We start from the raw sequence: 57,671 nt of genomic DNA, 5'->3' as shown, positions 1-57,671 counted from the left end.
CGTGCCGGGTGTGCCGCAGCAGAAGGCCGAGCCGGCGGCGCCGGCCAAGGCCGAGGAGGCTGCCGCCGAGCGGGTTCCCGCGGAGAAGTCCAACTGACGGCCCGCGCGTCGTCCGGGGCATGAGTCGTGTCGCGCGGGGTGTCACCTTGAACGGGTGCACCTCGCGCAATACGCTGCCCACCGAAGCCGATCGACGCGTCCCCCGCACCGGGTGAACTGGGTCCCATCGTCGCCGTGCGTATCGCCGCACCGGGGGCGACCGCGTGTGAGGATGGGGGTATGTCGCACGGCGAGGAACTGTTCGCTCTCGGCGGGGAAGTGACCACGGAGCCCAGCTTCGAGTCCGCCCTGCGGGGGTACGAGAAACGACAGGTCGACCGGTACGTAGCCCGTGCCGAACACGAGATCGCGGCGCTGACAGCCGAACGGGAACAGGCGTACACCCAGATACACAAGCTCGCGGGCCAGGTGGAGGTGCTCCAGCGCGACCTGGCACACGTGCGCAAGCAGGGCACGGTGGTCGACCGGGCCTCGTTCCGGCACCTGGGGCCCCGGGTGGAGCAGATCCTCACCCTCGCCGAGGAACAGGCCGACGACATCCTCGCGGCAGCCGGCGAGGAGATCGAGGCGCGCCGCGCGGCGGCCGAGCACATCATCGAGGAAGCCCGCGAACAGGCCGCCAAGGCGCTGAAGGACTTCGAACTCGCCCTCGCCGCCCGACGGGCCGAGGAGGAACGGCACAGCGCCGCCCGGCGGGCCGAGGCGGCGGCGACCGTCACCGCCGCCAAGGAGGAGGCCGCCCGGATCCGGGAGGCGGCGCAGACCGCGCTGGCCAAGGCCCAGCAGGAGGCCACCCAGCTCCGGGACGCCGCCAAGGAGATCCACAACCGGGCCCAGCAGGAGGCCACGAAGCTGCGCGAGGCGGCCCGGGAGGCGCACGCCAAGGCCCAGCAGGAGGCCGCCCAGCTCCGCGACGCCGCCAAGGAGGTGCACCTCAAGGCGCAGCAGGAGGCGAAGCGCCTGACCGACCAGGCCACCGAGGCGGGCCGGGCGACACACGCCAGGGCACAGCAGGACGCCAAGAAGCTGACCGACCAGGCGGCCGAGGCGGCGCAGGCCACCCGGACCAAGGCCCAGCAGGAGGCGAACCAGCTCACCACGCAGGCGGCCGAGGCGGCCAAGCGCAGCCGGGCCGAGACCGAGGCGTACGTCCAGCGCATGCGCTCCGAGACCGAGGCGTACGTGCAGCAGGCGCGGGCGCAGACCCAGCAGGAACTGGGCACCTGGCGGGCCGGGGTGGAGAAGGAGGTCGCGGCGCAGCGGGAGGCGGCCGAGCGGGAGCTGACCCGGCTGCGGGAGACGGCCGACCGGGAGTTCTCCGGCCGCCGTGAGGAACTGGAGCAGCAGCACACCGCCCGGCAGGACGAACTGGAGCGGGCGTACACCGCCCGCCGGGACGAGATCGAACAGGGTGCCGCCGGGATCCGCGAGGCGGCCGAGCGGGACGCGGCGACCCTGCGGCAGAGCACCGAGCAGGAGGTCGCGACGCTGCGCCGGGAGACCGAGGAGCAGGTGGCGACGCTTCGCCGGGAGGCCGAGGAGCGGGCCACGGAGCTGCTGGGCAAGGCCGAGGCGGAGGCTGCCGCGAAGCGGCGCAAGGCCGACGAGCACGTGTCGACCTCGCGGCGGCAGTTCGAGGAGTACGCCGCCACCACGCAGCAGCACCTGGCGACGACCCAGCAGCACCTCGCCGCCACCCAGCAGGAGGTGGCCGCCGGCCGACAGCAGTTGGCCCAGGTCATGACGGAGATCGCCCAGGCCCAGCAGGAACTCGCCGACCTGCGGCAGGAGACCTGGAAGTCCCGACAGGAGTCGGACGACCTCCAGCGGACCCTGGAGGAGATCCGCCAGCAGCTCGGTGCCGAGCGGTCCCGGCTGGACGAGACGGACACCTCGGTCCGGCAGGCCGGCGAGTCGGTGGCGCTGGCCCAGGCGGAGGCCCGCCGGTTGGCCGAGGTGACCGCCGACGGCGACGGCGGCAAGCCGAAGACCCGGCCGGTCGCCGAGCCGGTCACCACCCTGGACGGTGGCGCGGCCAGTGCGGGCGTCGACGGGGAACCGACGGTGGCGGCGGTCCCCGGCGCGGGAGGCCGGGGCGCCACCCCGACGAAGATCACCAGCACCGGTGAGGGCGGGAAGCGTCCGACCAAGCCGACCACCGACGAGCGCAGCGCGAAGCCGACCAAGGTTCGCGTCGACTCGGAGTAGTCGACACCGGTATGACTCTGACGGGACATGTCCGGCGGGCCGTGGCTGGTGCCGTCGTGACCGGGCTCCTCGGGTTGGCGCCTGCGGCTCCGGGGAGCCCTCGTCTCCCGCTCCGACCAGCGCTGCCGCGTCGGCTCCGACGGCCGCCGCCCCCTCGGCAGCGGACCGGAGCTTCGGCGCGCTGGAGGCGCGGTTCGCGGCCCGGCTCGGTGTCTTCGCTGTCGACACGGGCTCCGGCGCCACGGTCACCCACCGCGCCGACGAGCGCTTCGCCTACGCCTCCACGTTCAAGGCGCTGGTCGCCGCCGCGCTGCTGGACGCGACCACGCCCGCGCAACTCGACCGGGTCGTCCGCTACACCCGGGCCGACCTGCTGGCGCACGCGCCGGTCACCCGGAAGCACGTCGGGACCGGGATGTCGCTGCGCGACCTCGCCGACGCGGCGGTGCGGTACAGCGACAACACCGCGGCCAACCTGATCCTGGCCGAACTCGGCGGCCCGGCCGGGCTCGCCCGGCACCTGCGGGCCCTCGGCGACCGGACCACGAAGCCGGTACGCACCGAGCCCGCCCTCAACGAGGCCACGCCGGGGGACGAACGGGACACCAGCACGCCCCGGGCGCTCGCCACCGACCTGCGGGCGTACGTGCTGGGCGACGCGCTGGACGCCGGGGACCGCGCGCTGCTCACCGACTGGCTGCGCCGCAACACCACCGGCGACGCGTTGATCCGGGCCGGCGTGCCGACCGGCTGGACGGTCGGCGACAAGACGGGCACGGCGGCCTACGGCACCCGCAACGACATCGCGGTGCTCTGGCCGCCTGAGGGCGCTCCGATCGTGCTGGCGGTGCTCTCCAGCCGGTCCGCCGAGGACGCGGAACACGACGACGCGCTGATCGCCGAGGCCGCCCGGGTCACGCTCGACGCCCTGGGCCGCTGACCACCGGCCGACCGACCCGGCGCAGGTCGGCGCAGGGCGGCGCGGGTCGGCGCAGGTCGGCGCAGGGCGGCGCGGGTCGGCGCAGGGCGGCGCAGGGCGGCGCGGAGGTCGGGCCAGATCGAAGGTCGGCTCAGGGGCCGACCTCCGGCGCCCCCGGAAAGTTCGACGAAGCGCCGGGCCAGGTCAGTGGTCGGCGCGGTTCGCGGGCGGGCCGGGGACCGGCCGGTCGGCGAACGAGGCCACCGTCCGATCGGCGTACGCGCTGACGTCCCCGGTCTCCATCGGGCCGTCCCAGGTGGTGGGCAGCGGCACCGGCACCGCCGGGTTCACCCGGCGGACCACCTCGTCGAGGACGGTCTCGGCGTCACCGACCCAGAGGTGCTTCGCCCCCGGCACCCCGACCACCTCGGCCTGCGGGATCGCGGCGAAGCGCTGCCGGGCCTCGTCGGGACGGAGGTAGTCGTCGAACTCGGGCACCAACGCGACCAGGGGCTTGCCGCTGTCGGCCCAGACGGCCAGGTCCTCCGGGGTGGAGTAGCGCAACGGCGGGGAGAGCAGGACGGCCCCGGTGACCGTCGGGTCGCAGCCGTGCTTCAGCGCCAGGTCGGTGCCGAACGACCAGCCGAGCAGCCAGACGTTCGGCAACTCGGCGAACTCGGCGTACTCGACGGCGGCGGCGACGTCGTACCGCTCGCCGACCGCGTTGTCGAACTCGCCCCCGCTGGTGCCGCGGACGCTGGTGGTGCCCCGGGTGTTGAAGCGGAGCACGGCCAGGTCGGCCAGGGCCGGCAACCGCCAGGCGGCCTTGCGGAGGACGTGGCTGTCCATCATCCCGCCGTGGGTGGGGAGCGGATGCAGGCAGACCAGGGTGGCCACCGGCTCGCGGTCGAGCGGCCGGGCCAGCTCGCCGACGAGGGTCAGGCCGTCCGCGGTGTGCAGTTCGATGTCCTCGCGGTGCCCGGGCAGGATCGAGGAGGCACGGATCGGGGTGCTCACCGGTCCAGTCTCCCGCCTCGGCGGTCCGCGCGCCGGCCGGGGGCGGCTTCGGGGTGACCGAGATCGCTCAACCGTGTCGCGGGGCGCCGCGACCGCGCTGGACGGCCGGGCCCCGCCGGTCCCGTGCCCGCCAGCACCCGCTGTGCCAGTGCCGGCGGTCGGTCAGGTCGCCCCACCCGTCCGCCGGCCAGGCCACCAGGTGCGCCACCCCCGGACGGATCTCCTGGTCACATCCGGGGCAGCGGTACGTCTTGCTCGACGCGCCACCGCTGATGCCGCGTACCTGCCACTCGCCGTCCCGCCACCGCTCGACGGTGGGGACGCCGTGCCGGGCCCGCTCGGAGTCCAGGTGGGCGGTGTCGTCCCGGCGGGGGCGGTTGCGACGGGGGCTCACGCCATCCAGCGTACGGGCGCTCGCGGGTCGTCGGCGCTTCGGCCACCGCCGGTCGCCACGGCGACGACCGGCGCCCGGGTGGCGGCCCGGCCCGGCGCGGTGACCCCGGCGACGACGGTCAGTCCGACGCGTGGTCGCGGAACCCCCGACCGCTCCCACGACCCAGGTAACCGGCGGTGACCAGGTGTTCCAGCAGCGGCGCGGGCGCGAAACCGGGGTCACGCAGTTCCCGGTAGAGCGTGCGCTGGACGGCCAGGGCGACGTCCAGCCCGACCCGGTCGAGCAGCGCGAACGGACCGATCGGGTAGGCGCAGCCGAGCGTCATCGCGTGGTCGATGTCGTCGGTGGTGGAGTAACCGGCCTCCAGCATCTTCACCGCGTCGTTGAGGTACGGGAAGAGCAGCGCGTCGACGATGAAGCCCGCGCGGTCCCCGCAGACGACGGCGGTCTTGTCGAGCCGGGCGGCGACGGCGCGGGCGGTCGCCACCGCGTCCGGCGAGGTGCGGATGGTCCGGACGATCTCCACCAGCGACGTCGCCGGCACCGGGTCGAAGACGTGCACCCCCACCACGTCGGCGGGGCGCCGGGTGGCCATCGCCAGGTCGATCACCGGCAGGGTGGCGGTGGTGGTGGCCAGCACCACGCCCGGCTTGCAGACCTCGTCGAGGTCGGCGAAGAGGGCCTTCTTCGCGTCCGGGTCCCCGGCCACCGCCTCGACCACCAGGTCGACGTCGGCGAGGTGGTCGAGCGCCGCCGACCAGGTGATCCGGCCGAGGGCGGCGTCCCGCCCGGCCTCGTCGAGCCGGCCCCGGTGCACCTCCTCGGCCAGCGACGTGGTGACCGTCTCCCGGACCCGGGCGTCCTCCTCGCCCCGGGCCACCGACACCACCCGGTAGCCGGCGCGGGCCAGGGCCTCGACGATCCCGCCGGCCGTCGTCCCACCGCCGACCACGCCGACCGTGTCGACCGTCCGCGCGCCGTCGAGGAGCGCGCTCTCCGCCACCACCGGCGTCCGCTCGTCCGGTACGACCACCGGCGACCCCGGACGCTCGTAGGTGTAGAAGCCCCGGCCGGACTTCCGGCCGAGCAGGCCCGCCGTCACCATCTGCCGGAGCAGCGGGGCCGGCGCGTGCCGGCGGTCCCGCCCGCCCCGCCGGTACATCGTGTCCAGGATCTCGTACGCGGTGTCCAGGCCGATCAGGTCCAGCAGCGTCAGCGGCCCCATCGGCAGTCCACCGCCGAGCTTCATCGCGGCGTCGATGTCCTCGCGGGTGGCGTAGCCCGCCTCGACCATCCCGACCGCCTGGTTGAGGTAGCCGAAGAGCAGGTGGTTGGCGATGAAGCCGGCCCGGTCGCCGATGGTGACGCCGACCTTGCCCAGCCGGGCGCAGAGCGCCTCGACGTCGGCCACCACCTCGGGGGCGGTGACCACCGTCCGGACCACCTCGACCAGCTTCATGACCGGCGCCGGGTTGAAGAAGTGGACGCCGACGACCTGCTGGGGGCGTCCGGTGGCGACCGCGATGTCGGTGACGCTCAGCGACGAGGTGTTGGTGGCGAGGACGGCCTCGGGCCGGCAGATCCGGTCCAGTTCGGCGAAGAGCCGCTGCTTCAGGTCGAGACGCTCGGGGACGGCCTCGATCACCAGGTCCACCGAGTCCAGGGCGGCCAGCCCGACGGCGAAGTTCACCCGCCCCAGCAGGGCGTCCCGGTCGGCCGGGGCGAGCTTCCCCCGGGCCACCGCCCGGTCGGTCGACCGGGTCAGCGTTGCGCGACCGCGCTCCAGCGCGTCCTCGGCGATCTCCACCGCCACGACGTCGATGCCGTTACGGGCGAAGACCTCGACGATCCCGGCACCCATGGTGCCCAGTCCGACAACGCCCACGCTGGTGAACTCGCGCGCCACGACCGGCCTCCCGTCGCTCCCGGACCGCCGCTTGAACGGTCGCTAAGGTTCTGCGCGCGAGTCTGCCACGTGACGCCGGGTCCGCGACACGTGGTGGGACCGGTCACCGACCCCCGTCGACCGCCTCGGCCGCAGCGCGCAGGGCCGGCGGTCCACCGGCCGGCAGGAACGGCGGACCGGCGACCGGCAGCGGCAGCGTCGCGCGCTGGTGCCGGCGCATCACGCCGAAGCTCAGCCCCACCGGGTCGGTCAGGGCCACACCGGGATCGAAGAAACGCAGTTCCGTACGGCCGAGCCGGATGACGTCGCCGTCGGTGAGCGGCTCCACGTCGAAGATGCGTCGGTCGTTGAGCCAGGTGCCGTTCGTCGACCCGAGGTCGTTCAGGAGCACCATGTCGCCCTCGCTCCGCACCACGGCGTGCCGCCGGCTCAGGTGCGGGTCGTCGACGACGATGTCCACGGTCGACGCTCGGCCGATCACCAGCGGACCCGGCCGGAGCCGGAAGCGGGCACCCCGCATCGGCCCACCAGCCACCGTCAGTACTGGCAGAAGCTCCGGGTGATCCTCCATGGACAATCCGCCCCTCCACCCCACCGGCACACCCCGTGACACAGGCTGCCACCAAACGGCCGTCGGCCCCACCGCCGGCCGGTCACCTCACCGGCCACGGCCGGCCACCTCACGTTCACCGATTCGGCCGACCGGGCCGCCCTCGGGCGGTCGGGGACGCGGCGACGTTACCGTGAGCCGGAACCGGGGAGCGCGGCGACACCCCCCACAGTGGGCACGACTCGGAGCCGGACACCGTACGTGTCACCACGGCTCCGGAACGTGACCCTACCGGTCGGTAAGCCCCCGGTCTAGACTTCGTCCATGACGGTTGCGAACGCACCGGGGACGCCGCTCGTCGACGACGGCCGACTCGTCTCGACCAGCCCCGCGACCGGCGTCGAGGTGGGTCGCCTCCCGCTGGCCACCGAGGAGGACGTCCGCCGGGCCGTGGAGCGTGCCCGCGCCGCGGGCGCCCGCTGGGCCGGGCTCGGTTTCACCGGCCGCCGTGCCCGGTTGCTGCGCTGGCGGACACTGCTGGCCCAGCGCGTCGAGCAGCTCGCCGAGCTGGTGCACGCCGAGGGCGGCAAGCCGGTCGCCGATGCCGTCGTCGAGGCGGTCACCGCCATCGAGCACGTCGACTGGGCCGCCCGCAACGCCGCCCGGGTGCTCGGGCCCCGCCGGGTCCGGTCCCGGCTGATCCTCGCCGAGTTCTCCGGCCATCTGGAATACCAGCCGTACGGCGTGGTCGGCGTCATCGGCCCGTGGAACTACCCGGTCTTCACCCCGGTCGGCTCCATCGCGTACGCCCTGGCGGCCGGGAACGCCGTGGTGTTCAAGCCCAGCGAGTACACCCCCCTGGTCGGACAGTGGCTGGTCGACACGTTCGCCGAGGCGGTCGGCGAGCAGTCGGTCCTCACCGCCGTGCACGGGTTCGGCGACGTCGGCGCGGCACTCTGCCGTTCCGGGGTGGACAAGCTGGCCTTCACCGGCTCCGCCGCCACCGCTAAGAAGGTGATGGCGGCCTGCGCCGAGTCGCTGACCCCGGTGCTGCTGGAGGCGGGCGGCAAGGACGCGATGATCGTGGACGGTGACGCCGACCTGGACGCGGCGGCCGAGGCCTGCGTCTGGGGCGCGATGATGAACGCGGGTCAGACCTGCATCGGCATCGAGCGGGTGTACGCGGTCGAGCCGGTCTTCGACACCTTCGTGGCGAAGGTGGTGGAGCGCGCCGGCCGGCTGACCGTCGGCGCGGACGGCGCGGACATCGGCCCGATCACCATGCCCGCCCAGATCGACGTCATCCGCCGGCACATCGACGACGCGCTGGCCCGGGGCGGCCGGGCCGTGCTCGGTGGCGCGGACGCCGTCCAGCCGCCCTTCGTCCACCCGACCGTGCTGGTGGACGTGCCGGAGGACTCGGCCGCCGTGCGGGAGGAGACCTTCGGTCCGACCCTGACCATCAACCGGGTGCCCGACGTCGACGAGGCGGTGGCCCGCGCCAACGCCCTCCCGTACGGCCTGGGTGGCGCGGTCTTCGGCCGGCGACGGGCGGTGGCCGTCGCGCGGCGGCTGCGGTCCGGGATGGCCTCGGTGAACTCGGTGCTCTCCTTCGCCGGCATGTCCACCCTGCCCTTCGGTGGGGTGGGCGAGTCCGGCTTCGGCCGGATCCACGGCGAGGACGGCCTCCGCGAGTTCGGCCGGGCGAAGTCGGTCACCCGGCGGCGCGGCCCGTCGCTGCTCCCCGCGATGACCTTCGAGCGGACCCCGCGGGACGTCGCCCGCATGGTCAAGGCGGCGAAGATGATGTACGGCCGCTGAGCCCGCCGGCGCGGGCGTCCCGTCACCGCACGGCCTGGCCCGCCACCCGGCGAACCGGCCGGTCGGTTCAGAAGAGGGTCAGCTCGTCGCGCTCGATGCCGCGCAGCTTGTCGTAGTCGACGACCACGCAGCGGATGCCCCGGTCGGTGGCGAGCACCCGCGCCTGGGGCTTGATCTCCTGGGCGGCGAAGACACCGGCCACCGGAGTGAGCAGCGGGTCCCGGTTGAGCAGTTCCAGGTACCGGGTGAGCTGCTCGACCCCGTCGATCTCACCGCGCCGCTTGACCTCGACCGCCACGGTGCCCTGGTCGGCGTCCCGGCAGAGCAGGTCGACCGGACCGATCGCGGTCATGTACTCGCGGCGGACCAGGGTGTACCCCTCCCCCAGGGTCTCCGGGTTGGCGGCGAGCAGTTCCTGGAGGTGCGCCTCCACGCCGTCCTTGCGCAGGCCCGGGTCGACGCCCAGCTCGTACGAGGTGTCCTGGAAGATCTCCTCCAGGGTGATCCGCAGTTCCTCACCGGCCTTGTTGACCACCCGCCACACCCCGGGGGCCTCCTCCAGCCGGCAGGGCGGGCTCATCCAGTTCAGCGGCTTGTACGCCCGGTCGTCGGCGTGGATGGAGACCGACCCGTCCGCCTTCACCATGAGCAGCCGGGTGGCCGGCGGCAGATGGGCCGAGAGCCGTCCGACGTAGTCCACCGAGCACTTCGCAATCACCAGACGCACCCGACGAGGGTAGCGGAGCGACCGGCGGTCGCCACCGAGCACCGCTGGCGTGCCGGTGCGATCCTGGACGGGTGTTCGAAATCCTCACCGGTTCCGGCCTGGCCGCCTCGGCCGGCCTGAACGCCTACATCCCCCTGCTCACCATGGGGCTGCTGGCGCGCTACACCGACGTCATCACGCTGCCCGCCGGCTGGCAGTGGCTCGGCGACGGTTGGGTCATCGCGATCCTGGTCGTCCTGCTGGCCGTGGAGGTGGTCGCGGACAAGGTGCCGGTGGTCGACCACGTCAACGACGTCGTCCAGACGGTGGTCCGGCCGACCGCAGGTGGGCTCGCGTTCGGGGCCGGGTCCAGTTCGGAGACGGTCACCGTCAGCGATCCCGGCCAGTTCTTCTCGTCCAGCGACTGGGTGCCGGTGGTGGTGGGCGTGCTGATCGCCCTCGGGGTGCACCTGCTGAAGTCGGCGGCCCGCCCCATCGTCAACGCCAGCACGGCCGGCGTCGGCGCTCCGGTCGCCAGCACCGCCGAGGACGCCACCAGCGTGGTGATGTCCGTGGTGGCGATCCTCCTACCGGTACTGGTGCTGATCTTCCTGGTCGGGCTGGTCGTCTTCGTCTTCTGGTTCCTGCGCCGGCGCGCCGACCGTCGCCGGAGACGTCAGGTTCCGCTCTGACGGAGGAGCCGCGACGGACGCGGACACGCGTGTGGGCCGGCACCCCGGGTTCGGGGTGCCGGCCCACAACGTCTGAGGTCAGCTGTTCCAGTGCTCGGCGACCAGGTCAGCGGCCTGCTTCTCCCACTGGGCGTAGTGGTCCGGGTACGCCGACACCTGCACCGTCTGCGCGGCCTCGGTCAGCGGCATGTCCTGCCAGCCGTCGACCTGCTTCAGACCCTTCAGGAACGCGGTCGTCGAGTACTCCGGGTCGGTGATCTGCTCGACCGTGCCCCACCCGCTGGACGGGCGCTGCTGGAACAGGCCCTGCGAGTCGTGGTCGTTGCGGTCACCCAGATGACCCAGGTTCTCCAGCTTCGACTCCTGCAGGCTCGTCGCGATCGCGACCACGGCGGCCCGCTCGTCCATGCCGGCCTTCTTGGTGGCCTCGACGATGGCCTTCACGTTCGCGGTCTGCTCGGCGTTCAGCGGGATCCGCGACTGCGAACCCGGCTCACCGTGCGGCATCAACTTGCCCGTGTCGGGCTTCTCCGCCTGCACCACCGCCACCGGGGTCGCCGCGTGGGCGGGGCTGTCCAGCGCGGCACCGACCGGACCACCGACCACACCACCGGCGAACGCCAGACCAGCAACACCGAGAACGCTCTTACGCAGAAGCTTCGTGTTCATGGGGGGAACTCCCATCGGGGGATCGACACCCGGCACGGGGGACACCGGGCACACGAGCACCGTCACGGCACCCGAACAAAAGACAAGGGGAAAACTCTCGCACCAGCGGAAGGCCATCACGCTGCCCGTCCACGCCGGCGAACCATGTACAACGACCCGCCACCCGCCGGCATTCCACCGACCAGGCCCACGCACCCCACCCACCAGCAGGGCCGCTCCTCGGCCGTCGACCCGGTACAACGACCGGCCCACCCCCACCATTCCCCGCCCGCCACCCGACCCAGGCCACCCCGACACACCTCGCGAACGAGCACAGACCGGACATGATTCCTGGCCGGACGGGCGGCAGACGCACCGAACCGACACTGCGATCATCTTCCGGTGCTCCTGAAGAAGATCCACGTCTTCCTGCTCGCCGCAGCTCTGGTCGCCGGCGTCGGTGTCGCCATCCTGGCCTGGGACGGCGGTCAGAGGCCCACCGAGACGGGTGCCTGGGTCACCCGGGCACCGGTGACGCCCGGCCCGGGTGACGACCCCGCCTCCCGACCCACCCCGGACGCCCCGGGTCGGTCGGGAGACCCGACCGGACCCCCGGGGGTACCCGGCGCCACCCGGCCCGGGACCCGCCCGCCGGTCGTCGACCACGGACCCCGCACGGGCAACAAGGTCGCACTCACCTTCGACGCGGACATGACGGACGCGATGCTCTACCAGTTGCGGACCGGACGGGTGCGGTCGTACGCGAACATGCGGATCATCGAGTTGCTGGAGCGGGAGGAGGTGCCGGCCACCTTCTTCCTCACCGGCAAGTGGGTGGAGCGGTATCCCGAGGTGACCCGGAGACTGGCCGGGAACCCGCGCTTCGAGCTGGCCAACCACAGTTACGGGCACCTGGCCTTCACGTCGGACTGCTACAACCTGCCCCGGATCCCCGCCACCCAGATGACCTCGGACGTGGCGCGGACGTTCGAGGTCGTGGAGGCGTACGGCGGACGACAGACGCGGTACTTCCGCTTTCCCGGGCTCTGCCACGACGGCCCGGCGCTGGCCGCGCTCGCGCCGCTGGGCACGACCGTGGTCGACGGGGACGTGGTGAGCGGGGATCCGTTCGCCACCGCCTGGCGTCCGATCGTTCAGGCCGTGCTCAGCCAGGTGAAGCCCGGTTCGGTGATCGTCCTGCACGTCACCGAGGCCAACGCCGCGATGACCGACGAGGCGCTCCCGCACATCCTCGCCGGGCTGGCCGAACGCAATCTGACCCCGGCTCCGCTCTCCGAGGTACTCGGGGGCACCCGTCCCGCCGATCCGGCCTGACCGGAGGTCGCAAAGACATAAAATCTGGTCATAACGACCAGAGGAGACCGTGATGACCAGCGCCGTCCAGATGCCCCCCGTCGAAGAGTGCACCGTCACCCGGTGCTCGTACAACGAGAACGGCTGCCGGGCCTTCGCGATCACGGTGGGCAGCAGCGCCCACGCCCGCTGCCACACGTTCGTGGAGATGCCGGTACGGGGTGGCATCGAGATGCTGGTCGCCCAGGTGGGCGCATGCCAGCGGGCCGACTGCCGGCACAACTCCGAACTGGAGTGCCACGCCCCGGGGATCCGGGTCGGCGAGGAGAGCGCCGACTGTCTGACCTACGCCCCGGCCTGAGCCACCCACCGGCCCGGGTCGGCCGCCCCGGTCACGGGTCGTGAGGTCGCCGGTCGGGCTCGCCGACGGGGCCGGTGAAAAACCACACAGCCCGCTGCGGCGGCGTCGGCCGGACACCGGGCACGAACGGCACCGGACCGGGCGTGCCCCGGCGGTCGACCCCGCCGGCGCAGGTCGCACACTTGACGGCATGGATGACGAGCTGGCGATCTCGGTACGGGGGCTGCGCAAGGCGTACGGCGGCAACGTCGCGGTGGCCGGCGTGGACCTGGCCGTCCGGCGCGGTGAGGTGTTCGCCCTGCTCGGCCCGAACGGGGCGGGCAAGACCACCACGGTGGAGATCCTGGAGGGCTACCGGCAGCGGGACGCGGGCGAGGTCAACGTCCTCGGGGTCGACCCGGCGCACCCGACCCCGGACTGGCGGTCCCGGGTCGGCATGGTGCTCCAGGGCACCGGGGAGTTCGACGAGCTGACCGTCGCCGAGGTGGTCGGGCACTTCGCCGCTTTCTACCCGGACGCCGACGACCCGGCGAAGGTCGTCGAGCGGGTCGGGCTGACCGGCAAGGCGAAGGCCCGTACGCACACCCTCTCCGGCGGACAGAAGCGTCGCCTCGACGTGGCGCTCGGCATCGTGGGTCGACCCGAGCTGCTCTTCCTCGACGAACCGACCACCGGCTTCGACCCGGAGGCCCGGCGCGAGTTCTGGGAGCTGATCCGCGATCTGAACGCCGCCGGCACCACCATCCTGCTGACCACGCACTACCTGGACGAGGCGGAGGCGCTCGCCGACCGGGTCGGGGTCATCGCCGCCGGCCAGGTGGTCGAGGTGGCTCCGCCGAGCCGGCTGGGCAACCGCCAGGAGGCCGTGGCGACGGTCTCCTGGCGTACCCCCGATGGTGTGGTGGAGAGCGCGGAGAGCGCCACGCCGACGGCGCTGGTGACCGAGTTGGCCACGCGGTACGGCGGCGAGGTGGCCGGTCTCACCGTGACCCGGCCGACCCTGGAAGACGTCTACCTGCGGATGATCGGACACCGATGACCACCACGACGAAGCCGGCCACGCCCGCCGCCGACGCGACCCGGACCCGGCGGACCGGAGCGCTCGCCCTCGGCCTGCGGCAGGGCCGGCTGGAGATCACGCAGTTCCTGCGCAGCCGGGAGTCGGTCGTGTTCACGATGGGCTTCCCGATCATCATGATCCTGATCTTCGCGTCGATCTTCAACGACGAGATCGCCCCGGGCGTCAGCTACACGCAGTACTTCATCACCGGCATGATCGCCGCCGGGTTGATGACGGTGAGCTTCCAGAACCTCGGCATCTGGATCCCGATCGAGCGGGACCGGGGGGTGCTCAAGCGGTACCGGGGCACCCCGATGCCGAAGTGGGTCTACTTCGCCGGCAAGGTGATCATGGTGGTGGTGATCGGCGTCGCCGAGACCGCGCTGCTGCTCGCCGTCTCGGTGGCGCTGTTCGACCTGGACCTGCCGGGCACCGCCGGCAAGTGGCTCACCTTCGCCTGGGTCTCGGTGCTCGGGGTGACCGCCTGCACCCTGTGCGGCATCGCCATCTCGTCGTTGGCCCGCACCGCCCGCAGCGGTTCCGCCGTGGTGACCCCGGTGGCCCTGGTGCTCCAGTTCATCTCCGGGGTCTTCTTCGTCTTCACCAACCTGCCGGCCTGGATGCAGCAGGTGGCGGCGCTGTTCCCGCTCAAGTGGATGTGCCAGGGACTGCGCTCGGTCTTCCTGCCGGAGAGCTTCGGCGCCCGCGAGCCGGGCGGCTCCTTCGAGCTGGACCGGGTCGCCCTGGTGCTCGTCGCGTGGTGCGTGATCGGCCTGCTGCTCTGCCTCGGCACCTTCCGCTGGACCACCCGCCGCGACGGCTGAGGTGGTAGCAGGGGTCCCCTGTTACCGCTTTTCGATGAGGAGGGGACCCCTGCTACCACTCAACCCGCCCGCGACCATCCCTCAGTACGTGTAGAAGCCCTTGCCGCTCTTGCGACCCAGGTCGCCGGCGGTGACCATGCGCTGGAGCAGCTCCGGCGGGAAGAACTTCTCGTCGGCGGTGTCGGTGTAGATGTTCTTCGCCGCGTGCATCAGCACGTCCACCCCGGTCAGGTCGGTGGTGGCGAGCGGCCCCATGGCGTGCCCGAAGCCGAGCCGGCAGGCGGTGTCCAGGTCCTCGGCGGACACCACGCCGGACTCGACCAGCTTGACCGCCTCGACCACCAGGGCGGCGATCAGCCGGGTGGTGACGAAACCGGCGATGTCCCGGTTGACCACCACCACCGTCTTGCCGACCTCCTCGGCGAACGCCCGCGCGGTGGCCAGCGTCTCGTCGCTGGTCTTGTAGCCCCGCACCAGCTCGCAGAGCCGCATCATCGGCACCGGCGAGAAGAAGTGCGTCCCGACCACCGACTCCGGCCGCGCGGTGACCGCGGCGATCTGGGTCACCGGGATGGCCGAGGTGTTGGTGGCCAGCACCGCGTCCGCCTTGCAGATCTTGTCGAGCGCCCGGAAGACCTCGTGCTTGATCTCCAGCCGCTCGAAGACCGCCTCGACGACGATGTCCGCGTCGGCGGCGGCCTCCAGGTCGGTGGTCGGGGTGATCCGGCCGAGCGTCGCCTCGACCTCCGACGCCTCGATCCGGCCCTTCTCGGCGAACTTCTCCAGCGACTTCCGGATACCGGCGACGCCACGTGCGGTGGCCGCGTCGTCCAGGTCCCGCAGGGTCACCTGCCAGCCCGCCTGCGCCGCCACCTGGGCGATGCCCGAACCCATCAGCCCGGCCCCGACGACCGCGAGTCGACCCGCCATCTGCTTCTCTCCCTCGCCTGGTGTTGAGTGCTTCTCCCAGCACCCTAGTGGGGCTCCTTAGCGAAGGTTAAGGCCGACCGGTCGCGGGACGGTCGTCAGATGGTGAGCGTGGGCTCCTCCGGGGTCCGGTCACGTTCCACCTCGACCCCGAGGGCCCGCAGGTCGGCGACGAAGTCGGGGTAGCCCCGGTCCACGTGGTGCACGTGGGAGACCTCGGTGTCGCCGTCGGCGCAGAGTCCCGCGATGATCAGGCCGGCTCCGGCCCGGATGTCGGTGGCGCGGACCGGTGCTCCGGAGAGCCGTTCCCGGCCCCGGACCACCGCGTGGTGGCCGTCGGTCTTGATGTCCGCGCCGAGCCGCATCATCTCGTTGGCGAACATGAACCGGCCGTCGAAGATGTTCTCGGTGATCAGGGACGCCCCGTCGCTGACCGAGGCGAGCCCGATCGCCATCGGCAGCAGGTCGGTGGCGAAACCCGGGTACGGCAGGGTCACCACGTCCACTGCGGCCGGCCGGTCGTCCGTCCGGACCCGGAAGGCGTCCGGCCGGGTCTCCACCAGGCTCCCGGCGGAGACCAGCTTGTCCAGCGCGATCTCCAGGAAGGCCGGGTCGACCCCGGTGACCGTGACGTCCCCCCGGGTCATCGCCGCGCCGAACGCCCACGTCCCGGCGACGATCCGGTCCCCCACCGTGGCGTGCCGGACCGGGCCCAGATCCGGTACGCCCTCGATCTCGATGGTCGAGGTCCCCTCGCCGGAGATCCGCGCGCCCATCCGGATCAGCATCGAGCAGATGTCGACGATCTCCGGCTCCCGGGCGGCGTTCTCGATCACCGTCCCGCCCCGGGCGAGCACCGCGGCCATCAGCAGGTTCTCGGTCGCGCCGACGCTGGGGAAGTCGAGGACGATCTCGGCGCCGTGCAGTCCGTCCGGCGCGGAGGCGATGACGAACCCGTGCTCGCCGGAGATCTCGGCACCCATCCGGGTGAGCCCGGAGACGTGCATGTCGAGCCCCCGGGAGCCGATCGCGTCCCCGCCCGGGTGCGCGACCCGCACGTACCCCCGGCGGGCGAGCAGCGGGCCGAGCACGCAGATGGAGGCGCGCAGGCGGCGTACCAGGTCGTAGTCGGCTTCGGAGCCGGGCTGGTCCGGCACGTCGATGGTGACCGAGCGGGACCGGGCCACCCCGCCGTGCGCGACCATCGGATCGACCGGGTCGTCGTCGTCGAACCGGACGCCGCAGCCGAGCCGGCGCAGCACCTCCCCCATGATCGCGATGTCGGTGATCCGGGGAACGTTGGTGATCACGCTTCGTCCGGGGGCGAGCAGCGCGGCGGCCATCAGCTTCAGGGCGGAGTTCTTCGCCCCGACGACGTGCACCGTGCCGGCGAGCCGGGCTCCGCCCCGGACCCGGATCACGTCGACGTCCCGGAGGGCCAGGTCGCCCGCGTCACCGGGCCCCGGGCCCACCCGGGTCGGGACGACCGGCTCCGGTCGGGCCGGCATCGTCAGGTCAGGTATCCGTAGGCTGTGCGTCATGGCCGTCCACCTCACGCGCATCTACACCAGGGCCGGCGACGCCGGCACGACCAGGTTGAGCAACAACGAACAGGTAGCGAAGACCGATCCCCGGATCGCGGCGTACGCCGACGTCGACGAGGCCAACGCGGCGATCGGGGTGGCGCTGGCCCTGGGCCAGCTGTCGGAGGAGCTGCGGTCGGTCCTGGCCTCGATCCAGAACGACCTCTTCGACGTCGGCGCCGACCTGGCCACCCCGGTCGAGCCGGAGCCGGAGTACCCACCGCTCCGGGTGACCGAGGGGTACGTGGAGCGTCTGGAGGGCTGGTGCGACGAGTTCAACGCACGCCTGGGCAAGCTCGACTCCTTCATTCTTCCCGGCGGAACCGCCGGCGCGGCGTTGCTGCACGTGGCTCGGACCGTGGCCCGGCGCGCAGAGCGGGCGGCATGGGGACTGGTCAGCCACGATCCCGAACGAACCAGCACTCTTCCGGCAAAGTATCTCAACCGGCTCTCCGATCTGCTCTTCATCCTGGCAAGAACGGCAAATCCGGACGGCGATGTGCTATGGGTTCCCGGCGGTAAGCGCTGACCGACGTCCCGGCCGGGTCGGGCACCCACATCCCGTCGGGGTCCGGGTACCCGACCTGGCCGGTCCCATCCGCCCGTCCCGGGTCCACGCCGTTCCCGACCGGCAACCTCCGGCTCCGGCCGGACGTGGCGTCCCTCAGGGCGACAGCGGACGCGGCGCACGCCCTTCACGGCGACCGGCGGTGAGGCCGTCCCCCGGCCGCGCGGCTGTTCTGTCCTGGGGCCGACATGCGCATTGCCACCCCCGCTGACCTGCGCTTTCATGACGGCAGAAGGCGGCGGACACCCTGGTGGACGGCAGGTCCGACCACGTGGTCGCACCGGAGACGGGTCCGGGCCGACCGGTCACCGGACGGAACCGTTCCCGCTCCACCGGGTCCGCCGCACCGGTTCTGCCGAAGGAGCGACCATGTCCGTCACCACGATCGGCGCCCGCGCCGTCCGGACCGTCCGCGCGGCGGTCGGCGTCCGGATCGCCCTGACCGCCGTCACGGCGGGCGCGCTCCTCGCCGTCGGCGCACCCGCCCCGGCCGCGCTCCCCCGGCCGGTCGCCCCGTCCGCCACCGGCACGGCCACCACCGGGACCGCCCCCGACTGCCACGGCGGGTACTCCCGGGACGGCGGCGCGCTGGCCTGCTTCGTCCCGTACGGCGAGCACCTCTGGGTCTGCGACACCCGGGCCGACGGGCACCATCCGGGGGTGGCCTACCGCGTCAACGGTGGTTCCTGGGTCTACCGCGACTACGACCTGGGCAACGGCAACTGCCGGGACATCGACCTGGACATCGCCGAGTCCGGCCACATCGACCTGATCCCCCGCAACTACGAGGGCTCGACGGTGGTCAGCGACGGTCCCACGTTCCGGGTCAGCGCCCGGGGCTGACCGCTCCCGGTGCCGACACGTCACCGGCCGGCCGGATTCCCCGTGGCTCGGGTCACGCCGGCCCGCGCCAGCGCCCGGTCAGGCGGCGGGCCAGTCCTGGTGGGCCAGACGCGGCGAGGCCGCCCCGGGCGGGGCGGCCTCGAGCCAGGAGAGGAATCCGGTGACCGTGGAACGCTCCATGGCGATCTCGATCGGGGTCTGCTGGCTCGTACAGTTCAGGATCACCCAGTCGGCGGGCATGGAGAAGCGCTCCTGGCCCTCGGGGAGCCGCCGTCGGCGCACCACCAGGGTCTCCCGGGAGAGCACCCGCTTGGGGCGGATGGCGAAGCTGAACATCCGGTACCACCGGAGCTCGTCACCGGCGAACCGACCGAATCCGGGCGACCAGCCCCGACCGTCGAGCAGGGTGGAGACCCGGACGTGGAGCCGGATGGTGCCGCCGGTGCGGGTCACCAGGGCCCGCCGGAGGAAGAGGATCAGAACCGCCACGACGAAGACGGCGAGGCCGATTCCGATCCCTTCCACGATCTCCATCGGCGGTACGGCTCAGCGGCTCTGCGCGCCGGAGACCGGGGTGGCGCTCTCCGCGAGCACCGTGACGCCCTCGCGGGACACCGAGAGGAAGCCGCCGGCCACCTCGTAGGCGACCTGTCCGCCGCCGGGCAGCTTGATCCGGACCTGACCGGGCTCGGCGAGCTGGCCGAGCAGTGGCGCGTGGCCGGCCAGGACACCCAGCTCACCTTCGGTCGTCCGGGCGACGACCATCTCGGCCTCGCCGGACCAGACCTTCTCCTCGACGGCTACGAGCTCGACGTGAAGCTGCTGTGCCACGCTGTCTCCTTGCTGCGGCGGGCGGTTGGCAGAAGTCTAGTCGCGCGCCCCCTGACCCACTAACGCGGGTACCGAGAGCTGCGACACTCCCTACTTGGCCTTGTTCTGGAAATCGGGGTGTTCGAGCATGAACGCGTCGACCGTCCCGTTGCGCAGCGAGGCGAAGAACTCGTCCGCCTCGGGCAGGAACCGTTCCCCCCGGTAGGCCGACCCGGTGCCGATGCCCTCCGCCGGCAGCTTGACCGTCTGGATCGCGTCCGGCCGCAGGTCCTTGAGGGCGAACGCGAAGTCGACGATGCTGTTCCCGCGACCGCTGAAGACCAGCGACTCGCCGGCGGCCCGGAGCACCCGGTCCAGCTTGATCGGGTTGGTCACCACGTCCGCGCTGAACGCCTGACCCGCCATGGCCTTGACGAACTGCTGCTGGTGACGCTGGCGGCCGTAGTCGCCGTCCGGCACGCCGTTCTTCGGGTAACGCTGCCGGACGTAGTCCAGCGCCTGCCACCCCTCCAGCCGCTGGGTGCCCTTCGGGTAGACCGCCTGCGGACCGAGGTAGCCCCCGCCGCCCGGCCGGAGTTCGCGGTGGGTGCCGTCCGGCTCGCGGTGCTCGGAGCGCACCTCCCGCTCGATGTACATCTCGACGCCGCCCATCGCGTCGACGATCTTCCTGAACCCGTTGAAGTTGATGATCGCCCCGGCGTCGAAGCGGGCGATGCCGGTCTCCTGCTGGATGGTCGTGGCGAGCAGCTCGAAGCCGAGGTTCGGGTCCGGGTTCCGGCCGGAGACCCGGCTGCCGTACGACATCGCGGCGTTGATCTTGTCAGTGCCCCCGTCGAATCCGGACTTGGCGAACGCGGGAATCTCCACACGCAGGTCGCGCGGCATCGAGAAGAGGTACGCCCGGTCCATCTCGACCGGGATGTGCATGACCATGATCGAGTCGGCGAGCGGCGGGTCCTCCGGCTTGCGCGGGTCCACGCCGACCAGCAGGATGTTGAGCGGGCCCTTGATCTCCTTGCGCTTCTCCTGCGCGCCGGCCGCCTGGTCGCCGAAGAGGTCGCCCTTGCCGACCGAGCCCTCGTAGCGGCTGAGCAGGGCCTCGTAGCCCACCAGCACCGCACCGCTGAGCATCAGCAGCACGGTGCCGAACACCGTGCACCACCGGGCCCACCGGGGCACCCCCGCCCACATGGACGACCTCGCGCCCCGCTTACCGCTCCGAGCCACGTACATCTCCATTCATAGCGCCCATGAGGAGGAGACGGGCGCGAGCCACCTGTTCCCTGCGGAAGTCAACGCTCGACACGTGCTGCGGATCGACGGTACCTCGCCGGCACGGCAACTGTCGCATCGAGCGGCGTGGGCCCGTCGAGCCGACACGCGCAACGACCGAGGCCGCCCCGGCGAACCGGGACGGCCTCGGACAAAGCTGACCGGAGAGTCAGACTGATCGGCGGATCAGCCCTCCTTCATCAGCTCCGCAGCCTTGCGCTCCAGGTCCTCCAGGCCGCCGCACATGAAGAAGGCCTGCTCGGGGAAGTGGTCGTACTCGCCCTCGGCGATCTTCTTGAACGCCTCGATGGTCTCCTTGATCGGGACCGTCGAGCCCGGTACGCCGGTGAACTGCTCGGCGGCGTAGGTGTTCTGCGACAGGAAGCGCTCGATCCGGCGGGCCCGGCCGACGGTGAGCTTGTCCTCCTCGGAGAGCTCCTCGATACCGAGGATCGCGATGATGTCCTGCAGGTCCTTGTACTTCTGGAGGATCCGCTTGACCTCGGTCGCGACCGCGAAGTGCTCGGCGCCGACGAACTCCGGGGCGAGGATCCGGGACGAGGACGCCAGCGGGTCCACCGCCGGGTAGATGCCCTTGTCGGAGATCGACCGCTCCAGGTTGGTGGTGGCGTCGAGGTGGGCGAAGGTGGTGGCCGGAGCGGGGTCGGTGTAGTCGTCCGCCGGCACGTAGATCGCCTGCATCGAGGTGATGGCCTGGCCCCGGACGGAGGTGATCCGCTCCTGGAGCTCGCCCATCTCGTCGGCCAGGGTCGGCTGGTAGCCCACCGCGCTCGGCATCCGGCCGAGCAGGGTGGAGACCTCGGAACCGGCCTGGGTGAAGCGGAAGATGTTGTCGATGAAGAGCAGCACCTCCTGCTTCTGCACGTCGCGGAAGTACTCCGCCATGGTCAGCGCGGAGAGGGCGACCCGGAGCCGGGTGCCCGGCGGCTCGTCCATCTGGCCGTAGACCAGCGCGGTCTTGTCGATGACGCCGGACTCGGTCATCTCGGCGATGAGGTCGTTGCCCTCACGGGTCCGCTCACCCACGCCGGCGAAGACCGACGTACCACCGAAGTTCCGGGCCACCCGGGTGATCATCTCCTGGATGAGCACCGTCTTGCCCACGCCCGCGCCACCGAACAGGCCGATCTTGCCGCCCTTGACGTACGGGGCGAGGAGGTCGATGACCTTGATGCCGGTCTCCAGCATCTCGGTCTTCGGCTCCAGGTCCGCGAAGGCCGGGGCCTTGCGGTGGATCTGCCAGTGGTCGTCCGGGTTGAGCGTCTCGCCCTCGGTCAGGTTGAGGCACTCGCCGATGGCGTTGAAGACGTGGCCCTTGACCGCGTCACCCACCGGCACCTTGATCGGCGAGCCGGTGTCGCGCACCTCGGCGCCCCGGACCAGGCCGTCGGTCGGCTGCATCGAGATCGCGCGGACCAGGTTGTCACCCAGGTGCTGGGCGACCTCCAGGGTCAGCGTCTTCTCGCCGCCGGAGAGCGTCACGTCGACGTGCAGGGCGTTGAACAGGGCCGGCATGGTGTCGCGCGGGAACTCGGCGTCGACGACCGGGCCGATGACCCGGACCACGCGACCCGTGGCCGTCTTGGTCTCTACTGGGGCAGTCATCACACTTCACTTCCCGACGCGGCGAGCGCGTTCGCGCCGCCGACGATCTCGCTGATCTCCTGGGTGATCCCGGCCTGGCGGGCCGAGTTCATCTCCCGCGTGTACTTCTCGATCATCTCTTCGGCGTTGTCGGTGGCGCTCTTCATCGCCCGCCGCCGGGCCGCCGACTCGCTCGCCGCCGACTCCAGCAACGCCGCGTAGATCCGCGTGTTGATGTACTTCGGCAGCAGCGCGTCGAGCAGCGCCTCCGCATCCGGCTCGAACTCGTAGGCCGGCAGCAGACCCTCGGACCGCGGGCGGTCCTCGATCTGCATCGGACCGATGACCTTCGCCACCGGGACCTGGGTGATGAGGGACTTGAACTCGGTGTAGACGATGTGCAACTCGTCCACGCCGCGCACACCGTCCGGTCCGGCCCCGCCGTCGACGTCGTCCGCACCGGCCGCGAACGCCCGGATCAGGGTCTCGCCCACCTCGCGGGCGGAGGCGAAGTCCGGCTGCTCCGAGAAGCCCGTCCAACTCGCCTCGACCGGCCGGTTACGGAACCGGTAGAAGCCGACGCCCTTGCGACCGATGACGTAGAGCACAGGCTCCTTGCCCTCGGCCTGCAACCGGGCGACCAGCGACTCCGCCATCTTGATCGCGTTGGAGCTGTAACCCCCGGCCAGGCCCCGGTCGGAGGTCACCAGCAGGACGCCCGCCCGCCGCACCCGCTCGCGCGGGGTGAGCAACGGGTGGTCGATCCGCGCGTTGGAGGCCAGCGCCGTGAGCACGCCGGTGATGGCCTGGGCGTACGGCAGGGATGCCGCCACCCGGGTCTGGGCCTTGGCGATGCGGCTCGTCGCCACGAGCTCCATCGCCTTGGTGATCTTCTTCATCCCCTTCGCCGAGCGGATCCGTTGACGAAGAACGCGTACCTGGGCCGCCATGAGTCAGCCCTACTGCTTCTCGACGTCGTCGCCGCTGTAGCGGGTGACCTTCTCGCGGTCCACGTCACCCTCCATCGGCTTGGCCGGCGCCTCGTTGATCCGGGGCTCGTCCGCCTTGCTGAGGAAGGACTGCTTGAACTCGCTGATCGCCGCGTCGAGCGAACCGATGATCTCGTCGTTCCACTTGTTGTCGGCGATGCCGGCCAGGACACCCTCGTGCCGGTGCCGCAGGTGCTGGAGGAACTCCGACTCGAAGCGGCGGATCTCGCCGACCGGGACGTCGTCCAGCTTGCCCTCGGTGCCGGCCCAGACCGAGACGACCTGCTCCTGCACCGCGTACGGCGAGTAGTTCGGCTGCTTCAGCAGCTCGACCAGGCGGGCACCGCGCTCCAGCTGGGCCCGGGAGGCCTTGTCCAGGTCGGAGGCGAAGGCGGCGAACGCCTCCAGCTCGCGGTACTGGGCGAGGTTGAGCCGCAGCGAGCCGGCGACCTTCTTCATCGGCTTGACCTGGGCGGCACCACCCACCCGGGAGACCGAGGTACCGACGTTGATCGCCGGCCGGACGCCCTGGTTGAACAGGTCGGTCTCGAGGAAGATCTGACCGTCGGTGATCGAGATGACGTTGGTCGGGATGAAGGCCGAGATGTCGTTGGCCTTCGTCTCGATGATCGGCAGACCGGTCATCGAGCCGCCACCCAGCTCGTCGGAGAGCTTCGCGCAGCGCTCCAGCAGCCGCGAGTGCAGGTAGAAGACGTCACCCGGGTACGCCTCACGGCCCGGCGGGCGGCGCAGCAGCAGCAGCGAGACCGCGCGGTACGCCTCGGCCTGCTTGCTCAGGTCGTCGAAGACGATCAGGACGTGCTTGCCGCCGTACATCCAGTGCTGGCCGATGGACGAGCCGGTGTACGGGGCGAGGTACTTGAAGCCGGCCGGGTCGGACGCGGGCGACGCGACGATGGTGGTGTACTCCATCGCGCCCGCCTCCTCCAGGATGCCCTTGATCGAGGCGATCGTGGAGGCCTTCTGGCCGATGGCGACGTAGATGCAGCGGACCTGCTTCTTCGGGTCGCCGGTGCGCCAGTTGTCCCGCTGGTTGAGGATGGTGTCCAGGGCGACCGTGGTCTTGCCGGTCTTCCGGTCGCCGATGATCAGCTGCCGCTGACCCCGGCCGATCGGCGTCATGGCGTCGACCGCCTTGATGCCGGTCTGGAGCGGCTCCTCCACGGACTGCCGGGCCATCACGTTCGGGGCCTGGAGCTCCAGCTCACGGAAGCCCTCGTTGGCGATGTCGCCGAGGCCGTCGATCGGCTGGCCCAGGGCGTTGACCACGCGGCCGAGGAAGGCGTCGCCGACCGGCACCGAGAGCACCCGGCCGGTGCGCTTGACGCGCTGCCCCTCCTCGAGCTTGGCGGAGTCGCCGAGGACGACGACACCGATCTCCCGGACGTCGAGGTTCAGCGCCACGCCGAGCGTGCCGTCCTCGAACTCCAGGAGCTCGTTGGTCATGGTCGAGGGGAGGCCCTCGACGTGGGCGATACCGTCACCGGTGTCGGCGACGGTGCCGACCTCCTCGCGGGAGACGTCGGGCGAGTAGGAGGAGACGTAGCGCTCCAGGGCGCCGCGGATCTCCTCCGTCGAGATGGTCAGCTCGGCCATCCTCTGCTTCCTTAAGTATCAGGGGCCCGGGATACCTAGTACCGACCGGTCCGAATGGCGTATGTCATTCAGGGCGCTGAGCGGTTGGGCTGGTCAGCGCTTCGCGAGCGCGTTGCGGGTCTCGTTGAGGCGGCGCAGGACGGTGCCGTCGTACAGGTCGGAGCCGACCCGCACGCTCGCCCCACCGAGGACCTCGGGGTCCACCGTCTGCTTGACGGAGACCTCCCGACCGTATATCGCGGCGAGGCGGGCACCCAGTCGGCGCTCCTCGTCCTCGGTCAACGGGGCGGCCACGGTCACGTAGGCGATCTGCCGGTCGCGACGCTCGCCGACCAGCTCGACCAGTCGGCTGAGCGAGCCGGCCAGGGAACGCCCGCCGAACCCGCTCAGCGCCACCTCGACGAGGCGGAGGGTGATCGGACGGGCCTTGCCGGCGAGCAGGTCCCGGGCCAGGGCGGCCCGCTGCTCGACCGGGGCCGTCGCGTCGCCCAGCGCTGCGGCGAGCGCCGGCTGGGCGGCGACCACCTGACCGAAGCGGAACAGCTCGTCCTCGACCTCGCCCAGGTCACCGGCGGCGTCGGCGCTGGCGAGCAGCGCCTCAACCCCGAGCCGCTCGGCGCCGTCGAGCAGTTCCGACGGCACCGACCAGCGGCCGGAGACCAGGGTGGACAGCAGGTCGAGCGCGTCCGCACCGACCTTGCCCCGCAGCATGTCGCCGAGGAGCCCGGCCCGGTCCGCGCCGGACCGGGCCGGCTCGGAGAGCGCCCGACGCAGCCGGGGCTCCCGCCGCAGCAGACCCGCCACGGCGAGCAGGTCGTCCGCGGTGGCGGCCACGGCGTCCGGCTGCGCGCCGCGCGCGTACGTCGCCAGGCGCTCGTCGGCGGCCCGGTACGACTCCCGGCTGGCGGCCTGCATCAGCGGGCCCCCGTGCTCTCGAGGTCGGTGAGGAACCGCTCGACGGTGCCCTTGCGGCGGGCCTCGTCGGCCAGCGACTCCCCGACGATCTTGCTGGCCAGCTCGACCGCGATGGTGCCGACCTCGGTGCGCAGCTCGCGCACGATGGTGGCCCGCTCGGCAGCGAGCTGCTCCTTGCCGGCCGCGATGATCCGGTCGGACTCCTCCCGCGCCTTGGCGAGGACGTCCTGCCGGATGCCCTCCGCGTCGGCCCGGGCGTCGTCCCGGATCTTGGCAGCGTCGGTGCGCGCCTCGGCGAGCTGCGCGCGGTACTGCTCGAGGAGCTGGTTCGCCTCGGCCTGGGCGGCCTCGGCACGCTTGATGCCACCCTCGATGGCGTCGACCCGGGCCTGGTACATCGCCTCCATGCGGGGGAAGACGAACTTGCTCAGGACCCAGAGGACGAGACCGAACGCGACGAGACCGACGATGATCTCAGCCAGGGGCGGGAGCAGGATGTTCCCGCCCTCTTCCGCTGCTAGGTACATGGACACTCCCCTTCGCCAGCGGCCGACCAACGAGGGCCGGCCGGTTCAGCTAAGCGCTGGCTGGGTCTCAGCCGCCGAGGGCGAACGCGAGCACCAGACCGAGCAGGGCAAGCGCCTCGACCACGGCGAAGCCCATGAACATGTAGACCCGGGTCAGGCCGGCGCTCTCCGGCTGGCGGGCGGTCGCCTGGATGTAGGCGGCGAACACCAGACCCACACCGATGCCCGGGCCGAGCGCCGCGATGCCATAGCCGATGACGTTGACGTTGCCTGAGATCTCGGCCAGGAACATGGTTGGTTTCCTCCTGCGGGGAACGCGTGACCGTCACGCGTTCGACTAGGTGAACTTTTCAGTTGTCGTTCTCGGGGGGATGGAACGGTGCGCGTCGACGCCTCAGTGCTCGTCGGCGAGCGAGGACTGCAGGTAGGTCGCGGTCAGCAGGGTGAACACGTACGCCTGCAGGATCAGGATGCCGAGCTCGAAGAACGTCATCAGGATCGCCATGGCCCAGCTGAGCAGGGCGACCGGCTTGATGAAGATCGACTCCGCGTTGAGCAGCGCGACGCCACCGAGGGTGAAGACCAGCAGGATCATGTGGCCGGCGAACATGTTGGCGAACAACCGGACCGCGAGGGTGACCGGGCGCAGCACCAGGTTCGACACGAACTCGATCGGCACCAGGATCGGCTGGACCCAGAGCGGCGCGCCGCTGACCCAGCAGCTGGCCTTGATGTAGCCGAAGAAGCCGTGCTTGCGGATACCGACCCCGACGTAGACCAGCCAGCTGGAGGCGGCCAGGACCATCGGGAAGGCGATGTGCGAGCTCGGCGAGATCTGCGCGAACGGGAAGATGCCCCAGATGTTCAGCAGCAGGATGAAGACGAAGAGCGAGGCGAGGTACGGCGCGAAGCGCACGCCCTGGTGCCCGATGATGTCCTTGGCGATGTTGTCCCGGGCCAGGCCGTAGACCGACTCGGCCATCCACTGCCGCTTCGTCGGGACCAGCTGCGGGTTCCGGTAGCTGATCAGGAAGAAGAGAATGGCGATCGCGGCCGCGATCCAGACCAGCAGGGCGATCTTGGTGAAGGCCGGCTCCCAGGCCGTCCCCTCGAAGCCGGGAATCAGGCTGCGGTAGTTGAAGCTGTCAACGCCGGGGGGGAACTCCGCCGCCCGGATGTCCGCGGCGGCATAGGTCGGCAGCTCAGTCAACTCGAACCCTCCGTCGGTCGGGCATGGTCAGGCGCCCAGCCTCTTCATGGTCAGGTAGACCCCCGCAGCCGTGCCGCCGATCAGTCCGATCAGCAACCCGACGTTCGGAAGATCCAGCCACCGGTCGACGAGCCAGCCGGCCCCACCCCAGACGGCCATGCCGCCGAGCAGGTAACCGACCGCAGCCCAACCCGCGTCCACACCCTGGGGTGCGGGACGTTTGTCGGATCGGTCGTCGGCCATGACGGAGCGAACGGTATCAGCCGCTCGAACGAGGCTGTGAGTCACCCCCCGCACAACCTCGTCGTGTGGGTCAGGGAAGCCTCGGCTGGCGGATAGGCTACGCCTGTCTCGCGCTTGACGAAACTCCATCCCCGGCGTGGCGACGGCAACCCGACAGCCGGATTCAGTCACCAGGGGTGCTCACCTGCGGACGGTGGTCGCGGAACGTCCACCAGACCTGGGCGGACACCCAGCCGATGGTCGCGACGATCATGGCGGCGGCCATCATCCGGATCCCGCCCCAGCCGGCGTCGACGACGCCGAACATCACCACCCCGAACAACAGGAACTTGGTGATGTACGTGGTCAGCCCGACGCTCATCACCATCTTCGGGTGCACGGAGTCGGCCCAGGCGACCGCCAGGCTCGACAGCGCGTAGCTGAAGGTCACCAGGGCCACGCCCGCCGCCCCACCGGCCGCGCCCGCGCCGCCGTCGACCAGCCAGCCGACTCCGGTGGCGAGCACCAGCAGCACCGCGGAACTGAGCAGCGGCAGGACCAGGTGCCGCAGTCGCTGCCGGATCACCGGGGGTACGCCGGGAACTCGCGGACCAGCTCGGCCACCTCGCCGGCGATCCTGGTCAACTCGGCCGGCCCGTCGGGCCCGTCGGGGTCGGTGCGTACCGCACGGGCGGTCAGCGCGGCGATCTGCCGCATCTGCGGCTCGCGCATGCCCTGGGTGGTCACGCTGGGCGTGCCGACCCGGATGCCGGAGGCGACCGTCGGCTTCTGCGGGTCGTACGGGATGGCGTTCTTGTTCAGGGTGATGCCGGCGGCGTCGCAGCGGGCCTCGGCGTCGGCCCCGGTCACCCCGATCGGGCGCAGGTCGACCAGGGCGAGGTGGGTGTCGGTGCCACCGGAGACCGGCCGCATCCCTTCGGCGGCCAGCCCGTCGGCGAGCGCCCGCGCGTTGCGGACCACCTGCTCGGCGTACGCCCGGAACTCCGGCTGCGCGGCCTCGCGCAGCGCGACGGCCTTGGCCGCGACGGCGTGCATCAGCGGGCCGCCCTGGGTGAACGGGAAGACCGCCTTGTCGATCCGGGCGGCCAGCGACTCCCGGCAGAGGATCATGCCGCCGCGCGGGCCGCGCAGCACCTTGTGCGTGGTCGCGCAGACCACGTCGGCGTACGGCACCGGGGAGGGCACGGCCCGCCCGGCGACCAGGCCGATGAAGTGGGCGGCGTCCACCATGAGGTACGCCCCGACCTCGTCGGCGATCTCCCGGAAGCGGGCGAAGTCGATCAGGCGGGGGTACGCCGTCGCGCCGCAGATGATCATCTTCGGGCGGTGGGCGAGGGCCAGTTCCCGCACCTCGTCGTAGTCGATCAGCTCGTTGTCCGGGCGGACGGTGTAGCCGACCGTGGCGAACCACCGGCCGGAGAAGTTCACCCGACTGCCGTGGGTCAGGTGACCGCCGTGCGGGAGATCCATCGCCAGCACCGTGTCGCCGGGCTGGACCAGGGCGGCGTACGCGGCCAGGTTGGCGCTCGCCCCGGAGTGCGGCTGGAGGTTGGCGTGCTCCGCGCCGAACAGCTCCCGTGCCCGGGCGATGCCGATCTCCTCGGCCCGGTCCACCTCGGCACAGCCGCCGTAGTAGCGGCGGCCCGGGTAGCCCTCGGCGTACTTGTTGGTCAGCGTCGAGCCGAGCGCGGCGAGCACCGCCGGTGAGGTGAGGTTCTCACTGGCGATCAGCTGGAGGCCGCCACGCAGCCGGTCCAGCTCGCCGAGCACCACCGACGCGATCTCCGGGTCGGTGGCCCTGAGCTGGTCGAAATCCGGCCCCCAGAAGGTGGGCGTCGCGTTGTCCACAACGACAGAGTCTATGGGGCCGCAGACTGGAGCCCATGAGATGCCTGGTCACCGGTGCCACCGGGTACGTCGGCGGGCGGCTCGCGCCCCGACTGCTCGCCCGGGGTCACACCGTACGCTGTCTGGCCCGGTCCGCCCGGCGGCTGCGGGACGTGCCGTGGGCGGCGCGGGTCGAGGTGGTCGAGGGCGACCTGCGGCGACCGGAGACGCTGCCGGCCGCGTTCGCGGACGTCGACGTCGCCTACCACCTGGTGCACTCGCTCGGGCAGGCCGGGTTCGAGGCCGCCGACCGGGAGGCGGCGACCAACTTCGCCCGGGCGGCCCGCGCGGCGGGCGTACGCCGGATCGTGTATCTCGGCGGGCCGGAGCCGGCCGCGGACACCCGCCCCTCCCCCCACCTGCGCTCCCGCAGCGAGGTGGGACGGATCCTGCTGGCCAGCGGCGTGCCGACCGCGGTGCTCCGGGCGGCGGTGATCATCGGGTCCGGTTCGGCGTCGTTCGAGATGCTGCGGCACCTCACCGAGCGGCTGCCGGTCATGGTCACCCCGCGCTGGGTGCGCAACCGGATCCAGCCGATCGCGGTCCGGGACGTGCTGCACTACCTGGTCTCCGCGGTCGACCTGCCGCCGGAGGTCGACCGGGCCTTCGACGTCGGCGGGCCGGACGTGCTCACCTTCACCGAGATGATGCAGCGGTACGCCGCCGTGGCCGGGCTGCGCCGCCGGATCGTCCTGCCGGTCCGGCCACTGACCCCGTCGCTCTCGTCGCACTGGGTGGGCCTGGTCACGCCGGTGCCGAACCGGATCGCCCGGCCGCTGGTGGAGAGCCTGGTCCACGAGGCGGTGGCGCACGAACACGACATCGCGCGGTACGTCCCCGACCCGCCCGGCGGGCTGACCGGCTTCGACGACGCGGTGCGGCTGGCCCTGGCCCGGGTCCGCGACGCCGAGGTGGAGACGCGCTGGTCCACCGCGAGCGGGCCGGACGCGCCGGCCGAGCCGCTGCCCAGCGACCCGCAGTGGTCCGGCGGGTCGGTCTACACCGACCTGCGGTCCCGTCGGGTCGCCGCGCCACCGGACGCGCTCTGGCGGGTGGTCGAGGGGGTCGGCGGCGACCACGGGTGGTACTCCTTCCCGCTCGCCTGGTCGGTGCGGGGCTGGATGGACCGGCTGGTCGGCGGGGTGGGGCTGCGCCGGGGTCGGCGTCACCCGCACCGGCTCCACGTCGGCGAGGCGCTCGACTTCTGGCGGGTCGAGGAGATCGTCCGGGGTGAGCTGCTGCGGCTGCGGGCGGAGATGCGCCTGCCCGGCCGGGCCTGGCTGGAGATGCGCGTCGAACCGACCGACGACGGCGGCAGCCGGTACGCCCAACGCGCCGTGTTCCTTCCGCGCGGACTGGCCGGGCACGCCTACTGGGCGGCGGTCGCCCCGTTCCACGCGGTGGTCTTCGGCGGCATGGCCCGCAACATCGCCCGGGGCGCCGAACAGGTCGCCCGCGCCGGACCGGACCACCCGTGACCCGTCGGCCGGCGCGGCGTCGAGGGAGCTGGTTCCCCGCGCTGCTAGTTCCCCGCGCGTGCGGCGTTGCCCCACCGGGCGATCGCCTCGGTCGGTGGGGCGAAGTCGCGGACCGGCTGGTCCCGCAGGGCGGCAGTCATGATGTCCGCGACCTGGTCGACCATCCGGGCCTGCACCGCCTCGCCGGCCGGATCACGGGGGTCGTCCGGGTTGGTGGCCATCGTGGCGACCACGAGCTGCGGGGTGGCGGCCACCACCGTCTCGGTGCCGTACCCCTCGGAACTGCCGGTCTTGCCGATCACCGGCCGGCCCAGCCGCTCGCGCAGGCCGTTGGCGGTGGCGCCGTCACAGCGCCCGAACGCCGACTGGTCACCGACCGGGCAGCGGGCCGCGTCGGCCGCCGCGCGGGCCACGTCGACGTCCAGCACCCGGCGGCACTCCGGCCGGGCGACGTCGAGGGGTCGGCCCGCGTGGTCGGCGATCGTGTTCACCGGCAGCGGCGTGCAGCGGACCCCCTCGGCGGCCACCGTGGCGTAGGCGGTGGCCAGGTCGAGCGGGGTGGCGGACGCGACGCCCAGCACGAACGGCCCCCAGCCACGGGCACCGTACCGGGCCAGTTTGGCGTCGTCGTCGGCGCGCAGCACGATGCCGAGCCGCTCGGCCATCTCCACCACCCGGTCCGCGCCGACCCGCTCGGCCAGCCAGACGAAGTACGTGTTCACCGACCGGCCGAACGCGGTCCACATGGTGCGCTCGCCGTCCATCCACGCCGGGTTGGCGTTCGACGGGCACCACTGCCCGCCACAGCTCGCCGGTCCCGAGGCCGGCCACTGGCTGACGATCTGGGTCGGCGCGTCGTAGCGGGTGTCCAGGGGCGCCCCGGCCTCCAACGCGGCCAGCAGGGCGAAGATCTTGAAGGTCGAGCCGGCCTGGTAGCCGACGATGCCGTCGCCCCCGGCGACGAGCTGGTTGACGGTGTACGGGCGGTTCTCCTGCCCGGCCGGGTTGGGGCCGAGGCCGTACCTGCGGTTGACCGCCATGGCGAGGACCCGTCCGGTGCCCGGTTGCACCACGGCGGTGGGCAGCGCGTGGGGGCTGTTCTCGTCGTACACCTCCAGCACCCGCTCCTGCGTCTCCCGCTGCACGGTCGGGTCGAGGGAGCTGACGATCCGGAAGCCGCCCCGGCGCAACGTGCGCTGCCGCTCGTCCGCCGACGTGCCGAACGCCGGCTGCGCGTTCCACCAGTCGGTGAAGTAGTCGCAGAAGAACGCCCAGTCGTTGCGGTCCTTCGGCACCGCCGCGCAGTCGTCGGGTTCCACGCTCGGCTTCAGGGTGAGGCCCTCCGTACGGGCCCGGTCGGCGTCGGCGGACGTGACCGCGCCGGTCTCCACCAGCCGGTCCAGCACGTACCCCTGCCGGCTCAGCGCCGCGTCGGCGTCGCCGTTGATCGGGTCGTCGGTGTGCGGTGACTGGACCAGCCCGGCGAGCAGCGCCGCCTCGGCCAGGGTGAGGTCGGCCGGGGCCTTGGAGAAGTAGCGCCGGCTGGCCGCCGCGACGCCGTACGCCCCGGCGCCGAAGTAGACGATGTTGAGGTAGCGGCCGAGGATCTCGTCCTTGTCGAGCTGGCGTTCGAGTGCCAGGGCGTACCGGATCTCCTGGACCTTGCGGGCGGTGCTGATCTCGGTGGCGGCCTTCCGCTGCGCCTCGGTCAGGGTCGGGTCGCTGCTCAGCACGTTCCGGACGTACTGCATGGTCAACGTGGAGGCGCCCTGCCGGACCGGACCGCCCTGGTTGGCGGTGAACGCCCGGGCGATGCCCCGCAGGTCGACGCCGCTGTGCTCGTAGAAGCGGGAGTCCTCGGCGGCGACGACCGCCTGCCGCATCACCGGGGCGACCTCGGTCAACGGCACGTCGGCCCGGTTCTCCTCGTAGAAGGAGGTGATCATGGTGCGGCCGTCGGCGGCGTAGAGCGTGGAACGCTGCGCGGTGGGGGGCGTCACCAGATGCTCGGGCAGCGTCGAGTACGGCGCGGCGAGCGTGGAGAAGCCGAGCCCCAGCACCAGCGCGAGGGGCAGGGCCGCCGTGGCGAGCACCAACCCGGCCAGCGTGCCGGCGATCACGACGGTCAGCAGCTTGTGCAGACGGGCCTGGGTCATCAGCTCTCCCGGAGCAGAGGCTGGGCTGGGACCCGTTCAGAATGGCCCGGACCGACCGGCAGAAGCCGACCTTTCGGCAAATCAGCAGATATTTCGCAGACAGCCGCAAACCACGGCAGAATACGTGTAAATCAGGGCAACAGGACCGCCGCGAGCGGCTGCACCGTCTCCTCGATCTCGTCAGCCACCCGGTCGAAGCACTGGTCACCCCGACCCCACGGATCGTCCAGGTCGTCACCGGGCAGCGCGGCGGCACCCCCGCGCGCGGCGTGTACCGCCGCGACCAGGGCCGTCCCCCGGGCGTACACGGCCTCCGGGGACGCCTCGGCCGGGGGCAGGGCGGCGACGTCCACCCCGCCGAGCAGCCGGCCGAACTCACCCGTGACGAACGTCCGCGCGGCGGCGTCCGGGCGCAGCGCCAGCACGTACTCGTGCTGGTCGGCGGTGGCGGTGAGCACCAGGTCGGCGGCGTCGATCTGGTCCGAGCGCAGCCGGCGGGCGGCGAACCCGACGCTGTCCCCGCCCCGGGCCGCGACCTGCCGGGCCGCCGGTGGGTTCATCTCCGACCCGACGTGCCAGCCGCCGGTGCCGGCGCTGTGGCTGTGCAGCAGGTCGTCGACGCGCGCCGGGTCGAGTTCGCGGCGGCGCAGCCGTTCCCGGACGGCCAGCACCAGCAGTCGCTCGGCCATCGGTGACCGGCAGATGTTCCCCATGCAGACGTGCAGGACGGTGAAGGGCGGCACCTACGCCACCCGGCTCTCGATGTCGGGCACCACGTCGCGCAGCTCGGTCAACGAGATGGCCCCCTCCCGCAGCAGCTGCGGCACCTCCCCGGTCAGGTCCACGATCGTGCTGGGCACCGGGTCCGGACAGGGCCCGGCCTCCAGGTAGGAGCGGACCGCGTACCCGAGCTGGTCCCGCGCCTGCTCGGCGGTGAGCGCCGCCGGCTGGCCGGTCTTGTTCGCCGAGGAGACCGCCATCGGGCCGGTCTCCCGCAGCACCTCAAGCGCCACCGGGTGCAGCGGCATCCGCACGGCCACCGCGCCGTTGGTCTCGCCCAGGTCCCACTGGAGGCTGGGCGAGTGCTCGACGACGATGGTCAGCGCCCCCGGCCAGAACGCCTCGACCAGGTCCCGGGCCGCCCGGGGCAGGGTGAACACCAGCCCGTCCAGGGTGTGCCGGGAACCGATCAGCACCGGCGGCGCCTGCCGACCCTGACCCTTCGCGTCCAGCAGCGCCTTCACCGCGAACGGGGTGAAGGCGTCCGCGCCGATCCCGTACACCGTGTCGGTCGGCAGGACGACCAGCTCGCCATTCTTGACGGCCTCGATCGCCGCGGCGATGCCGCGGTCCCGATCGGCCAGCGACCGGCAGTCGTAGAGCATCACGAGGAGCCAGTCTGCCACGCCGGGCCCGACGCGTCGCCGGGGCGGCGCAGCGCGGTGGTGAAGCGGGGACGACCGGCGAGGTCGGCATGGCCGGTGACCGCCTCGAACCGGCCGTCGGCGGTGATCAGATCGGGCACCGCGCGGCCGTGCGTGTCGTCGTGTTCGACCGCCAGCGCGCCACCCGGACGCAGCAGCCGGGCCGCCCGCACGACCACCGGCCGGACCACGTCCAGACCGTCCGCCCCGCCGAAGACCGCCTCCGCCGGGTCGTGACCGGCCACCTCCGGCGGTACGGCGGTCCCGGCCGGCACGTACGGCGGGTTGCAGAGCAGCACGTCGACCCGGCCGACCAACGCGTCGAGGAGGTCGGGAGCGGTGACGTCCGCCTCGACCACCTCGACCGGCCGGTCCCCGGCCGTAGCCCGGTCCCCCGCGTTGCGGCGCAGCCACACCAGGGCCGCCGCCGACCGCTCGACCGCCACCACCCGGGCCGTCGGCACCTCCTGGGCGACCGCGAGCGCGACCGCCCCGGAGCCGCTGCACAGATCCACCACCAGCGGCTCGGCGATCCGCCGGGCCCGGTCGATCCCCCAACCGGCGAGCAGCTCGGTCTCCGGCCGGGGGACGAAGACACCGGGGCCGACCGCCAGCTCCAGGTGCCGGAACCCGGCGGTGCCGGTCAGGTGCTGCAACGGCTCCCGGGCCGCCCGACGCGTCACCAGACCGGTCAACCGGTCGAGCTGGTCGGGGCGGAAGCCGTCGACCAGCAACAGCCGTCCCCGGGGCACGCCGAGCACGTGGGCGGCGAGCAGTTCCGCCTCGGTCCGGGGGGCGTCGACACCCGCCTCGGCGAGGATCCGGGTCACCCGCGCGAGCACCGGCGGGTACGAGAATCGGTTGTTCGTCCCTTCGGACGGCTGTTGCGGCGTGGCAGTCACGACATAATCATGAAGCGTCGCGCACGTCACCCCGAACTGTGGCGCGTCCTTCTCCGGCACGCCCCGGTGGCGTCGACCGGCGGTCGGGCGCGGCTCGCCGAGGGTGTCACCGGCGACCACGGTGCGGCGCCGGAGCCGGCGCGGACGGGAGGCTGCGGGTGGGTTGGCTCGACCGGGTCACCGACCAGGTTGACGCTCTCACGAAGGCGCGCGACCTGCAGGAGGCGAGCCGGTCCGCCGAGGCGTGTGTCCTCCTCGACCAGGTGATCCGCACCACCACCGACCCGTTCGCCCGCGCCGACGCCCGCGTCCAGCGCCTCTCCGCGCTGATCAACCTCGGTCGGACGGCCGAGTTCACCCGGGCCATCGAGGAGGCGTCCACCGCCGTCCGGGACCTCCCCGAGCCGTACCTGCACGGGCACCTGCACGCGCTGGCCGCACTCGCCGCGCACCACCAGGGTGCCCTCGACCGGTGCGTCACCCACCTGGTCCGGGCCGCCCGGATGCTCGACGCGGTGGAGGACCCGGACCGGGACACCGCGTGGGGCTGGCACGACCTGGCCATGACGTACTCCTACCTCAGCTTCCACGGGTACGCGTTGACCGCCATCGAGAAGGCACGGCAGCTCGGGCTGGCCGCCGGCATCCCCGAGGAGACGTTCGCCGCACCCGGCATCCGGCTACGCAACGCGGTCGCCCTGGACCACAACGGCGACAGCGACGGCTGCCTGCGGGTGCTCCGGGACATCGCCGCCGACCTGGACCGCTTCCGGCGTACCGGGCGGGCCGGACGGCTCCGCCCGAGCAGTCTCGCCGCGTACGGCTACACCGTCGCCCGCCGGGCCGCCCTCGGCGAGCGGGTGGAGACCGACCCCGAGAACAACCCGGTCCGGCTGCTCGGGTTCGGTGGGGACAGCGCCCGCGCCCGCGACTTCCGTCAGCTCGGGCAGGTCTGCCTGGCCATCGCCGACGGCCGGCTGACCGAGGCGGTCACCCGGCTGGACACCGCCTCGGTCTCCACCGAGACCCTCGGTGCGGCCGAACCGGCCCGGCTGCGCAGCATCGCGTTGGCCACGGCCGGGGACCACGCCGGCGCACACCGGTCCGACCGGACGGCGTTCCGACTCGCCGCGCAGCGCAACGACCGGCTGCGGGACGTCTACATCGACGGCATCGCGGCCCGGATCGACCACGAGGAGATGCGGCGGGAGGCCGCCCGGTTCGAGGGCGAGGCGCTGACCGACCCGCTGACCGGGCTGCCCAACCGCCGCCGGCTGGAACGGCACATCGCCGGCATGGTCAACCGGGGCGAACGTCTGGTCCTCGGCGTCTGCGACCTGGACGGCTTCAAGGCGGTCAACACCCGGCACGGCCACCACTCCGGCGACCTGGTGCTGCAACGGGTGGCTGGCGTGATCAACCGGGTGATGCGGCGCGGCGACTTCGTGGCCCGCTACGGCGGGGACGAGTTCGTGGTGGTGCTCGCCGGCACCGGGATCGAGGAGGCCGCCGAGGTCTCCCGCCGGATCGACGCGGCGATCCGGACCGAGGACTGGGAGTCCGTGGTCCCCGGCACCCCGGTCCGGGTGACCATCGGCTTCGCCGAGGTCAACGCGGCCGCGCCACTGGGCCGGGACGCCATCCGCGCCGCCTTCGACGCCGCCGACCAGCAGATGCTGCGCGCCAAGTCCCGCCCCCGCCCCTCCTGACGCGCCGCCCCCTCCTGAGGGGGTGCCGGCGCTGACGCCGGGTGGTTGCAGGGGCCCCCTCCTCGGCAAGAAGCGGTAACAGGGGACCCCTGCTACCACCCCGGGCGGGCGGCTCGCCGCGCCCGCTCAGCGACGACCGAGTTCCGGTTCCCCGGCCAGTCGGGCCGCCCGGTCCGCCTCGGCGAGGGCGTCGAGCACGCCGTCCAGCTCACCGGCGAGGGCCAGGTCCAGGTTGTACGCGGTGTAGCCGATCCGGTGGTCGGTGATCCGGTTCTGCGGGAAGTTGTAGGTGCGGATCCGCTCGGACCGGTCGACGGTGCGCACCTGCGCCTTGCGGGCGTCCGAGGCGGCGGCGTCGGCCTGCTCCTGGGCGGCGGCGAGCAGCCGGGCCCGCAGGATCCGCATCGCCTGCTCCCGGTTCTGCAACTGCGACTTCTCGTTCTGGCAGGAGACCACGATCCCGGTCGGCACGTGGGTGATCCGTACCGCCGAGTCGGTCGTGTTGACCGACTGGCCACCCGGGCCGGACGAGCGGAAGACGTCGATACGCAGCTCGTTCGGGTCGATCGTGACGTCGACCTCCTCGGCCTCGGGCAGCACCAGGACGCCGGCCGCGCTGGTGTGGATGCGGCCCTGCGACTCGGTGACCGGGACACGCTGCACCCGGTGCACGCCGCCCTCCCACTTGAGCCGGGACCAGACCCCGTTGCCGCCCTCCGGGACGCCCTTGGTCTTGATCGCCAGCGAGACGTCCTTGACCCCGCCCAGGTCGGAATCCTGCGCGTCCAGCACCTCGGTCAGCCAGCCGCGCCGCTCGGCGTACCGGGTGTACATGCGCAGCAGGTCACCGGCGAACAGCGCGGACTCCTCACCGCCCTCACCGGCCTTGATCTCGACGATCACGTCCTTGGCGTCGTGCGGGTCGCGCGGGATCAGCAGCTCCGCCAGGCGCTCCTCCAGCTCGGGCAGGGTCGCCGCGATGGCCTCCGCCTCGGCGGCGAAGGCCGCGTCCTCGGCGGCCAGTTCCCGGGCGGCGACCAGGTCGGCCCGTGCCTGCTCCAGCTCGCCGGCCGCCTTGTGCAGCGGCACCAGTTCGGCGTAACGCCGCCCGACCCGACGCGCTGTGCCCTGGTCGGCGTGGATGGCCGGGTCGGCCAGCCGCTTCTCCAGTTCGGCGTACTCGTCGAGAAGGGTCGCCAGGCGCTCACTGCTCATGCTCGTACTCCCTGCGGTCGGCGCGAATCGGGCAGAGACGGACGACGCCCGCGCCCGGTGGTGAACCGGACGCGGGCGTCGAACGGACGGCTACTTGGCCTTCTTCGCCTGAACCTTGGCGTACTTCTGCTGGAACTTCGCGACCCGACCCGCGGTGTCGAGCACCCGCTGCTTGCCCGTGTAGAACGGGTGGCAGGCGCTGCACGTCTCGACGTGGATCGAGCCGCCCTTGGCGGTGCTGCGGGTGGTGAAGGAGTTGCCGCAGGAGCAGGTGACCTCGGTGGTCACGTACTCCGGGTGGATGTTGCGCTTCATGTCGCCTTCGGTCCTCTCGTGGGTGGTCGCCGGGTCGCCGTCCGCGCGGGTCGTGCCTGCGCGGGATCGGGCGTGAACCGGAACCGGTGGCCGATTGACCAGTGTGCCATGGGCTTCCGCCGACCCGGAAACCGGGCCGCACAGCTCCCTGAACACGGTCCGGACCACCCGCATTCCCGGCCCGGCCGGGAGCATTACCGTGACCGGGTGACCCGTCTCATCGCCACCCGGGGGCTGCCGGCCTCCGGCAAGACCACCTTCGCCCGGACGCTCCAGCCGTCGGTCGTCCGGGTCAACCGGGACGACCTGCGCCGCATGCTGCACGGTGCCCGGCTCTTCACCCAGTGGGCGGAGGCCCAGGTCACCACCGCCCAGCGGGCACAGGTCGAGGCCCTGCTGCGGGCCCGGGTCGACGTCTGCGTGGACGACACCAACCTGCGCGCCCGCACCCTGCGGGAGTGGGCCCGGCTGGCCGCCCGGTACGGGGCCAGCTTCGAGGTGCACGACTTCACCGACGTCCCGCTGGAGGAGTGCCTGCGACGGGACGCGGCACGACCGGCCGAGGACCGGGTCGGCGAGGAGGCCATCCGCCGCCTGCACGAACGCTTCCTGGCGGACCGTCCGTTGCCGCTGCCGGTGCCCGAGGTGCCGCCGGGCGGGCCGGCCCGGGTGAGTCCGCCGGCCCCGGAGCCGACGGAGGTCGTCCTGGTGGACATCGACGGCACGGTCGCCCTGAACGTGTCCCGGAGCCCGTACGACATGACCCGGGTCGGTGAGGACGTGCCGAACGAAGCGGTCATCGCGGCGGTCCGGGCCATGCACGGGGCCGGCTACGGGGTGGTGTTCTGCTCCGGGCGGGACGCCTCCGCCCGCGCCGACACGGTGGCCTGGCTGGACCGGCACGTCCGGGTGCCGTACCTGGCGTTGCACATGCGGGCGGTGGGCGACAACCGGAAGGACTCCGTCGTCAAACGCGAGATCTACGAACACGAGCTGCGCGACCGGTACCGGGTCGCCGGGGTCTTCGACGACCGCATGCAGGTGGTCCGGATGTGGCGCGAGCTGGGTCTGACCGTCTTCCAGGTCGCCGAGGGCAACTTCTGACCGGAACCGGAACCGGGACCGGAACCGGGACCGGAACCGGGCCGCCCCTGCCCACCCTCCCCGGGACGGGGACGGGATCGACCGGATCCGGGCGGAACGGAGCGCTTGTTAATCGGCTCCACATCGGAGGATCACCCGTGCCGTAACCGACGGTTCATCTCCCCGGTGCGCTCTGGTGGTGACGCGGCCGGACGGGTCCCGGCCGGGTGACCGCCGTGCCCGCGTCCGGCCGGGCCCTGCCCGGTCGACGGTTCCGGACGACGGATGGGCGGTCTCACGGTGCTCGGTTCCATCAGAGAGTGGGCGGTCTGGGCGCTCGTCGGCGGGGACACGCCGGTGGGCGCCGTGCTGCTCGTCCTGCTGCTCACCGTCTCGTGGCAGGTGTGGCGGGAGATCCGGGCCCGCCGGGCGGCCCGCAAGCGGCTCTCCTACCACGTCTCGTTCAACTCCCGGCTGGGCTTCGACCCGCCGGACGCCGGGGAGATCACCCGGCTGCTCGACCGGAACGGCGAACCGGTGCCGGACCCGTCCATGGTGGTCATCCGCATCTCGAACACCGGGACCAACGACATCGCGGAGACCGACTACCAGCTGCCACTCAAGTTCGACTTCGGCAGCCGGACCGTCCGGACCGTCGACGTCAGCGAGGGTGTGCCACCGGCACTGGAGGAGGTCTTCGCCCCGCACATCGTGGCGACCGAGCACGGCGTGGTGGTCCCCGACCGGCACCTCAACGCGGGCAGCCGGTTCAAGCTGCTGATCCTGCTCAGCGGGAACAGCGCGGACAGCACCGTCCGGACCGGTGGGGTACTCAAGGGTGGTGACGTCGTCGACGCCCGGCACGAACAGAAGAACCGCATCCGGTACTGGCGGGCCGGCACCGCCGTGGTGGCCTCGCTCTGCGTCGGGGCCCTCGCCGCGGTGGGCTTCGGCCTGCCCGGTGGGCCGGCCGGGGAGACCACCTGCGTCGACGGCACGCTCCGTGCGGTCGGTTCCAGCGCCTTCGCCACCGCCGCCGCGCAGGCCATCGGCTCGTACGAGGCGTTCTGCGCCGACTCCACCATCGAGTCCTCGTTCACCGGCAGCCGCCAGGGGGTGGAGGAGTTGCAGAAGTCGGACGGGGACGTGGTGGCCTTCTCCGACGGCCCGGAACCGGGCCTGGACCCCGGTCTGGTCGTCGGGCGTCCGCTCGCCGTGATCCAGTTCAGCGTCGTGGTGCACCCGGCCGTCCTCGGCCGGCACACCGGTGCGCTCGACCTGAGCGCGGCGGACCTCCGGAAGATCTTCGGCGGTACGGCGCGGCGCTGGCCCGAGGTCCGTCCGGGCCTGGCCGACCTGCCGATCAGGATCGTCGGCCGGCGCAGCCAGTCGGGCAGCCGGGTCGCCTTCGAGCGGTACGTGCTCGGCCGGAACCAGGGGGCGCTGACCTCCACCGACTGCGCCCAGCCGGACGATCCGGGAAGTCGGGAGCCGACCCTCTGCGAGGTCAGCACCACCGAGGACGTGCTGGACCGGGTGAGCGGCCTGCCCGGCGCCATCGGGTACGCCGGCACCCCGGACGCGCTGAAGGTCCGCAACCAGCTGGTGTCGGTCACCATCGACGGGCGGACCGCCGACCCGGACGACCCCGGCAACGGCTACCCGTTCTGGACCGTCGAGTACGTCTACCACCGACGTCACCCGACCGGCCAGCCGTCGCTGGCGGAGTCGTTCGTGACGTACCTGACCGAGGAGTCCCAGGCGCAGGCGCTGGCGCGGGCCGGCTACCCCGCCTGCCGTGGTCTGGGTCTGCTCTGCCCCAACCGCACCTGACCCCGCCCCGGCGAACGGCCGGAAGCGGGGTCAGGCGGTGCGGGTGGGTTGGTAGCAGGGGCCCCCTGCTACTCAAAAAGCGGTAACAGGGGGCCCCTGCATGCACCTCAGGCGGCGGGGGCCGTGGGGGAGGCGGCGGCGGTGAGGGACACGGTCGCCTCGGCCCGGACGCCGTTGACGGTCACCGCGAGCACCACCGAGTCGGCCGGCCGCAGCGCGGTGAGCGTGCCGGTGGCCGGGTCGAGGCGGGCCACGTGCCAGGGCTTGGCCGCGCCGTCGCCGACGAGGACGCTCGGCGAGGCCGACCAGTCCGCGCTGACCGGCGCGGCCACCGGCACGGTACGACCACCGGGCTGCGTGACCGTCGCGGTGACCTTCGCCGGCGTGCCGACCACGACGGTGTCCGGAGCGGCCAGGGTGAGCCGGTCGACGTGCGCCCGGAACTCGGCGGCCACCCAGCTGGGGCCCTCGGCGAGCGGGTCACGGCGGGCCCGCTCGGCCTCCTGCCGGGTCACCGGGTCCACCCCGACCATCGTCCAGCCGGTGAATCCGCCCTGGTCGGCGGGGCTGGACGGGCCCTTGCCGGCGTTGCCGTTGATCAGGAAGGGCACCCCGTCGACCCGGTCGGCGTGGAACGTGCCGACGTGCCCGCCGACGAAGAGCGCGCCCTTGCCGGTGCGGTGCTGGAAGTCGGCCATCCACTGCTCGACCAGCGCCGCCTCCTTCCGGTCGGTGAGCTGGCTGGCCTTGGCCGGGCCGGGGTCGCGCGGCGGGTGGTGGTGCAGCACGACCACCGAACCGATCCGGTCGTCGCCGGCGGCCGAGTCCAGCGCGGTCCGCAGGGCGCGGACCTGGTCGAAGCCGCCGCCGCGCAGGGTGCCGGTGGCGCTGTTCAGCGTGACGAAGCGGGTTCCCTTGTGATCGAAGACCCGCGACGGCGCGCCGAAGACCGCCTCGAAGTTGGCGATCGGGGCACCCATGATCTCGTGGTTGCCCGGCACGTAGTAGTAGGGCAGTTCGCCGCCGAGCTCCTCGTCGAGGATCCGCTTGGCCAGGGCGAAGTCCGCCGGGTAGGCGGTGTCCACGAAGTCCCCGTTGATGACGAGGAAGTCCGGCTTCGCCGCCTTGACCTCGCGCAGCGTCCGGCGGGCCTGGGCGACCAGGTCGCTGTCCGGGTTCGCCGCGACGAACTGGGCGTCGGAGAGGACCGCGAAGCGCCACGGCATCCCGGCCACGGTGCCGTCGCGCAGCACCACCGGATCGGTCCGGTGCGGTTCGGCCGGCACGTCGACGGTGGGCGACACCTTCGCCACCAGGTCGTCGATGATCACCTCGCTGGTGTACTTCGCGGCGGCGTTGGTCTCGGCCACGTAGAACCGGCGGACCCGCAGCGGGTACTGCACCCCGGCCGGTACGGCGAACTCGACGTACCGCCAGTCGGTCCAGGTGACCAGCGGCCCGCGCAGCACGTGCTGGGTGTCCTGCGCGTCGTGCAGGTGCAGGCTGGGCCACTCCCCCGTGCCGTTGCCCTTGATCCACATGCCGAAGGCCTGCGGCTGACCGGGCACCTGGATCCAGGCTGGCGGGTCGGCGTACGCGGCCCGGGTGCCGGTGGACTGGCCGAAGTCGTACGACATCTTCAGGCCGGTGCCGGTACGGCCGGGCACCGGCGTGACCGAGCCGGTGGCGCGGGCGGCGCTGAACTTCCAGTTCGCCGCGTCGTCGAAGCCGGCGACCGGCACGTCGGTGAGGCCGACGGTCACCGGCACGACGGTGCGCTGACCGGCGACGGTGACGGTGACCAGGGCGGATCCGCTGTCCTTGAGAGCGGCGACGGTCAGGTTGCCGTCGGCGGTGGACGTGATCCGCAGCAGGTCGCGGTCGTAGTCGAGGGAGAGGTCGGCGGGCTCGATCGGCGCGGTGTTCCCCTCGGCGTCGTAACCGACCACGCCGAAGGTGCCGGTGCCCCCGGTGCCGTCGAGGCCGACCCGGTCCACGGTGCCGTCGATCCGGGCCAGCGGCCCGAGCACGGTGAGGTCCAGCGTGCCGCGGGCGGCGCCGCGCGAGGCCGTGACGGTGGTCCTGCCGGGGCGGGTGGCCCGGAAGACACCGTCGGCGTCGACCTTGCCCTGGGCCGCCGGGTTGGCCCGCCACTTCGGCGTGCCGGCCGCCGGGCCGTACGTCTCGTCGTGGCCGGCGGCGGTGAGCCGGCGGGTCAGGCCGGGGAAGACCCGGTCCGGCCGACCGCCCCGGACCGGCGCGACGCCGGGCGCGGCGGTGGGGTCGGCGGCGGTCTCCAGCCAGTACCCGGTGAGCCGGCCGCTGCCCTCGGGCGCGTAGACGGCCAGGCCGTTCGGCACGGCCCGCTCGGTGCCGTCGGAGGGGCTGTTCTCCACCTGGACGGTCGCCGCGCCGGGTTCCCGGGCGAGCAGTGTCGAGGAGCCGCCGCCGTCGAGGTTGAGGGCGTGGTGCGCGCCGAGTTCGGCCATCATCCGGCCCATCTCGGTCTGGGTGACGCCCCGGCTGTCGACCTGCCGGCCGTCCACCGTAAGCATGATCATCTTGCGCCCGTCGGCGGTGAACCCGACGGAGGTGCGCGGCGCGAGCGAGGTGTCCGCGATCTGCTGCACCACACCGTCGCGGACCAGCACGTTGCCACCGCCGACGGCGGCGTGCAGGGTGCTGCCGTCGGACGGCTTGGGCCGGTAGGCGACGGTCACCGCGTCGCCCGGTCGCAGGCCGGCAAGGGCGTTCGCCCCGGCGTCCCGGCCGAGCAGGATGGTGGTGCCGGCGGGGATCGGGCCGCTGCCGGCCCGGTCGGTGACGGTGGCGACCCGGCCGTCGACCACGGCGACCTCGGTGACCCGGGCCGCGCCCTCGACCGCCCGGCCCCGGTCGTACGAGCCCCAGAGCGCGGTGAAGACGCCGATGCCGTTGCCCTGGACCATGTTGTTGAACTGGGTCAGGGTGACCGGCCCGCCGGGCAGGGTGGCGGTGCCGTCGAAGTGCACCTGGATCACCCGGCCGAGCCCGTCGGCGGTGACCGCCACCGCGTTGGTGTGCCCGGCGACCGGCGACTGGACCAGTTCACCGTTCCGGATGCCGATGCCCTGCGCGGCACCGGAGTTGTTGATGTCGAAGAAGTCACCGTTGACGGCGGCGACCGCGCGGGAGGCGTCCGCCGCGCCGCGCAGCGGCTCGGCCCGGCTGACCGCGCCGGAGTTGACGTAGTCGACGCTCAGGCCGCCGGTCAGGTCTGCGGTGAGGGCGTCGGCGCGCAGCCAGCCCTGCTGGTCGTAGCGGTCGAAGGAGGTGAGGTCGAGCCCGGGGGCGACCGGGCGGGTGGTCTTCGCGGTCTCCAGGCCGTCCGCGGGCGCCACGCCCGTGGCGGCCAGGGTGGTGACCGAGGTCGGATGGGAGGAGGCGCGGGGGACGTCCTCGGCGGCCGTGTCGGCCCCGGGCGGCGCGGCGACGACCGGAGGCGGACCGGCCAGGCCGAGCAACGGCGTCAGCAACAGCACGCCGGCAAGTCGGGCGGATCGGGTACGCATGGCCGTCAGTCAACCCGCGACGAACAGAACTTTCAATACCCTGCTAGCCAACCGAAGGAAAACTTCAGTCGACACTCTGCCTCTGAGCAGCGAAAAGGGGCCCGACCGCGAACGGCCGTGCCCCTTTTCTCGCGTCGTGCGACGGGCTACTCGCCCGGCGTCGACTTGGCGATCTGCATCAGGAACTCGATGTTGGTCCGGGACTGCTTGAGCCGGTCCAGCAGGAGGTCCAGCGCCGCCTGCGAGTCCAGCGAGTGCAGGACCTTGCGGAGCTTGTGCGTGATGGCCAACTCCTCCGGCGCGAGCAGGATCTCCTCCTTACGGGTGCCGGAGGTGTGGATGTCGATGGCCGGGAAGACCCGCTTGTCGGCGATCTTCCGGTCCAGCTTGAGCTCCGCGTTGCCGGTGCCCTTGAACTCCTCGAAGATGACCGTGTCCATGACGGACCCGGTCTCCACCAGGGCGGTGGCGAGGATGGTCAGCGAGCCGCCGTTCTCGATGTTCCGCGCCGCGCCGAGGAACCGCTTCGGCGGGTAGAGCGCGGTCGAGTCGATACCACCCGACATGATCCGGCCGCTGGCCGGCGCCGCGAGGTTGTACGACCGGCCGAGCCGGGTCACCGAGTCGAGCAGCACGACCACGTCGTGCCCCAGCTCGACCAGGCGCTTGGCCCGCTCGATCGCCAGCTCGGCGACCGTGGTGTGGTCCTGCGGCGGACGGTCGAAGGTGGCCGCCACGACCTCGCCCTTGACCGAGCGCTGCATGTCGGTGACCTCTTCGGGCCGCTCGTCGATCAGCACCACCATCAGGTGGCACTCCGGGTTGTTGTGGGTGATCGCGTTGGCGATCGCCTGCAACACCATGGTCTTACCGGCCTTGGGCGGCGACATGATCAGCGCCCGCTGACCCTTGCCGATCGGCGTGACCAGGTCGATGACCCTGGTGGTGAGGATGTGCGGCTCGGTCTCCAGCCGCAGTCGCTCCTGCGGGTAGAGCGGGGTGAGCTTGTAGAACTCCGGACGGCGGCGGGCCTCCTCCGGCTCCATGCCGTTGACCGAGTCCAGCCGCACCAGCGGGTTGTACTTGTCCCGCCGCTGCTCGCCGTCGCGCGCCGCGCGCACCGCACCGGTGATGGCGTCACCGCGCCGCAGGCCGTACTTCTTCACCTGGGACATCGAGACGTACACGTCGTTCGGGCCGGCCAGGTAGCCGGTGGTCCGGACGAAGGCGTAGTTGTCCAGCACGTCGATGATGCCGGCCACCGGGACGAGCACGTCGTCCTCGCTGACCTGGGGCTCACGCCCGCCGCCGCCGGTCTCGCCGCCGGTCTCGTTGCGCTCGCCACGGCCCCGGCGACGGTCCCGGAACCGGCTCCGCCGGCCGCGCCGGCCGCCGCCCTCGCCGTCGTCGTCGGTGTCGGTGTCGCGGTCCCGGTCACGGTCGCCGCGCTGGCCCCGCTCGGCCCGCTCGCCGCGCTCGTTACGGTCGGCCCGCTCGCCCCGCTCCGTGCGCTCGTTACGCTCGCCACGCTCGCCGCGCTCGGCCCGCTCGTTACGGTCACCCCGCTCGGCCCGCTCGCCACGCTCGCCACGCTCGGCCCGCTCACCGCGGTCACCACGCTCGTTGCGCTCGGCCCGGTCGCCACGTTCGGTCCGGTCACCACGCTCGGCCCGGTCGCCCCGCTCCGCGCGCTCGGCCCGGTCACCACGCTCGGCGCGGTCGCCCCGCTCGGCCCGTTCGGGACGCTCGGTGGCCTCCGGGGCGGCGGCCTCGCGCGGCTCCGCCTCGGTGGCAGCCGGGGCGGCGGCAGCGGTCGCCGCGGCGCGCTCGGCGGTCGCGGCGGCCCGGCTACGCCGGCTGCGCGGCCGGGGCTCGGCCTCGGCCGGTGCGGCCGCCGGCTCCGCGGTCTCCCGCACCTCCGCCCGGACCTCCTCGCGGACCGGCGTGGCGGCTGCGGCCGCCACCTCGGCACGCGGTCGAGGGGCCCCGGCGGCGGCCCCGCCCTGCCGCTCGGTGATGGCGCTGATCAGCTCGACCTTGCGCATGCGTGCGGTGCCGGAGATGCCGAGCGACGCGGCCAGGCTCTGCAGCTCCGGCAGCAGCATCGCTGACAGACCGGTCCCGCTCCGCCGACGACGGGCAGGGGCGGCGGCGGTGGTGGCTTCGCCAGCGACGTTGGAAACATCCGACGTCACGTCGGTGGTGTCGCTCAATGGATTCCTTCCCTCGATAGGCCGGGGTCGCCCGGAGTCAAGAGCTCAGGTGGCCGGGCGGCCTCGGTGCACCCGTGTCGCGTGACGCGCCGCGGGAGTCTGTGACACAGCAGCCGGTCGGTTTCCCTGACCCACCAACTTCGGTGGGTAGGTCTCGCCGTCTGCGGCGACCTGCGGAAACTGCGGTACGGCGTGGGCCTAGGCAGGGGTGAGACGGGCTGACCGCCGATAGCTTCGGGGGTGCGCCGACCCGCAGGAAGATCGCATGCTTCGCGGCTGTGCTAAGTCTAGAGCGTAATCAACTCATACGACCTGCGGCAACAGGGTCCCGCTCGGCGTGTCCCAGTCTACCCCGACTGACCTGGGCACCGCTGCTGTCCACTGGTAACCGCCAGGAGTGCCATCCTGTTCCCGGCTCGAAGCCCGCGCCGGGATCGGTCAACGCCAGCACCGTCGGTCCCGCCCCACTGACCACGGCCGCCACACCAGCCTCCCGCAACGCCGTGACCAGCTCAAACGTTGCCGGCATCCCCTCGGCGCGGTAGTGCTGGTGCAGTCGGTCCTCGGTCGCCGGCAGCAGCAGCGCCGGCTCCGCGGTCAGCGCGTGCACCAGCAGCGCGGCCCGGCCGGCGGTCAGCGCGGCGTCCGCGTGCGGCACCGACGCCGGCAACGCGGCCCGCGCCGTCGCGGTCAGCCCCCGCTCGTCCGGTACGAACACCGTGGGGCTCACCCCGGCCGCCGGGGCGAGCGACACCGCCCGCGCGCCGGTCGGCTCGGTCCATGCCACGGTGAAGCCGCCGAGCAGGCAGGGCGCCACGTTGTCCGGGTGGCCCTCGATGTCAGCGGCCAGCCGCAGCGCACCGGCGTCATCCAGGCGCTCCGACCCGTCGGTGACCAGCGCACGGGCGAGCAGCACCCCGGCGACGATCGCCGCCGAGGAGGAGCCGAGCCCGCGGGCCTGCGGGATCCGGTTGACGCACTCCACGGCCAGCCCGGCGGGTTGGCCACCGAGGGCGTCGAAGGCGACACGCATGGCGCGCACCACCAGGTGCCGGTCGTCGTCGGGCAGTTCACCGGCGCCCTGGCCGGTCACCGCCACCCGGACACCGCCGGTGGTCACCTCGGCGGCCACGTCGTCGTGGAGACCGAGCGCGAGGCCGAGCGAATCGAAGCCCGGCCCCAGGTTGGCGCTGGTCGCGGGGACCCGGACCCGGACGGGACCGGAGACGAATTTCGGGGACACGGCTAGATGCTAGAAGGACCGTCGGCCGGGTGGGGGGCCGGGACGGCCCTGGTTCACCGGGACGTGACCGGATCCACCGTCGGGGCCTGTTCGGTCAGCGAGAGCCGCCGGGTGGCGATCCGCCAGCCGATCGCGTACACGAGGGTGGTCAGCCCGCAGCCGGCCAGCACGATCCGCTCGTCGACGTTGTCGATCAGGGCGGCCACCACCAGCTGACTGACCGAGATGGCCAGCGTCGCCAGCATCATGTCGGTGGCGAAGACCCGCCCGCGCAGCCGGTCCGGCACCTCGCCCTGGAGCGCGAAGTTCGACATCACCCAGTTGCTGCCCCCGGCGAAGTGCGCGACGAAGACCAGCACCAGGACCAGCGGGAACCAGCCGGTCAGCGAGACACCGACGTAGGAGAGGCCGTAGGCGGACATGGACAGCGCCAGGCCGGTCAGCAGCCAGCGGCGGTTGGTCAGCACCCGGCGCATCAGGAACGGGCCGACCAGCGCCCCCGCGCCCCGCACGGCGAAGAGCAGGCCCGTGCCGACCGCGCCCACGCCGTACAGACCGGCCAGCAGGGGGAAGACGGTCAGCACCCCGTTGCCGAGGCCGACCGCCGACTTCACCGTCACCAGGGCGAGCACCCGGGGGCGGTGACCGATGTAGGCCAGCGCCTCGCGGATCGCCGCCCAGGTCCGCTGGGCCGGCTCGGCCTGGTCGCGGGGGGCCTGCAACGGCCGGCGGATCAGGGCGGTCAGGCCGGCGGCGAGCGCCAGGGCGACCGCCGCCACCCAGAAGCAGACGTACGGGCCGAAGGCCGCGCTGAGCAGACCGCCCAGGGACGCCCCGACCACGGTCATCGTGCCCCAGGCGGAGCCGGCGACGGCGTTGCCGGCGGCCAGCTCGTCCGGGTCGAGGACGTTCGGCAGGGCGGCCTGCGCGGCCGGGGAGTAGAACGCCTTCGCCACCGCGATCACCGAGATCGCCAGCATGGCCAGCCAGGCCGTGCCGGAGGTGCGGACGGCGAGCAGGAGCAGCGCGCCGACCAGGGCGGCGCCGTTCGCCGCCATCAGGATCCGCCGACGGTCGAACCGGTCGGCGATGGTGCCGGTGTACGGCAGCAGCAGCGCCACGACCCCGGTGTCGACGGCGAGCACCAGCGCGCCCCACACCCCGCTGCCGGTCAGCTCCGGCAGGAGCACCAGCAGGGGCACCATGACGAACCAGTCCGCGCCGAAGACCACCAGTTCGGCGAGGAAGAGGATGCGGAAGTTCCGGTTCCGGCTGAGGACGGAGAGGGTCGACGCCACGTACCCACACGCTACCCGCCGGGACCGACACCGGTGGGGCACCGGTCGCCGGCCCGGCCACCCGTCGGCCGGTGAGGTGTCCCCGGTACGGCGGTGGGCCGTACCGGGGACACCGGGTTCACTCCTGCGGAGGCAGCGGGGAGTGCCGACTCTTCGGCAGGCGCAGCACCTCGAACTGGTCCGTACCGTCGACCAGCGCCGGCGAGGGCGTCGGGCGGGCCGGCGCGTCCCCGGACGTGGTGGCCGACGCCGGACCGGCGGCGACCGTGGCCGGCTCGGGCGCGACGGCCTCCGCCGGCTCCTCGCCGGCGGTGCCGTCACCGGCCGCCCGCCGGGCCTGCTTCCGTTCCTTGCGGCCCTCCACCATGGTGTAGAGCGTCGGCACCAGCACCAGCGTGAGCAGGGTCGAGCTGAGCAGGCCACCGATCACCACGATGGCCAGCGGCTGGGAGATGAAGCCGCCCTCGCCGGTGAGGCCGAGCGCCATCGGCAGCAGCGCGAAGATGGTCGCCACCGCAGTCATCAGGATCGGGCGCAGCCGCCGCCGGCCGCCCTCGACGACCGCCTCCCGGACGCTCATCCCCTGGTCCCGGTACTGGTTGATCAGATCCAGCAGGACGATCGCGTTGGTGACCACGATGCCGACCAGCATCAGCACACCGATCAGCGCCGGCACGCCCATCGGGGTGCCGGTGACCAGCAGCAGTCCGATCGCGCCGGTCGCCGCGAACGGGATCGACACCAGCAGGATCAGCGGCTGCACCAGGCTGCGGAACGTCGCCACCATGATCAGGAAGACGATCGCGATCGCGGCCAGCACCGCCAGCCCGAGGTCGGCGAAGGCCTCCGCCTGGTCGGCGCTGACCCCGCCGATGGTCAGGGTCGCCCCCGGCACGTCGATCCCGTCCAGCTTCTCCTGCAACTCGGCGGTGGTCGCGCCGAGGTTGGAGCCGGTCGCCGTGCCGGTGACGGTGACACTGCGCTCGCCGTCGATCCGGGTGACCTGCTGCGGCCCCTCGACCTGCTCGATGTCGGCGATGGCGTCCAGGGTGACCGCGCCGACCCGGAGCTGGCGGAGCTGCTCCACGGTGGTCGGCGGGGCGGCGGCGAACCGGAGCACCACGTCACGCTGTCCACTGTCGAGGTTCACCCGGCCCACCGGGCTGCCCCGGAACGCCTGCCCGACCAGCTGGCCGACGGCCGCCTCGGTCAGGCCGGCCCGCGCCGCGGCGACCCGGTCGACGGTGACGTCGATCCGGGGCACCCGCTCGGCCAGGCTGGACGAGACGTCCTCGACGCCGTCCAGCTCGGCCATGGCCTTCCGGGCCTCCTCGGCGGCGCGGGCGAGCACCTCCGGGTCACTGGCCTGGACGACCACCGCGAGCTGGTTGGCCGAGGCGCCGCCCTGGGCTGCGCCGAAGCTGATCTCGCCGGTCCCCTCGCCGAGCGCGTCGAACTCCCGGCGCAGGTCCTCCTGGAGCTTCTCGGTGTCGGTGTCCCCGCCGAGCGCGACGACGTAACTGGCGGTGCTGTTGCCGCCGCCGCCCTCCCAGGGCAGGCCGCCACCACCGATGGTGACCTGGTACGTCTCCACGCCCTCGGTCCGCTCCAGCACCGCCTCGACCTTGCGGGCCGCCTCGTCGGTGCCGGCCAGTCCGGTGCCCACCGGCAGCTTCTGGCTGATGTTGAGGGTGTCCTGCCCGGAGTCGTCGATGAAGTTGGTCTCCAGCCGGGTGGCCAACCCGAAGGTGCCCAGGAGCACCACCAGGCCGATCGCCACCGTGGCCCACCGCCGGCGGGTGGCGAACCCGATCACCGGCAGGTACGCCCGCTGGAGCGGGTTGCGAAGTTCCTTCTCCTCGGCCTCGCGGCGGACCGCCTCGACGTCCACCGAGCCGCCGGCCGGCTTGAGGAACCAGTACGCCAGCACCGGGATGACGGTCAGCGAGACCAGCAGCGAGGCGAGCAGCGCCACCGTCACGGTGATCGCGAACGGCGCGAAGAGCTGCCCGACGAAACCGCCGACCAGGGCGATCGGGGCGAACACCGCGACCGTGGTGAGGGTCGAGGCGGTCACCGCGCCGGACACCTCGCGCACCGCGGTGAGGATCGCCTGACGTTTCGGCTCGCCGTACTCCAGGTGGCGCTTGATGTTCTCCAGCACCACGATCGAGTCGTCCACCACCCGGCCGACCGCGATGGTCAACGCGCCGAGGGTGAGCAGGTTGAGCGAGTAGTCCCCGCTCCAGAGCGCCAGCAGGGCCACCAGCACCGACAGCGGGATGGAGACCGAGGTGACCAGGGTGGAGCGGACCGAGACCAGGAAGACCAGGATGACGATGACCGCCATGACCAGGCCGAGCAGGCCCTCGGTGGTGAGGCTCTCGATCGACTTCTCGACGAAGGGCGCCTGGTCGAAGACGAGGGTCAACTCCGCCCCGGAGGCCTCCTCCAGGTCGGCGAGGCGGTCCCGGATCTCGTGGGAGATCTCCACGGCGTTGCCGTCCGGGGTGGCGGTGACCGCGATGCCGAGGCTGTCCTGCCCGTTGGTGCGGGTGACCGAGGTGGGGGGCGCGAGCTGCTCGGTGACCGTGGCCACGTCGCCGAGGCGGACCGGGGTCGCGCCCGGGGCGAGCACGATGCCACGCAGGTCGTCGAGGGTGGCCAACGGCCTGCCGACCTGGACGGTCAGCGAACGTCCACCCTCGACCACCGCGCCGGCCGGCAGGGTGACCCCGTTGGTCTGCAACGCGGTGCCGATCGCGGTGGGCTGCAACCGCGCGGCGGCCAGCTTGGCCGGGTCCGGCGTGATCACCAGCAGTTCGTCACGGGTGCCGGTCAGGTCGACGGTGCGAACCCCCTCGACCGCCTTCAGTTCGGGCAGGACCGCGCTCTCCAGCTTGTCCGCGAGGGCACGCGGGTCGTCCCCGCCGGAGGCGGCGATCACCACGGCGGGCAGGTCGTCCGTGCTGCCGGCGAGCACCTGCGGCTCGACGTCCGTGGGGAGCTGGCCCTGGATGCGGTTGACCGCGGTCTGCATCTTGTTGACCATGTCGTCCACGTCCGAGCCGAACTCGTACTGCACGACGACGGTGGCGGCGCCCTCACGGGAGGTGGAGGTGATCTCCTCGACCCCCGGGATGCCCTGAAGACTGTTCTCGATCGGTTCGGTGACCTGGGACTCGACCACCTCCGGACCGGCGCCGGGATAGGTCGCGACCACGAAGGCGGCCGGGAACTCCAGCGACGGTAGGAGTTGCTGCTTGAGCGACGGCACGGCGAACAACCCGAACGCCGTGGTCACCACCGCGATGAGGGCGACCAGCCCTCGGTTGGCGAGGCTCAATCTGGCGAGCAGCGACATCGGCGTGGCTCACTCCTGGAGTATGGGTTGGCTCGGTAGGGCTAGTCTGCCCGACCGAGGTAACGCTCCCACCTCCGGGGTCACCGCGAGGAAACCGACTGTGACCAGGGCTTTTCCAGAGTTTTGCCACCCTGGGTCGACAGGATCTCCACCCCGGGTCGGCGAAATGTCCGCCCCGGGGTGGAGAAGGGGTCAGGCCAGGTCGAGGGAGCGGGCCGCGGCGAGCGAATCGTTGGCGATGGTGATCGGGGCGGGCGCGGTGGAGATCGCCCACTCCGGGTCCTTCAGGCCGTGCCCGGTGACGGTGCAGACCACCCTGGAGCCGGCCGGCACCCGGCCCGCCGCCGCCTGCTGGAGCAGCCCCGCCACGCTGGCCGCGCTGCCCAGCTCGACGAAGACCCCGACCTCCCGGGCGAGCAGCCGGTACGCGCTGAGGATCTCCCGGTCCGAGACCGCGGCGATCAGTCCGCCCGATTCGTCCCGGGCGTCGACCGCCTTCGTCCAGCTCGCCGGGTTGCCGATCCGGATCGCGGTGGCGATGGTGGACGGCTCGTGCACCACCTGCCCGGTGACGATCGGAGCCGCGCCGGCCGCCTGGAAGCCGTACATCCTCGGGGCGCGGGTGGTGGTGCCGGCGGCCAGTTCCTCGGAGTAGCCCATCCAGTAGGCGGAGATGTTGCCGGCGTTGCCCACCGGCAGGCAGTGGATGTCCGGGGCGTCGCCGAGGGCCTCGACGATCTCGAAGGCCGCGGTCTTCTGCCCGTGCAGCCGGTCGGGGTTGACCGAGTTGACCAGCGCTACCGGGTAGTCCTGGGCGAGCTTGGCGGCGAGCGACAGGCAGTCGTCGAAGTTGCCCTGCACCTGGAGCAGCTTCGCGCCGTGCACCAGCGCCTGCGCCAGCTTGCCCAGGGCGATCTTGCCCTGCGGCACGAGCACCGCGCAGGTCAGCCCGGCGCGGGCCGCGTACGCCGCGGCGGAGGCGCTGGTGTTGCCGGTGGACGCGCAGATGATCGCCTTGTTGCCGGCCTCGATCGCCTTGGAGACGGCGAGGGTCATCCCCCGGTCCTTGAACGAGCCGGTCGGGTTGGCGCCCTCCACCTTGAGGTGGACGTCGCTGCCGAGCCGGCTGGAGAGCACCGGCGCGGGCAGCAGCGGCGTGTCGCCCTCGTGCAGGGTGACGACGGGCGTGGCGTCGGTGACCGGCAGTCGTTCCCGGTACTCCTCGATCAGACCCCGCCACATATCGCTCTCCTCGTGTTCCGCGTCGACCCGCCGGACCAGCCCAGCCTGGACCAGTCTCCCGGCCAGCGGGAGGGCGGACCCGGGAATAACCACCTGACGGGACGGGCCGAGCCCGGCTCGGCTACCGGTGCCGGCCGTCCGCCCACCGCCGGCCCGGGTGGTGCCGCCCGGACGCCGGCGGTGCCTCCACGCACACCACCGTCACGTCCGCCGGCCGCTACGGGTTCACTCACCGCCCTCGACCCGCAGCACGCTGGCGATCGAACGGACCGCGTCCAGCCCGCGCAGTTCCTCGACGGTGGCGGCGAGCGCGGCGTCCGGGGCGGTGTGCGTCACGATCACCAGTACCGCGTCCGCGCCCCGGCCGGCCGGCTCGGTGCCGGCCGGCGCCTGCCGGACCGTGGCGATCGACACGTCGTGCCGGGCGAAGACGCCGGCCACGGCGGCCAGCACGCCCGGCTTGTCGGCCACGTCCAGGCTGACGTGGTACCGGGTGAGCGCCTCCCCCATCGGCCGGACCGCCAGATCGGCGTAGGCGGACTCACTGGGCGCGCGTACCCCGGCGAGCCGGTTGCGGCAGACCGCCACCACGTCGCCGAGGACGGCGCTCGCGGTGGCCGCGCCACCGGCTCCCCGGCCGTAGAACATCAGCGGCCCGGCCGCCTCCGCCTCGACGAAGACCGCGTTGTACGCGTCACCGACGCTGGCCAGCGGGTGGCCGAGCGGGATCATCGCCGGGTGCACGCGGACGCTCACCGACTCCCGGCCGGCCGCGTCGGTGCCCCGGGCCGCGATGCAGAGCAGCTTGATCGTGCAGCCCATCGCCTTGGCGCTGGCCACGTCGGCGGCGGTGACCTCGGTGATCCCCTCCCGGTGCACGTCGGCCGCGCCGACCCGGGTGTGGAAGGCCAGCGAGGCCAGGATCGCCGCCTTCGCCGCCGCGTCGAAGCCCTCCACGTCGGCGGTCGGGTCGGCCTCGGCGTACCCGAGTTCGGTCGCCTCCTCCAGCGCCTCGGCGAAACCGGCGCCGGTGGCGTCCATCGCGGAGAGGATGAAGTTGGTGGTGCCGTTGACGATGCCGGTGACCCGGTTGATCCGGTCGCCGTGCAGCGACTCGCGCAGCGGGCGCAGCAACGGGATGGCCCCGGCCACGGCGGCCTCGTAGTAGAGGTCCGCGCCGCCGTCGGCCGCCGCGTCGTGCAGCGCCGCGCCGTCCTCGGCGAGCAGCGCCTTGTTGGCGGTGACCACGCTCTTGCCGGCCCGCAGCGCGTCGACCAGCCAGCCCCGGGCCGGCTCGATGCCGCCGACCACCTCGACCACCACGTCGACGTCCTCGGACTTGACCAGGCCGACCGCGTCGGTGGTGAAGAGTTCCGGGGCCACCGGCAGGTCGCCCCGGTCCCGGCCGAGCCGGCGGACGGCGATCCCGGCGATCTCCAGCGGCGCGCCGATCCGGGCCGCGAGGTCGGCCGACTGCTCGTGCAGCAGCCGGATCACCTCGCTACCGACGGTTCCGCAGCCGAGTATCGCCAAGCGCAGGGGTGGGGTCATTCGACATCCAATGCGAGCAGGTCCGCTTCCGTCTCCCGCCGGACGATCAGCCGGGCGCGGCCGTCACGCACGGCCACGACCGGCGGTCGGGGCACGTGGTTGTAGTTGCTGGCCATGCTCCGGCAGTAGGCACCGGTGCCGGGCACCGCGACAAGATCTCCGGGCTGCACGTCGGCGGGCAGGAATTCATCCTTCACCACGATGTCCCCGGACTCACAGTGCTTTCCCACCACGCGGGCGAGCAGCGGTTCTGCGGACGAGGCCCGGGAGGCCACCGTCGCCGAGTACGAGGCGTCGTAGAGGGCGGTCCGGATGTTGTCGCTCATCCCGCCGTCGACGCTGACGTACGTGCGGATCCCGTCGACGTCCTTCACCGTGCCGACCTCGTAGAGGGTGAACACCGCCGGGCCGACGATCGCCCGGCCCGGCTCGACCGACAGGTGCGGCACGGCCAACCGCTGCACCAGGCACTCCGCCTCGACGATCCGGTGCAGCCGCTTGGCCAGTTCCTGGGGCGCGGCCGGATCGTCCTGGGTGGTGTACGCGATGCCGAAGCCGCCGCCGAGGTCCAGCTCGGGCAGCTCCACGCCCCGGGCGTCGCGGATCTGCGCCTGGAGACCGAGCACCCGCCGGGCGGAGACCTCGAAGCCGTCGGTGTCGAAGATCTGCGAGCCGATGTGCGAGTGCAGCCCGCGCAACTCCAGCACGTCCTCGTCGAGGATCCGCAGGGCTGCCCGGGCGGCGGCCCCGCCGGCGAGGGAGAAGCCGAACTTCTGGTCCTCGTGGGCGGTGGCGATGAACTCGTGGGTGTGCGCCTCCACGCCGACGGTGACCCGGACCAGCACCCGGGGCCGGACCCCGCGCTCACGGGCCAGGGCGGTGAGCCGGTCGATCTCGTCGAACGAGTCGAGGATGATCCGGCCCACCCCGGCGTCCAGCGCCCGGGTGAGCTCGGACACGGACTTGTTGTTGCCGTGGAAGCCGATCCGCTCCGGCGGCATGCCGGCGGCCAGCGCGACCGCCAGCTCACCACCGGTGCAGACGTCGAGGAACAGGCCCTCCTCGGCGATCATCCGGACCACCGCCCGGCAGAGGAACGCCTTGCCCGCGTAGTACACGTCGTCGTCGGCGAAGGCGGAGCGGAAGTCACGGCAGCGCGACCGGAGGTCGTCCTCGTCGAGGACGTACACCGGGGTGCCGAACTCGGCCGCGACCGTCCGGACGTCCAGGCCCGCGACGGTCAGCGCGCCGTGGGCGCCGCGCGCCACGTTGCGCGGCCAGAGCTGCGGCACCAGGGCGTTGACGTCGACCGGGGTACGCAGCCACGCCGGCCCCCGGCTGCCGATGTCGCCGTGCAGCGCACCGGCCTCGTGGGCCCGCATTATCGATCTCCGCCTCGGGGCGAGTGGGCTCGCATGGGTGTTACATCCTCTCCGGGGCGGAGACGCCGAGCAGGTGCAGGCCGTTGGCGATCACCGTGCGGGTGGCGTCGTTGAGCCAGAGCCGGGCCCGGTGCAGGTCGGTGACCTCCTCGTCACCGCGCGGCAGGATCCGGCAGCTGTCGTAGAAACGGTGGTACGCCCCGGAGAGGTCCTCC

General features: G+C 72.5%; 50 protein-coding genes and 1 pseudogene (2 of these 51 cut by a window edge). 15 read left to right on the top strand and 36 right to left on the bottom strand.

Annotation, left to right across the window (positions count from 1 at the left end):
- The 3 genes and pseudogenes from QSK20_RS14335 to bla all read left to right on the top strand — a co-directional run.
- A protein-coding gene (locus tag QSK20_RS14335; RefSeq protein WP_088982388.1) for a DivIVA domain-containing protein crosses the window boundary here: on the top strand, positions 1-97 show its 3' portion. The gene continues 1,163 nt to the left of window position 1, outside the view; the window shows 97 of its 1,260 coding nt (coding positions 1,164-1,260); its start codon lies beyond the left edge, outside the window; it ends in the stop codon at positions 95-97.
- Between the two features lie 182 nt (positions 98-279).
- Positions 280-2,268: a coiled-coil domain-containing protein gene (locus tag QSK20_RS14330; protein WP_285789095.1), complete on the top strand. Its 1,989-nt coding sequence runs from the start codon at positions 280-282 to the stop codon at positions 2,266-2,268.
- 40 nt (positions 2,269-2,308) lie between these two features.
- Positions 2,309-3,208: pseudogene (gene bla, locus QSK20_RS14325) on the top strand (class A beta-lactamase); the annotation flags it as partial.
- A gap of 183 nt (positions 3,209-3,391) precedes the next feature.
- Here the strand turns inward: bla and QSK20_RS14320 are convergent.
- The 4 genes from QSK20_RS14320 to QSK20_RS14305 all read right to left on the bottom strand — a co-directional run bounded on the left by QSK20_RS14320 (position 3,392) and on the right by QSK20_RS14305 (position 7,024).
- The gene (locus QSK20_RS14320) at positions 3,392-4,204 is read right to left on the bottom strand and encodes an alpha/beta hydrolase (protein ID WP_285789094.1); all 813 of its coding nucleotides are present in this window, start codon (positions 4,202-4,204) and stop codon (positions 3,392-3,394) included.
- Between the two features lie 67 nt (positions 4,205-4,271).
- The gene (locus QSK20_RS14315) at positions 4,272-4,598 is read right to left on the bottom strand and encodes an Rv1322 family protein (protein WP_502888897.1); all 327 of its coding nucleotides are present in this window, start codon (positions 4,596-4,598) and stop codon (positions 4,272-4,274) included.
- 118 nt (positions 4,599-4,716) lie between these two features.
- On the bottom strand, positions 4,717-6,504 hold the full coding sequence (locus QSK20_RS14310) for a 3-hydroxyacyl-CoA dehydrogenase (RefSeq protein WP_285789093.1): 1,788 nt from the start codon (positions 6,502-6,504) through the stop codon (positions 4,717-4,719).
- Between the two features lie 103 nt (positions 6,505-6,607).
- On the bottom strand, positions 6,608-7,024 hold the full coding sequence (locus QSK20_RS14305) for an FHA domain-containing protein (RefSeq protein ID WP_285789092.1): 417 nt from the start codon (positions 7,022-7,024) through the stop codon (positions 6,608-6,610).
- Between the two features lie 354 nt (positions 7,025-7,378).
- Between QSK20_RS14305 and QSK20_RS14300 the strand changes: the two genes are divergently transcribed.
- Complete coding sequence (locus QSK20_RS14300; protein ID WP_285789091.1) at positions 7,379-8,875, top strand: aldehyde dehydrogenase family protein; 1,497 nt, start codon at positions 7,379-7,381, stop codon at positions 8,873-8,875.
- 67 nt (positions 8,876-8,942) lie between these two features.
- On the opposite strand, the gene nucS is transcribed toward QSK20_RS14300, so the two are convergent.
- The gene (gene nucS, locus QSK20_RS14295; protein ID WP_285789090.1) at positions 8,943-9,602 is read right to left on the bottom strand and encodes an endonuclease NucS; all 660 of its coding nucleotides are present in this window, start codon (positions 9,600-9,602) and stop codon (positions 8,943-8,945) included.
- Between the two features lie 71 nt (positions 9,603-9,673).
- On the opposite strand from nucS, the gene QSK20_RS14290 reads away from it, so the two are divergent.
- On the top strand, positions 9,674-10,273 hold the full coding sequence (locus QSK20_RS14290; protein WP_285789089.1) for a DUF4126 domain-containing protein: 600 nt from the start codon (positions 9,674-9,676) through the stop codon (positions 10,271-10,273).
- A gap of 78 nt (positions 10,274-10,351) precedes the next feature.
- On the opposite strand, the gene QSK20_RS14285 is transcribed toward QSK20_RS14290, so the two are convergent.
- A complete protein-coding gene (locus QSK20_RS14285; protein ID WP_285789088.1) occupies positions 10,352-10,942 on the bottom strand; it encodes a hypothetical protein in 591 nt (196 codons plus the stop codon).
- Between the two features lie 381 nt (positions 10,943-11,323).
- Here QSK20_RS14285 and QSK20_RS14280 point away from each other — a divergent pair, with 381 nt between their 5' ends.
- From QSK20_RS14280 to QSK20_RS14265, 4 genes are all read left to right on the top strand, one after another.
- The gene (locus QSK20_RS14280) at positions 11,324-12,256 is read left to right on the top strand and encodes a polysaccharide deacetylase family protein (RefSeq protein ID WP_285789087.1); all 933 of its coding nucleotides are present in this window, start codon (positions 11,324-11,326) and stop codon (positions 12,254-12,256) included.
- A 52-nt stretch (positions 12,257-12,308) separates the two neighbouring features.
- A complete protein-coding gene (locus tag QSK20_RS14275) occupies positions 12,309-12,596 on the top strand; it encodes a DUF1540 domain-containing protein (RefSeq protein WP_088982379.1) in 288 nt (95 codons plus the stop codon).
- A 190-nt stretch (positions 12,597-12,786) separates the two neighbouring features.
- Entirely contained in the window at positions 12,787-13,635 is an 849-nt protein-coding gene (locus QSK20_RS14270) for an ABC transporter ATP-binding protein (RefSeq protein ID WP_285789086.1), read from the top strand.
- Positions 13,632-14,480, top strand: a complete 849-nt coding sequence (locus QSK20_RS14265) for an ABC transporter permease (RefSeq protein WP_285789085.1) — start codon at positions 13,632-13,634, stop codon at positions 14,478-14,480. Before QSK20_RS14270 ends, QSK20_RS14265 begins: the two co-directional genes overlap by 4 nt.
- A gap of 81 nt (positions 14,481-14,561) precedes the next feature.
- On the opposite strand, the gene QSK20_RS14260 is transcribed toward QSK20_RS14265, so the two are convergent.
- Together QSK20_RS14260 and murA are read right to left on the bottom strand one after the other, a co-directional pair.
- Positions 14,562-15,410 (bottom strand): 3-hydroxyacyl-CoA dehydrogenase family protein, encoded by an 849-nt coding sequence (locus QSK20_RS14260; RefSeq protein WP_285789084.1) that lies wholly within the window; start codon positions 15,408-15,410, stop codon positions 14,562-14,564.
- A 95-nt stretch (positions 15,411-15,505) separates the two neighbouring features.
- Positions 15,506-16,948 carry a UDP-N-acetylglucosamine 1-carboxyvinyltransferase gene (gene murA, locus QSK20_RS14255; protein WP_285789083.1) on the bottom strand — a complete coding sequence of 481 codons (1,443 nt, stop codon included), beginning with the start codon at positions 16,946-16,948 and terminating at the stop codon, positions 15,506-15,508.
- Here murA and QSK20_RS14250 point away from each other — a divergent pair.
- Both QSK20_RS14250 and QSK20_RS14245 read left to right on the top strand, forming a co-directional pair.
- Positions 16,947-17,519, top strand: a complete 573-nt coding sequence (locus QSK20_RS14250) for a cob(I)yrinic acid a,c-diamide adenosyltransferase (protein ID WP_285789082.1) — start codon at positions 16,947-16,949, stop codon at positions 17,517-17,519. The genes murA and QSK20_RS14250 overlap by 2 nt on opposite strands.
- Positions 17,520-17,927: 408 nt before the next feature.
- Positions 17,928-18,401: a hypothetical protein gene (locus QSK20_RS14245; RefSeq protein WP_285789081.1), complete on the top strand. Its 474-nt coding sequence runs from the start codon at positions 17,928-17,930 to the stop codon at positions 18,399-18,401.
- 78 nt (positions 18,402-18,479) lie between these two features.
- Here the strand turns inward: QSK20_RS14245 and QSK20_RS14240 are convergent, their stop codons facing one another.
- The 13 genes from QSK20_RS14240 to glyA form a co-directional block, all read right to left on the bottom strand.
- Positions 18,480-18,935, bottom strand: a complete 456-nt coding sequence (locus QSK20_RS14240; RefSeq protein ID WP_285789080.1) for a DUF2550 domain-containing protein — start codon at positions 18,933-18,935, stop codon at positions 18,480-18,482.
- A 12-nt stretch (positions 18,936-18,947) separates the two neighbouring features.
- Entirely contained in the window at positions 18,948-19,232 is a 285-nt protein-coding gene (locus QSK20_RS14235) for a F0F1 ATP synthase subunit epsilon (protein WP_285789079.1), read from the bottom strand.
- Positions 19,233-19,322: 90 nt separating this feature from the next.
- Entirely contained in the window at positions 19,323-20,465 is a 1,143-nt protein-coding gene (locus QSK20_RS14230) for an LCP family protein (protein ID WP_285789113.1), read from the bottom strand.
- Positions 20,466-20,690: 225 nt separating this feature from the next.
- The gene (gene atpD, locus QSK20_RS14225) at positions 20,691-22,130 is read right to left on the bottom strand and encodes a F0F1 ATP synthase subunit beta (RefSeq protein ID WP_285789078.1); all 1,440 of its coding nucleotides are present in this window, start codon (positions 22,128-22,130) and stop codon (positions 20,691-20,693) included.
- Entirely contained in the window at positions 22,130-23,059 is a 930-nt protein-coding gene (locus QSK20_RS14220) for a F0F1 ATP synthase subunit gamma (protein WP_145836725.1), read from the bottom strand. The genes atpD and QSK20_RS14220 overlap by 1 nt, the downstream gene beginning before the upstream one ends.
- 9 nt (positions 23,060-23,068) lie before the next feature.
- Positions 23,069-24,715, bottom strand: a complete 1,647-nt coding sequence (gene atpA, locus QSK20_RS14215) for a F0F1 ATP synthase subunit alpha (RefSeq protein ID WP_285789077.1) — start codon at positions 24,713-24,715, stop codon at positions 23,069-23,071.
- A gap of 93 nt (positions 24,716-24,808) precedes the next feature.
- Entirely contained in the window at positions 24,809-25,630 is an 822-nt protein-coding gene (locus QSK20_RS14210) for a F0F1 ATP synthase subunit delta (RefSeq protein ID WP_285789076.1), read from the bottom strand.
- Positions 25,630-26,157, bottom strand: coding sequence for a F0F1 ATP synthase subunit B (locus tag QSK20_RS14205; protein ID WP_088982365.1), 528 nt, complete (start codon positions 26,155-26,157; stop codon positions 25,630-25,632). The genes QSK20_RS14210 and QSK20_RS14205 overlap by 1 nt, the downstream gene beginning before the upstream one ends.
- Before the next feature lie 67 nt (positions 26,158-26,224).
- The gene (gene atpE / locus QSK20_RS14200) at positions 26,225-26,449 is read right to left on the bottom strand and encodes an ATP synthase F0 subunit C (RefSeq protein WP_091450848.1); all 225 of its coding nucleotides are present in this window, start codon (positions 26,447-26,449) and stop codon (positions 26,225-26,227) included.
- 102 nt (positions 26,450-26,551) lie between these two features.
- Positions 26,552-27,367: a F0F1 ATP synthase subunit A gene (gene atpB, locus QSK20_RS14195; protein ID WP_285789075.1), complete on the bottom strand. Its 816-nt coding sequence runs from the start codon at positions 27,365-27,367 to the stop codon at positions 26,552-26,554.
- Between the two features lie 27 nt (positions 27,368-27,394).
- Positions 27,395-27,610 carry an AtpZ/AtpI family protein gene (locus QSK20_RS14190; RefSeq protein WP_088982363.1) on the bottom strand — a complete coding sequence of 72 codons (216 nt, stop codon included), beginning with the start codon at positions 27,608-27,610 and terminating at the stop codon, positions 27,395-27,397.
- Between the two features lie 163 nt (positions 27,611-27,773).
- Positions 27,774-28,175 (bottom strand): Cg1360 family ATP-synthase-associated protein, encoded by a 402-nt coding sequence (locus QSK20_RS14185; RefSeq protein WP_285789074.1) that lies wholly within the window; start codon positions 28,173-28,175, stop codon positions 27,774-27,776.
- Positions 28,172-29,458 carry a serine hydroxymethyltransferase gene (gene glyA / locus QSK20_RS14180; RefSeq protein WP_285789073.1) on the bottom strand — a complete coding sequence of 429 codons (1,287 nt, stop codon included), beginning with the start codon at positions 29,456-29,458 and terminating at the stop codon, positions 28,172-28,174. The genes QSK20_RS14185 and glyA overlap by 4 nt, the downstream gene beginning before the upstream one ends.
- A 35-nt stretch (positions 29,459-29,493) precedes the next feature.
- Here glyA and QSK20_RS14175 point away from each other — a divergent pair, with 35 nt between their 5' ends.
- Positions 29,494-30,975, top strand: coding sequence for an SDR family oxidoreductase (locus QSK20_RS14175; protein WP_285789072.1), 1,482 nt, complete (start codon positions 29,494-29,496; stop codon positions 30,973-30,975).
- A 44-nt stretch (positions 30,976-31,019) separates the two neighbouring features.
- Here QSK20_RS14175 and QSK20_RS14170 read toward each other — a convergent pair whose 3' ends face one another.
- From QSK20_RS14170 to prmC, 4 genes are all read right to left on the bottom strand, one after another.
- Positions 31,020-33,131, bottom strand: a complete 2,112-nt coding sequence (locus QSK20_RS14170) for a transglycosylase domain-containing protein (protein WP_285789071.1) — start codon at positions 33,129-33,131, stop codon at positions 31,020-31,022.
- A 131-nt stretch (positions 33,132-33,262) separates the two neighbouring features.
- Complete coding sequence (locus QSK20_RS14165) at positions 33,263-33,874, bottom strand: arsenate reductase/protein-tyrosine-phosphatase family protein (protein ID WP_285789070.1); 612 nt, start codon at positions 33,872-33,874, stop codon at positions 33,263-33,265.
- A complete protein-coding gene (locus QSK20_RS14160; protein ID WP_285789112.1) occupies positions 33,875-34,516 on the bottom strand; it encodes an L-threonylcarbamoyladenylate synthase in 642 nt (213 codons plus the stop codon).
- Positions 34,516-35,457: a peptide chain release factor N(5)-glutamine methyltransferase gene (prmC, locus tag QSK20_RS14155; RefSeq protein WP_502888896.1), complete on the bottom strand. Its 942-nt coding sequence runs from the start codon at positions 35,455-35,457 to the stop codon at positions 34,516-34,518. Before prmC ends, QSK20_RS14160 begins: the two co-directional genes overlap by 1 nt.
- 158 nt (positions 35,458-35,615) lie before the next feature.
- Here prmC and QSK20_RS14150 point away from each other — a divergent pair, with 158 nt between their 5' ends.
- Positions 35,616-37,166, top strand: coding sequence for a GGDEF domain-containing protein (locus tag QSK20_RS14150; RefSeq protein WP_285789069.1), 1,551 nt, complete (start codon positions 35,616-35,618; stop codon positions 37,164-37,166).
- Positions 37,167-37,292: 126 nt separating this feature from the next.
- On the opposite strand, the gene prfA is transcribed toward QSK20_RS14150, so the two are convergent.
- A complete protein-coding gene (gene prfA / locus QSK20_RS14145; protein WP_285789068.1) occupies positions 37,293-38,381 on the bottom strand; it encodes a peptide chain release factor 1 in 1,089 nt (362 codons plus the stop codon).
- A gap of 90 nt (positions 38,382-38,471) precedes the next feature.
- The gene (gene rpmE, locus QSK20_RS14140; RefSeq protein ID WP_088982354.1) at positions 38,472-38,696 is read right to left on the bottom strand and encodes a 50S ribosomal protein L31; all 225 of its coding nucleotides are present in this window, start codon (positions 38,694-38,696) and stop codon (positions 38,472-38,474) included.
- A gap of 207 nt (positions 38,697-38,903) precedes the next feature.
- On the opposite strand from rpmE, the gene QSK20_RS14135 reads away from it, so the two are divergent.
- The gene (locus tag QSK20_RS14135) at positions 38,904-39,800 is read left to right on the top strand and encodes a phosphatase domain-containing protein (RefSeq protein ID WP_285789067.1); all 897 of its coding nucleotides are present in this window, start codon (positions 38,904-38,906) and stop codon (positions 39,798-39,800) included.
- 264 nt (positions 39,801-40,064) lie between these two features.
- Positions 40,065-41,612, top strand: a complete 1,548-nt coding sequence (locus tag QSK20_RS14130) for a PstS family phosphate ABC transporter substrate-binding protein (RefSeq protein ID WP_285789066.1) — start codon at positions 40,065-40,067, stop codon at positions 41,610-41,612.
- A gap of 107 nt (positions 41,613-41,719) precedes the next feature.
- On the opposite strand, the gene QSK20_RS14125 is transcribed toward QSK20_RS14130, so the two are convergent.
- The 9 genes from QSK20_RS14125 to argS all read right to left on the bottom strand — a co-directional run.
- A complete protein-coding gene (locus tag QSK20_RS14125; protein WP_285789065.1) occupies positions 41,720-45,163 on the bottom strand; it encodes a phosphodiester glycosidase family protein in 3,444 nt (1,147 codons plus the stop codon).
- A 146-nt stretch (positions 45,164-45,309) separates the two neighbouring features.
- Positions 45,310-47,376, bottom strand: a complete 2,067-nt coding sequence (rho, locus tag QSK20_RS14120) for a transcription termination factor Rho (protein WP_285789064.1) — start codon at positions 47,374-47,376, stop codon at positions 45,310-45,312.
- Positions 47,377-47,674: 298 nt separating this feature from the next.
- On the bottom strand, positions 47,675-48,619 hold the full coding sequence (thrB, locus tag QSK20_RS14115; RefSeq protein ID WP_285789063.1) for a homoserine kinase: 945 nt from the start codon (positions 48,617-48,619) through the stop codon (positions 47,675-47,677).
- A 53-nt stretch (positions 48,620-48,672) separates the two neighbouring features.
- Positions 48,673-49,917, bottom strand: a complete 1,245-nt coding sequence (locus QSK20_RS14110) for an MFS transporter (RefSeq protein ID WP_285789062.1) — start codon at positions 49,915-49,917, stop codon at positions 48,673-48,675.
- A 118-nt stretch (positions 49,918-50,035) separates the two neighbouring features.
- A complete protein-coding gene (locus QSK20_RS14105; protein ID WP_285789061.1) occupies positions 50,036-53,281 on the bottom strand; it encodes an efflux RND transporter permease subunit in 3,246 nt (1,081 codons plus the stop codon).
- A gap of 192 nt (positions 53,282-53,473) precedes the next feature.
- A complete protein-coding gene (gene thrC / locus QSK20_RS14100) occupies positions 53,474-54,523 on the bottom strand; it encodes a threonine synthase (protein WP_285789060.1) in 1,050 nt (349 codons plus the stop codon).
- Between the two features lie 225 nt (positions 54,524-54,748).
- Positions 54,749-56,062, bottom strand: coding sequence for a homoserine dehydrogenase (locus QSK20_RS14095; RefSeq protein WP_285789110.1), 1,314 nt, complete (start codon positions 56,060-56,062; stop codon positions 54,749-54,751).
- Between the two features lie 8 nt (positions 56,063-56,070).
- Positions 56,071-57,456, bottom strand: coding sequence for a diaminopimelate decarboxylase (gene lysA / locus QSK20_RS14090; RefSeq protein ID WP_285789059.1), 1,386 nt, complete (start codon positions 57,454-57,456; stop codon positions 56,071-56,073).
- A gap of 40 nt (positions 57,457-57,496) precedes the next feature.
- Positions 57,497-57,671 carry the final stretch of an arginine--tRNA ligase gene (gene argS, locus QSK20_RS14085; RefSeq protein ID WP_285789058.1) on the bottom strand. The gene runs 1,490 nt beyond the window's last position, so the window shows 175 of its 1,665 coding nt (coding positions 1,491-1,665); its start codon lies beyond the right edge, outside the window — the gene reads right to left on this strand; it ends in the stop codon at positions 57,497-57,499.

The organism is Micromonospora sp. NBRC 101691 (assembly GCF_030269285.1).
Classification (GTDB): Bacteria; Actinomycetota; Actinomycetes; order Mycobacteriales; family Micromonosporaceae; genus Micromonospora; species Micromonospora echinospora.
This window is presented reverse-complemented; position numbering and strand designations above follow the sequence as displayed.

Bases quoted from the DNA above. Each gene is read 5' to 3' on its own strand.
- QSK20_RS14330 (WP_285789095.1), top strand. From the start codon at position 280: ATGTCGCACGGCGAGGAACTGTTCGCTCTCGGCGGGGAAGTGACCACG.
- QSK20_RS14305 (WP_285789092.1), bottom strand. From the start codon at position 7,024: ATGCGGGGTGCCCGCTTCCGGCTCCGGCCGGGTCCGCTGGTGATCGGC.
- QSK20_RS14300 (WP_285789091.1), top strand. From the start codon at position 7,379: ATGACGGTTGCGAACGCACCGGGGACGCCGCTCGTCGACGACGGCCGA.
- QSK20_RS14285 (WP_285789088.1), bottom strand. From the start codon at position 10,942: ATGAACACGAAGCTTCTGCGTAAGAGCGTTCTCGGTGTTGCTGGTCTG.
- QSK20_RS14275 (WP_088982379.1), top strand. From the start codon at position 12,309: ATGACCAGCGCCGTCCAGATGCCCCCCGTCGAAGAGTGCACCGTCACC.
- QSK20_RS14270 (WP_285789086.1), top strand. From the start codon at position 12,787: ATGGATGACGAGCTGGCGATCTCGGTACGGGGGCTGCGCAAGGCGTAC.
- QSK20_RS14265 (WP_285789085.1), top strand. From the start codon at position 13,632: ATGACCACCACGACGAAGCCGGCCACGCCCGCCGCCGACGCGACCCGG.
- QSK20_RS14260 (WP_285789084.1), bottom strand. From the start codon at position 15,410: ATGGCGGGTCGACTCGCGGTCGTCGGGGCCGGGCTGATGGGTTCGGGC.
- QSK20_RS14250 (WP_285789082.1), top strand. From the start codon at position 16,947: ATGGCCGTCCACCTCACGCGCATCTACACCAGGGCCGGCGACGCCGGC.
- murA (WP_285789083.1), bottom strand. From the start codon at position 16,948: ATGACGCACAGCCTACGGATACCTGACCTGACGATGCCGGCCCGACCG.
- QSK20_RS14245 (WP_285789081.1), top strand. From the start codon at position 17,928: ATGTCCGTCACCACGATCGGCGCCCGCGCCGTCCGGACCGTCCGCGCG.
- QSK20_RS14240 (WP_285789080.1), bottom strand. From the start codon at position 18,935: ATGGAGATCGTGGAAGGGATCGGAATCGGCCTCGCCGTCTTCGTCGTG.
- QSK20_RS14230 (WP_285789113.1), bottom strand. From the start codon at position 20,465: ATGTACGTGGCTCGGAGCGGTAAGCGGGGCGCGAGGTCGTCCATGTGG.
- atpD (WP_285789078.1), bottom strand. From the start codon at position 22,130: ATGACTGCCCCAGTAGAGACCAAGACGGCCACGGGTCGCGTGGTCCGG.
- QSK20_RS14220 (WP_145836725.1), bottom strand. From the start codon at position 23,059: ATGGCGGCCCAGGTACGCGTTCTTCGTCAACGGATCCGCTCGGCGAAG.
- atpA (WP_285789077.1), bottom strand. From the start codon at position 24,715: ATGGCCGAGCTGACCATCTCGACGGAGGAGATCCGCGGCGCCCTGGAG.
- QSK20_RS14210 (WP_285789076.1), bottom strand. From the start codon at position 25,630: ATGCAGGCCGCCAGCCGGGAGTCGTACCGGGCCGCCGACGAGCGCCTG.
- QSK20_RS14205 (WP_088982365.1), bottom strand. From the start codon at position 26,157: ATGTACCTAGCAGCGGAAGAGGGCGGGAACATCCTGCTCCCGCCCCTG.
- atpE (WP_091450848.1), bottom strand. From the start codon at position 26,449: ATGTTCCTGGCCGAGATCTCAGGCAACGTCAACGTCATCGGCTATGGC.
- QSK20_RS14190 (WP_088982363.1), bottom strand. From the start codon at position 27,610: ATGGCCGACGACCGATCCGACAAACGTCCCGCACCCCAGGGTGTGGAC.
- QSK20_RS14175 (WP_285789072.1), top strand. From the start codon at position 29,494: ATGAGATGCCTGGTCACCGGTGCCACCGGGTACGTCGGCGGGCGGCTC.
- QSK20_RS14170 (WP_285789071.1), bottom strand. From the start codon at position 33,131: ATGACCCAGGCCCGTCTGCACAAGCTGCTGACCGTCGTGATCGCCGGC.
- QSK20_RS14160 (WP_285789112.1), bottom strand. From the start codon at position 34,516: ATGCTCTACGACTGCCGGTCGCTGGCCGATCGGGACCGCGGCATCGCC.
- prfA (WP_285789068.1), bottom strand. From the start codon at position 38,381: ATGAGCAGTGAGCGCCTGGCGACCCTTCTCGACGAGTACGCCGAACTG.
- rpmE (WP_088982354.1), bottom strand. From the start codon at position 38,696: ATGAAGCGCAACATCCACCCGGAGTACGTGACCACCGAGGTCACCTGC.
- QSK20_RS14130 (WP_285789066.1), top strand. From the start codon at position 40,065: ATGGGCGGTCTCACGGTGCTCGGTTCCATCAGAGAGTGGGCGGTCTGG.
- QSK20_RS14125 (WP_285789065.1), bottom strand. From the start codon at position 45,163: ATGCGTACCCGATCCGCCCGACTTGCCGGCGTGCTGTTGCTGACGCCG.
- QSK20_RS14105 (WP_285789061.1), bottom strand. From the start codon at position 53,281: ATGTCGCTGCTCGCCAGATTGAGCCTCGCCAACCGAGGGCTGGTCGCC.
- thrC (WP_285789060.1), bottom strand. From the start codon at position 54,523: ATGTGGCGGGGTCTGATCGAGGAGTACCGGGAACGACTGCCGGTCACC.
- lysA (WP_285789059.1), bottom strand. From the start codon at position 57,456: ATGCGGGCCCACGAGGCCGGTGCGCTGCACGGCGACATCGGCAGCCGG.